52 protein-coding genes and 2 pseudogenes (1 of these 54 running past the window's edge) are annotated in these 57,098 nt (G+C 63.6%); 14 read left to right on the top strand and 40 right to left on the bottom strand.

Annotated features, from left to right (window positions below; all coding sequences use genetic code 11):
* On the bottom strand, positions 1-662 hold the start of the coding sequence (gene sauS, locus A3CW_RS0131285) for an acylating sulfoacetaldehyde dehydrogenase (protein ID WP_028207083.1). 787 nt of this gene lie to the left of the window's left edge; the window shows 662 of its 1,449 coding nt (coding positions 1-662); its start codon is at positions 660-662; its stop codon lies off the left edge, out of view.
* Between the two features lie 217 nt (positions 663-879).
* On the opposite strand from sauS, the gene A3CW_RS0131280 reads away from it, so the two are divergent.
* Positions 880-1,644, top strand: coding sequence for an IclR family transcriptional regulator (locus A3CW_RS0131280; RefSeq protein ID WP_028207082.1), 765 nt, complete (start codon positions 880-882; stop codon positions 1,642-1,644).
* 20 nt (positions 1,645-1,664) lie between these two features.
* Here the strand turns inward: A3CW_RS0131280 and A3CW_RS0131275 are convergent, their stop codons facing one another.
* The 5 genes and pseudogenes from A3CW_RS0131275 to A3CW_RS0131255 form a co-directional block, all read right to left on the bottom strand.
* Positions 1,665-2,618, bottom strand: coding sequence for a dimethyl sulfoxide reductase anchor subunit family protein (locus A3CW_RS0131275; protein ID WP_028207081.1), 954 nt, complete (start codon positions 2,616-2,618; stop codon positions 1,665-1,667).
* Between the two features lie 54 nt (positions 2,619-2,672).
* Positions 2,673-3,407 (bottom strand): 4Fe-4S dicluster domain-containing protein, encoded by a 735-nt coding sequence (locus A3CW_RS0131270; protein WP_028207080.1) that lies wholly within the window; start codon positions 3,405-3,407, stop codon positions 2,673-2,675.
* 15 nt (positions 3,408-3,422) lie between these two features.
* On the bottom strand, positions 3,423-6,359 hold the full coding sequence (locus tag A3CW_RS0131265) for a molybdopterin oxidoreductase family protein (RefSeq protein ID WP_028207079.1): 2,937 nt from the start codon (positions 6,357-6,359) through the stop codon (positions 3,423-3,425).
* A 208-nt stretch (positions 6,360-6,567) separates the two neighbouring features.
* Positions 6,568-6,957, bottom strand: coding sequence for an NUDIX hydrolase (locus tag A3CW_RS48125; RefSeq protein ID WP_035514512.1), 390 nt, complete (start codon positions 6,955-6,957; stop codon positions 6,568-6,570).
* A 120-nt stretch (positions 6,958-7,077) separates the two neighbouring features.
* Positions 7,078-7,356: pseudogene (locus A3CW_RS0131255) on the bottom strand (LysR family transcriptional regulator); the annotation flags it as partial.
* Here A3CW_RS0131255 and A3CW_RS0131250 point away from each other — a divergent pair.
* Positions 7,345-7,653, top strand: coding sequence for a PhoU domain-containing protein (locus A3CW_RS0131250; RefSeq protein WP_245623786.1), 309 nt, complete (start codon positions 7,345-7,347; stop codon positions 7,651-7,653). The pseudogene A3CW_RS0131255 and the gene A3CW_RS0131250 overlap by 12 nt on opposite strands.
* A gap of 33 nt (positions 7,654-7,686) precedes the next feature.
* Here the strand turns inward: A3CW_RS0131250 and A3CW_RS0131245 are convergent, their stop codons facing one another.
* From A3CW_RS0131245 to A3CW_RS0131195, 11 genes are all read right to left on the bottom strand, one after another.
* On the bottom strand, positions 7,687-8,583 hold the full coding sequence (locus A3CW_RS0131245; RefSeq protein ID WP_028207076.1) for a LysR substrate-binding domain-containing protein: 897 nt from the start codon (positions 8,581-8,583) through the stop codon (positions 7,687-7,689).
* Positions 8,584-8,615: 32 nt separating this feature from the next.
* Positions 8,616-9,341 carry an amino acid ABC transporter ATP-binding protein gene (locus tag A3CW_RS0131240; protein ID WP_028207075.1) on the bottom strand — a complete coding sequence of 242 codons (726 nt, stop codon included), beginning with the start codon at positions 9,339-9,341 and terminating at the stop codon, positions 8,616-8,618.
* Positions 9,342-9,380: 39 nt separating this feature from the next.
* A complete protein-coding gene (locus A3CW_RS0131235; RefSeq protein ID WP_028207074.1) occupies positions 9,381-10,037 on the bottom strand; it encodes an amino acid ABC transporter permease in 657 nt (218 codons plus the stop codon).
* Positions 10,037-10,795 (bottom strand): amino acid ABC transporter permease, encoded by a 759-nt coding sequence (locus A3CW_RS0131230; protein ID WP_028207073.1) that lies wholly within the window; start codon positions 10,793-10,795, stop codon positions 10,037-10,039. Before A3CW_RS0131230 ends, A3CW_RS0131235 begins: the two co-directional genes overlap by 1 nt.
* Positions 10,796-10,837: 42 nt before the next feature.
* The gene (locus A3CW_RS0131225; RefSeq protein WP_028207072.1) at positions 10,838-11,662 is read right to left on the bottom strand and encodes a transporter substrate-binding domain-containing protein; all 825 of its coding nucleotides are present in this window, start codon (positions 11,660-11,662) and stop codon (positions 10,838-10,840) included.
* A 58-nt stretch (positions 11,663-11,720) separates the two neighbouring features.
* A complete protein-coding gene (locus A3CW_RS0131220; protein WP_028207071.1) occupies positions 11,721-12,794 on the bottom strand; it encodes an ABC transporter ATP-binding protein in 1,074 nt (357 codons plus the stop codon).
* 42 nt (positions 12,795-12,836) lie between these two features.
* On the bottom strand, positions 12,837-13,679 hold the full coding sequence (locus tag A3CW_RS0131215; protein WP_028207070.1) for an ABC transporter permease: 843 nt from the start codon (positions 13,677-13,679) through the stop codon (positions 12,837-12,839).
* On the bottom strand, positions 13,676-14,602 hold the full coding sequence (locus tag A3CW_RS0131210) for an ABC transporter permease (protein ID WP_035514509.1): 927 nt from the start codon (positions 14,600-14,602) through the stop codon (positions 13,676-13,678). Before A3CW_RS0131210 ends, A3CW_RS0131215 begins: the two co-directional genes overlap by 4 nt.
* Positions 14,603-14,607: 5 nt before the next feature.
* On the bottom strand, positions 14,608-15,705 hold the full coding sequence (locus tag A3CW_RS0131205) for an ABC transporter substrate-binding protein (protein WP_028207068.1): 1,098 nt from the start codon (positions 15,703-15,705) through the stop codon (positions 14,608-14,610).
* A gap of 146 nt (positions 15,706-15,851) precedes the next feature.
* Entirely contained in the window at positions 15,852-17,357 is a 1,506-nt protein-coding gene (locus A3CW_RS48120) for an aldehyde dehydrogenase family protein (protein ID WP_051481831.1), read from the bottom strand.
* A complete protein-coding gene (locus A3CW_RS0131195; protein WP_081771889.1) occupies positions 17,354-19,048 on the bottom strand; it encodes a 5-guanidino-2-oxopentanoate decarboxylase in 1,695 nt (564 codons plus the stop codon). Before A3CW_RS0131195 ends, A3CW_RS48120 begins: the two co-directional genes overlap by 4 nt.
* Positions 19,049-19,374: 326 nt before the next feature.
* Here A3CW_RS0131195 and speB point away from each other — a divergent pair, with 326 nt between their 5' ends.
* The gene (gene speB / locus A3CW_RS0131190; RefSeq protein ID WP_028207066.1) at positions 19,375-20,328 is read left to right on the top strand and encodes an agmatinase; all 954 of its coding nucleotides are present in this window, start codon (positions 19,375-19,377) and stop codon (positions 20,326-20,328) included.
* A 79-nt stretch (positions 20,329-20,407) separates the two neighbouring features.
* On the opposite strand, the gene A3CW_RS0131185 is transcribed toward speB, so the two are convergent.
* Both A3CW_RS0131185 and A3CW_RS0131180 read right to left on the bottom strand, forming a co-directional pair.
* Positions 20,408-21,190, bottom strand: a complete 783-nt coding sequence (locus tag A3CW_RS0131185) for an amino acid ABC transporter permease (protein ID WP_028207065.1) — start codon at positions 21,188-21,190, stop codon at positions 20,408-20,410.
* Between the two features lie 62 nt (positions 21,191-21,252).
* Positions 21,253-22,014: a basic amino acid ABC transporter substrate-binding protein gene (locus A3CW_RS0131180; protein ID WP_028207064.1), complete on the bottom strand. Its 762-nt coding sequence runs from the start codon at positions 22,012-22,014 to the stop codon at positions 21,253-21,255.
* 295 nt (positions 22,015-22,309) lie between these two features.
* Here A3CW_RS0131180 and A3CW_RS0131175 point away from each other — a divergent pair, with 295 nt between their 5' ends.
* Together A3CW_RS0131175 and A3CW_RS0131170 are read left to right on the top strand one after the other, a co-directional pair.
* Entirely contained in the window at positions 22,310-23,125 is an 816-nt protein-coding gene (locus tag A3CW_RS0131175) for a MetQ/NlpA family ABC transporter substrate-binding protein (protein ID WP_028207063.1), read from the top strand.
* Positions 23,126-23,169: 44 nt separating this feature from the next.
* Positions 23,170-23,826: a methionine ABC transporter permease gene (locus A3CW_RS0131170; protein WP_028207062.1), complete on the top strand. Its 657-nt coding sequence runs from the start codon at positions 23,170-23,172 to the stop codon at positions 23,824-23,826.
* Positions 23,827-23,857: 31 nt separating this feature from the next.
* Here A3CW_RS0131170 and derI read toward each other — a convergent pair whose 3' ends face one another.
* From derI to A3CW_RS0131110, 12 genes are all read right to left on the bottom strand, one after another.
* Positions 23,858-24,313 carry a D-erythrulose-4-phosphate isomerase gene (derI, locus tag A3CW_RS0131165; RefSeq protein WP_028207061.1) on the bottom strand — a complete coding sequence of 152 codons (456 nt, stop codon included), beginning with the start codon at positions 24,311-24,313 and terminating at the stop codon, positions 23,858-23,860.
* A gap of 43 nt (positions 24,314-24,356) precedes the next feature.
* Positions 24,357-25,118 (bottom strand): triose-phosphate isomerase, encoded by a 762-nt coding sequence (locus tag A3CW_RS0131160; protein ID WP_028207060.1) that lies wholly within the window; start codon positions 25,116-25,118, stop codon positions 24,357-24,359.
* A gap of 110 nt (positions 25,119-25,228) precedes the next feature.
* A complete protein-coding gene (locus tag A3CW_RS0131155) occupies positions 25,229-26,179 on the bottom strand; it encodes a D-ribose ABC transporter substrate-binding protein (RefSeq protein WP_028207059.1) in 951 nt (316 codons plus the stop codon).
* Between the two features lie 69 nt (positions 26,180-26,248).
* A complete protein-coding gene (locus A3CW_RS48115) occupies positions 26,249-27,343 on the bottom strand; it encodes an ABC transporter permease (protein WP_035514506.1) in 1,095 nt (364 codons plus the stop codon).
* A 27-nt stretch (positions 27,344-27,370) separates the two neighbouring features.
* Entirely contained in the window at positions 27,371-28,927 is a 1,557-nt protein-coding gene (locus tag A3CW_RS0131145) for a sugar ABC transporter ATP-binding protein (RefSeq protein ID WP_051481830.1), read from the bottom strand.
* Positions 28,924-29,580, bottom strand: a complete 657-nt coding sequence (locus tag A3CW_RS0131140) for a DUF2291 family protein (RefSeq protein WP_081771888.1) — start codon at positions 29,578-29,580, stop codon at positions 28,924-28,926. Before A3CW_RS0131140 ends, A3CW_RS0131145 begins: the two co-directional genes overlap by 4 nt.
* 51 nt (positions 29,581-29,631) lie before the next feature.
* A complete protein-coding gene (gene dhaL, locus A3CW_RS0131135; protein ID WP_081771887.1) occupies positions 29,632-30,285 on the bottom strand; it encodes a dihydroxyacetone kinase subunit DhaL in 654 nt (217 codons plus the stop codon).
* The gene (locus A3CW_RS0131130) at positions 30,282-31,304 is read right to left on the bottom strand and encodes a dihydroxyacetone kinase subunit DhaK (RefSeq protein WP_028207055.1); all 1,023 of its coding nucleotides are present in this window, start codon (positions 31,302-31,304) and stop codon (positions 30,282-30,284) included. Before A3CW_RS0131130 ends, dhaL begins: the two co-directional genes overlap by 4 nt.
* A 12-nt stretch (positions 31,305-31,316) precedes the next feature.
* Positions 31,317-32,249 (bottom strand): sugar phosphate isomerase/epimerase family protein, encoded by a 933-nt coding sequence (locus A3CW_RS0131125; protein ID WP_028207054.1) that lies wholly within the window; start codon positions 32,247-32,249, stop codon positions 31,317-31,319.
* Between the two features lie 48 nt (positions 32,250-32,297).
* Positions 32,298-33,806, bottom strand: a complete 1,509-nt coding sequence (locus A3CW_RS0131120) for a glycerol-3-phosphate dehydrogenase (RefSeq protein WP_028207053.1) — start codon at positions 33,804-33,806, stop codon at positions 32,298-32,300.
* A gap of 20 nt (positions 33,807-33,826) precedes the next feature.
* A complete protein-coding gene (locus A3CW_RS48110) occupies positions 33,827-35,455 on the bottom strand; it encodes an FGGY-family carbohydrate kinase (protein WP_211254103.1) in 1,629 nt (542 codons plus the stop codon).
* Positions 35,455-36,432 carry a sugar-binding transcriptional regulator gene (locus A3CW_RS0131110; protein ID WP_028207052.1) on the bottom strand — a complete coding sequence of 326 codons (978 nt, stop codon included), beginning with the start codon at positions 36,430-36,432 and terminating at the stop codon, positions 35,455-35,457. The genes A3CW_RS48110 and A3CW_RS0131110 overlap by 1 nt, the downstream gene beginning before the upstream one ends.
* 181 nt (positions 36,433-36,613) lie before the next feature.
* Here A3CW_RS0131110 and A3CW_RS0131105 point away from each other — a divergent pair, with 181 nt between their 5' ends.
* Together A3CW_RS0131105 and A3CW_RS0131100 are read left to right on the top strand one after the other, a co-directional pair.
* Entirely contained in the window at positions 36,614-38,131 is a 1,518-nt protein-coding gene (locus A3CW_RS0131105) for an FGGY-family carbohydrate kinase (RefSeq protein ID WP_028207051.1), read from the top strand.
* A 15-nt stretch (positions 38,132-38,146) separates the two neighbouring features.
* Positions 38,147-39,886 carry a glycerol-3-phosphate dehydrogenase/oxidase gene (locus A3CW_RS0131100; protein WP_028207050.1) on the top strand — a complete coding sequence of 580 codons (1,740 nt, stop codon included), beginning with the start codon at positions 38,147-38,149 and terminating at the stop codon, positions 39,884-39,886.
* Positions 39,887-39,924: 38 nt separating this feature from the next.
* On the opposite strand, the gene A3CW_RS0131095 is transcribed toward A3CW_RS0131100, so the two are convergent.
* Complete coding sequence (locus A3CW_RS0131095) at positions 39,925-40,869, bottom strand: LysR family transcriptional regulator (RefSeq protein WP_035514504.1); 945 nt, start codon at positions 40,867-40,869, stop codon at positions 39,925-39,927.
* A 108-nt stretch (positions 40,870-40,977) separates the two neighbouring features.
* On the opposite strand from A3CW_RS0131095, the gene A3CW_RS48105 reads away from it, so the two are divergent.
* The 4 genes from A3CW_RS48105 to A3CW_RS0131075 are packed head-to-tail and all read left to right on the top strand — an operon-like array spanning position 40,978 to position 45,513.
* Complete coding sequence (locus tag A3CW_RS48105) at positions 40,978-42,345, top strand: D-serine ammonia-lyase (RefSeq protein WP_051481834.1); 1,368 nt, start codon at positions 40,978-40,980, stop codon at positions 42,343-42,345.
* A 42-nt stretch (positions 42,346-42,387) separates the two neighbouring features.
* Positions 42,388-43,707, top strand: a complete 1,320-nt coding sequence (locus A3CW_RS0131085; RefSeq protein ID WP_051481829.1) for an MFS transporter — start codon at positions 42,388-42,390, stop codon at positions 43,705-43,707.
* Between the two features lie 34 nt (positions 43,708-43,741).
* Positions 43,742-45,259, top strand: a complete 1,518-nt coding sequence (locus A3CW_RS0131080; protein WP_028207047.1) for a M81 family metallopeptidase — start codon at positions 43,742-43,744, stop codon at positions 45,257-45,259.
* Entirely contained in the window at positions 45,259-45,513 is a 255-nt protein-coding gene (locus tag A3CW_RS0131075; protein ID WP_028207046.1) for a hypothetical protein, read from the top strand. Before A3CW_RS0131080 ends, A3CW_RS0131075 begins: the two co-directional genes overlap by 1 nt.
* A gap of 7 nt (positions 45,514-45,520) precedes the next feature.
* On the opposite strand, the gene A3CW_RS0131070 is transcribed toward A3CW_RS0131075, so the two are convergent.
* From A3CW_RS0131070 to A3CW_RS48095, 6 genes are all read right to left on the bottom strand, one after another.
* Positions 45,521-46,765, bottom strand: coding sequence for a metal-dependent hydrolase family protein (locus A3CW_RS0131070; protein WP_028207045.1), 1,245 nt, complete (start codon positions 46,763-46,765; stop codon positions 45,521-45,523).
* Positions 46,762-48,180, bottom strand: a complete 1,419-nt coding sequence (locus tag A3CW_RS48100) for an MFS transporter (protein ID WP_051481828.1) — start codon at positions 48,178-48,180, stop codon at positions 46,762-46,764. The genes A3CW_RS0131070 and A3CW_RS48100 overlap by 4 nt, the downstream gene beginning before the upstream one ends.
* Before the next feature lie 162 nt (positions 48,181-48,342).
* A complete protein-coding gene (locus tag A3CW_RS54335) occupies positions 48,343-48,576 on the bottom strand; it encodes an alpha/beta hydrolase fold domain-containing protein (protein ID WP_281175155.1) in 234 nt (77 codons plus the stop codon).
* Between the two features lie 26 nt (positions 48,577-48,602).
* Positions 48,603-49,871 carry an NAD(P)/FAD-dependent oxidoreductase gene (locus A3CW_RS0131060; RefSeq protein WP_028207044.1) on the bottom strand — a complete coding sequence of 423 codons (1,269 nt, stop codon included), beginning with the start codon at positions 49,869-49,871 and terminating at the stop codon, positions 48,603-48,605.
* Positions 49,872-49,933: 62 nt separating this feature from the next.
* A complete protein-coding gene (locus A3CW_RS0131055; RefSeq protein WP_028207043.1) occupies positions 49,934-51,523 on the bottom strand; it encodes an amino acid permease in 1,590 nt (529 codons plus the stop codon).
* 257 nt (positions 51,524-51,780) lie between these two features.
* Positions 51,781-52,233, bottom strand: a complete 453-nt coding sequence (locus tag A3CW_RS48095; protein ID WP_051481827.1) for an SRPBCC family protein — start codon at positions 52,231-52,233, stop codon at positions 51,781-51,783.
* Positions 52,234-52,927: 694 nt separating this feature from the next.
* On the opposite strand from A3CW_RS48095, the gene A3CW_RS0131045 reads away from it, so the two are divergent.
* From A3CW_RS0131045 to A3CW_RS0131035, 3 genes are all read left to right on the top strand, one after another.
* Positions 52,928-53,539 (top strand): 3'-5' exonuclease, encoded by a 612-nt coding sequence (locus A3CW_RS0131045; protein ID WP_028207042.1) that lies wholly within the window; start codon positions 52,928-52,930, stop codon positions 53,537-53,539.
* A gap of 587 nt (positions 53,540-54,126) precedes the next feature.
* On the top strand, positions 54,127-54,591 hold the full coding sequence (locus A3CW_RS0131040) for an HU family DNA-binding protein (RefSeq protein ID WP_028207041.1): 465 nt from the start codon (positions 54,127-54,129) through the stop codon (positions 54,589-54,591).
* A 352-nt stretch (positions 54,592-54,943) separates the two neighbouring features.
* Positions 54,944-55,378: an SET domain-containing protein gene (locus tag A3CW_RS0131035; RefSeq protein WP_028207040.1), complete on the top strand. Its 435-nt coding sequence runs from the start codon at positions 54,944-54,946 to the stop codon at positions 55,376-55,378.
* Positions 55,379-55,633: 255 nt separating this feature from the next.
* Here the strand turns inward: A3CW_RS0131035 and A3CW_RS0131030 are convergent, their stop codons facing one another.
* Both A3CW_RS0131030 and A3CW_RS51340 read right to left on the bottom strand, forming a co-directional pair.
* Positions 55,634-56,845 carry a hypothetical protein gene (locus tag A3CW_RS0131030; RefSeq protein ID WP_154678079.1) on the bottom strand — a complete coding sequence of 404 codons (1,212 nt, stop codon included), beginning with the start codon at positions 56,843-56,845 and terminating at the stop codon, positions 55,634-55,636.
* Positions 56,838-57,098 (bottom strand): annotated as a pseudogene (locus tag A3CW_RS51340) (IS3-like element ISAzo10 family transposase); the annotation flags it as partial. The gene A3CW_RS0131030 and the pseudogene A3CW_RS51340, both read right to left, overlap by 8 nt.

Here is a 57,098-nt window from a genome sequence, read left to right as displayed (position 1 = left end):
CCACTGGCGTAGGCCATGCGCACGTTGGCCTGCGAGCCCGTCGCGACCACGAGGTCGGCTTCGCGCATCAGCGCGGCGGTTGCGGTCTTGTCCACGGGCGCGGGCAGCATCTGCACGAGCGCCGGGTCCAGCCCCGCTTTGGCGAACTGCGCATGGATGAAGCCGATGAGCGCCTCGCACGCGCCATAACCCTTCGGCGAGGGCGCGACGATCACCGCATTGCCGCATTTGAGCGCGTTGATGATCTTGTTGGCGGGCGTCGCGGCCGGATTGGTGGAGGGCGTGATTGCCGCGACCACCCCGACCGCGCGCGCGATTTCGACGATGCCCGTGGCCTCGTCACGCGCAATCACGCCACAGGTCTTTTTCCCATGCAGGTCGCGCAGCAGCCCGAGCGTCTTGCGGTAGTTCTTGCGGAACTTGTCGTCGGCGTTTCCGAGCCCTGTGTCGCGCACCGCCAGTTCGGCAAGCTCGCGATTCCGGCCGGGCTCCATGATCGCCCACGCGGCCGCCGCCGCAGCGGTATCCAGGGTTGCCTGCCCGGCGAACTCGAAGGCTTGCTGCGCCGCACGCGCACGCGCCACGAGCGCGGCGATCTGCGGCGCGGGCGCTTCGGGTTTGCCCGCACCGGCGGCATTGGCAACGGTCTCTCTCACATTCATCGGCGCGCTCCGATCAAATAATTGGCTGTACTGCCAATCTATTCATCGGCGCGTGAATGCGAGTCCCGATTCCCGCACAATCGGTGACACACGGCCAGGGAGCCGCGGAATATGCGATTTTCGGGACTTTCACCAGTCCCGAAAATCGCACCGAGCGATGCACAATGACGGGAAAGCTAGCGTCGACCGCACAAGGCAACCGACGCAGGAGACAAGCGTGTCCACATCGAACCAATCGAATGCGGCGGCGGTCCGCGCGTTCCGCGTGCTGGAAACGCTAGCCCAGGCGGGCCATCCTTTGGCGATGATGGATCTGGTGGAGGCGCTCGGTTTGCCCAAGCAGACGGTGCACCGCATCCTGACCCAGCTCACCGACGCGTGGCTCGTCACACGCGGCGCCAACGACAAGCTGTACGAGTGTTCGGCACGCGTGAGAATGATGGCGGTGAACGTGCTGATGCATGCCGGGCCGGCGGCCGCGCGGCATCTGCTGCTCGAACAGCTCGTCGAAAAGATTGGCGAGACCTGCAATCTCACCATGCTCGCGGGCAATGACGTGGTCTATGTCGACCGCGTGGAGACCGAATGGCCGCTGCGCATGCACCTGCAGCCGGGCTCGCACGTGCCGCTGCACTGCTCGGCAAGCGGCAAGCTGCTGCTGAGCTTTCTACCCAAGGAGCGGCGCGACCGCATGATCGACACGCTGCCACTGCGCGCGCATTCGGAGCAAACGATCACCGACCGCGAAGCGCTGCGCAAGGAGCTGGCGGTGACACGCCGCCGGCAGCTCGCGATCAACAATCAGGAGCATTTACAGGGCTTGATCGCGATCGCCGTTCCCGTGATGCTGGACCGCAACCGTGCGTGCGCGGCGATCGCCGTCCAAGCGCCTGTCGGGCGCGTCGCGCTCGACGACCTGCTCGCCTTCGTGCCCGACCTGAGGCATGCCGCAACCGAAACCGCGAAGACGTTCCGCGAGTAAAGGGACGTGGAGCGCTCGACTTACGAACGCTGATAGTAGAGATTCTGCGGATGCCGCGCTTCAGCAAAGAAAAACCAGCGCTCCGCCACCAGGCCCGCGTACTGGATCACCGCCGCCACGCAAAACACCGCGAACGATAGCCCAACGGATCGGATGCCGCCGCCGATCGCCACGAGGCAGAAGGGAGCGAGGAACGCCGCGATCAGGAACGTCCACTTGATGCGTCTGAGCGCGCGGGGTGTCTTGCCGTGAAAGAACTCGCGCAGATTGAAGGCGCCCGCCGTAAACCCGCGCGACTTCTGCTCGACGCGTTCCGCGCGAATCCCGGTCGCGCTTTGCACGGTCGATTTCGGGCGCAGGCGCGCATTGCGGACAAGCGAGGCCGTGCGCGACGCGCAGCCCGCCAGCGTCAACACGCATGCGCAGACTGCAAGCGGCACCGCCATGGCCGGTGCGAATCTCGCGGCGCACGCGGTCGCGAGCGTGAAGCCGGACGCGCAGCCGAGCAATACGAAATTGACCAGCGTGAGCGGCGTCGCCCATTCCTGGAGAAAGCGCAGGCACGCGTAGATCATCGCGGTGCACACGAACAGCAGCAGGCTCGCAACGACAGCCACGCCCCCTATTGCCAGGGAATACGAGGCCCCTAGCAGGTGCGCGAGACCGTAGGCGAACGTGCAGGCCAGAAACGCGGGAAGACAAAGGCATTCGCGCGACAGCCACGAGGTGCGCCACATCGCAATGGCCCGCCATGCCCGCTCGGGATGGCCGAGATGAAAGAACGACGCAACGAGCCCCAATGCGCCCAGTGCGCACGAAAGCGCCGTACCGACGACATAGAACATCGCCGGAACCGCCGCCACATCGCCGAAGCCAAGCCGTTGCGCCAGCTCCACGCCGACGAGCGCGATCAGCAGCCCCTGGCCCGCACCGCTCAGCGTCGTGAGAAACACCACTGAAAATGCCGGATTCATACCGTTCTCCACTCTTCGATTCGGCGCGCGCCATGCGAGCACGCGCAGACGAGCTCACACGCGCGTTGCGATTGACGCGAGATTCAGCGCGCCGTGTTCGGCCTGCGTTTCCAGCGTATCGGTGTCTCCCGCGCCCGATGTCTTGCACGAACACGAGCCGCTGCTGCAGGACGTCACCGGTTGGCGCGGTAAATAGTGATTCGACGGCCGGGTTCCCCACTCGGGCATCAGCTGATAGCCGCCGCGTTCGCGGATCGCCTTCGACACGACCGACTCGGGATCGTGAATGTCGCCAAAGAGGCGCGCCGAGGTCGGGCACGCCAGCACGCACGCGGGCTTGCGGTCGCGCTCCGGCAGCGCTTCGTTGTAGATGCGGTCGGAACACAGCGTGCACTTGGTCATTTCCTTGCGCGCTTCGTCGATTTCCCGCGCGCCGTAGGGGCAGGCCCACGCGCAGTACTTGCAGCCGATGCAGCGGTCGTAGTCGACCAGCACGAGGCCGTCTTCCTTGCGCTTGTAGCTTGCCCCGGTCGGACAGACCGGCACGCACGGCGGGTCCTCGCAGTGCAGGCAGGACTTGGGGAAATGAATGGTGTCGGCAAGCGGAAACTCGCCGGCTTCGAACGTCTGCACCCGGTTGAAGAACGTGCCCGATGGATCGGCGTCATACGGGCGAAAGTCGGCGAGACTGCCCGCCTCGCCCGACGTGTTCCATTCCTTGCAGCTCGTCACGCAAGCGTGGCAGCCCACGCAGACGTTCAGATCGATCACCAGCGCCATCTGTGTCATCGCATGCTCTCCGTTTCACTTGCGTTGCGCGGCCTTCGCAAGACGCGCGGCAAACTCGCCGCGCCCGGCGAAATACGTCTGCACGACGCGATGGATGATGCCCCCTGCCCCCGAGCCGACGGAGCCGGGCAGCGCCGGCATGGGGGCGAACTGCGGCAGCGTGTGGTCGGCGTGAGCCTCTGCCGGATAGATGCGCACGCGCACGTCGTACCACGCGGCTTGCCCCGTGACCGGATCGGAGTTCGACGTGCGCGTGTGACCGGCGTGCTTGACGGGAATTTCGTCCGCGATCAGGTGGTTCAGCAGGAAGCCGCGCTGCGACTCGTTGGCCTCGGGTCCGAGATTCCACGCGCCCGCCGACTTGCCGATGGCGTTCCACGTCCAGACCGTGCCCGGCTCGACCGCTTCGCTGTAGCGCGCGAGGCACCGCACCTTGCCCCATTGCGATTCGACGTAGATCCAGCCGCCGTCCTCGATGCCCTGCGCCGCCGCCGTGCGCGGATTCATGTACAGATAGTTCTCGCCATGAATCTGCCGCAGCCAGGCGTTCTGCGAGTCCCACGAGTGGTACATCGCCATGGGACGCTGGGTGACGGCCGCGAGCGGATACTGCGCGTGATCGGTCGTATCGTGTTCGAGCGGCGGGTGCCAGAACGGCAGCGGATCGAAGTACCGTTCGATGCGCGCGCGCAAATGCTCGGGAGGCTGCCGGCCCTTCGTCTTGCCCTGCGCGGCGAGCCGGAACTTCTGCATCACGTCCGAGTAAAGCGCGATGACGATCGGCTCGTTGAACTTGCGGAAGCCCTTTTCGACGGCGAAGTCCAGATAAGGCCCGTTGCAGTTGCGCATGTACTGCAGCGACTCGGGCAGCGTGTAGTGGTAGACGCAGTTGTGCTTCGCGTACTCCTCCCACTGCCGCGGGTTCGGTTCGCCAACCAGCGCCTTGTCGCCGTCCTTGCCGCGCCAGCCGATCAGGAAGCCCACGCCCGAGCCCGGCGCCGTCTGGTGATTGATGATGAAGTCCGGATAGTCGCGGTATTTGCGCGTGCCTTCGGGCGTCGTGAACGCCGGCAGTTTCAGGCGGCTCGCCAGCTCGACGAGTACTTCCTGGAACGGCTTGCATTCGCCCGTCGGCGGGACGACGGGCACGCGCACGGAATCTACCGGACCGTCGAATTCGGAAATGGGCCGATCTAGCATCGACATCGCGTCGTGGCGTTCGAGGTAGGTCGTGTCGGGCAGAATCAGGTCGGCGAATGCCGTCATCTCCGACTGGAACGCATCGCACACCACGATGAACGGAATCTTGTACTCGCCGTTCTCGTGCTTGTCGGCGAGCATCTTGCGGACTTCCATGGTGTTCATCGACGAATTCCACGCCATGTTGGCCATGAAGATCAACAGCGTATCGATGGGATACGGATCGCCGCGCCACGCGTTCGTAATGACGCTATGCATCAAACCGTGCACGGCGAGCGGGTACTCCCACGAAAACGCCTTGTCGATGCGCACGGGCTCGCCCTTGGCGTCGATAAACAGATCTTCCGGCGCGGCGGGCCAGCCCAGCGGACCGTTCGCGAGCGGCGTGTTCGGCTTCACGTCGTCCGGGCTGTTGGGCGGCTTCGCCGAGGGCGGCACGGCGCGCGGATACGGCGACTTGTGCCGGAAACCGCCGGGCCGGTCGATGGTGCCGAGCAGCGACATCAGCACGGCGAGCCCGCGTATCGACTGAAAGCCGTTCGAGTGAGCGGCGAGCCCGCGCATGGCGTGAAAGGCAATGGGCGCGCCCGTCACGGATTCGTGAGTCTCGCCCCAGGCGTCGGTCCACTGAATCGGCAACGTGACCTTCTGATCGCGCGCGACATCGGCCATTTCCTGGGCCAGCCGGCGGATCGTGGCTGCGGGAATGCCGGTGATCTCCGCCGCCCACTCGGGCGTGCAGTCGGCAACCTGCTCACGCAGCAACTCGAACGACGGCGCGACGGCCGTGCCGTCCGCGAGCGTATAGCGCCCTTCCAGCGCGGGGCGCACGCCCGGCGCGTGATGCGGCACTTCGCGCTGGCTCGCGGCGTCCCACCACAGGTGGTTCTGCGGAAAGAGCCGATTGCGCGCTTCCACTGCGGGGTCCTGCACGAACAGGCCGTACGTATCGCTGTCGGCGCGCATATCGAGCAGTTCGCCGGCATTCGTATAGCGCTCGACGAACTCGCGGTCGTACGCATTCTGTTCGATCAGTTCACGCATGAGCGCCATGAACAGCGCGCCATCCGTGCCGGGACGGATCGGCACCCACTCATCGGCGATTGCCGCGTAGCCCGTGCGGATCGGATTGATGGCGATGAAGCGGCCGCCCGCGCGCTTGAATTTCGAAATCGCAATCTTCAGCGGATTCGAGTGATGGTCCTCTGCCGTGCCGATCATGAAGAACAGCCGGGCGCGGTCGAGGTCCGGTCCACCGAATTCCCAGAACGAGCCGCCCATCGTATAGATCATGCCGGCCGCCATGTTCGCCGAGCAGAAGCCGCCGTGCGCCGCATAGTTTGGGGTGCCGAACTGTTTGGCGAACAAACCCGTCAGCGCCTGCATCTGGTCGCGGCCCGTGAAGAGCGCGAATTGCCTCGGGTCGGTCGCGCGCAAATGCGCGAGGCGCTTTTCCAGCATGTCGAACGCGGCTTCCCAGGAGATGGGCTCGAACTGGGCGGTGCCGCGCAGGGCGTCCGGTTTGCGCAGCAGAGGCTGCGTGAGGCGCGCCGGCGAATACTGCTTCATGATGCCCGACGAGCCTTTGGCGCAGATCACACCCTGATTAAGCGGATGGTCGGGATTGCCGTCGATATAACGAACCTCGCCGTCGCGAAGATGCACGCGTATGCCACAGCGGCACGCGCACATGTAGCACGTCGTGGTCTTGACCTCGAGCTTCTCATTCTGCGTGCGGGGCTGATGTTCCATCGCTCCTCCAGATACGCTTGCGGTGGGGCTGCACAAACGCTGTGCCGACAATGAATATCGTATAAATGTGCGGCCAATAGAAAAACTCGCAATTTGCGATCTCATTCATCAGCCCGCCCGATAGTTGCGGGCGGCGCGCGTGGCTTGACGTCTGGATTCGGGACTGGACGGGGCTGCGGGGAGCGAGGCCGCTCGGCGGCAGAGCGCTTTACGCGCGGACGAGAGGGGCTTGCTTCACTTCATGAGCGAACAGGAGATTGACGATTTCCCGTGTCGGCACGCTGGTGATCAGTGTAGATATCTTCTGGGGACGAAACCATCGGCACCTTAAAATCTCGTTACTCGGCGCAGGTCTCGCGTCGTCGTGCAGCACGGAGAAAAAGACGTGGTGCCGCTTGTTGAGCCCGCCGAACTGGAACAGGTAGCCCAGCTCGTAGCCCTCGAGCGTCGTTTCTTCGTTGAGCTCACGCACAGCAGCGTCCGCCGGCGACTCTGCGCGCCGAATCGTGCCGCCGGGCAGCGACCATCTCGATCGCCCCCGTTCGACGAGGAGAATCCGTCCTCGCTGCCAGCACACGATAGTTGCTCGTTCTTTCATGCTTCGCGTTTCATGACAGACGCCATCTGTATCGTATGAGCCGATTGTTGCCCGCCCCGGTGCGCCCGTTCGATCGCCTGGCGCACCCTTGGCAGGGGGCAGCAACGATCGAGCCCGAAGTCAGGGCGATACGGGGTCGGTACTAAAAAGTGCATCGAGGAGGTTCGACGCCGGGCGGTCCGCGAGCCGCGCCAGCGACTCGACCATGCGAACCTGGCAGTCGGCGAGCGCGATCGCGCGGACGCCCGGCGAGCCACCGAACTCCGTCCGCGCGATGACACCCACGCCAACGCCCTGCGTAATCGCGGTTTGCAATGCTTCGCGGCCTTCCACGTACAGCACGGGACGCACTTGCAGGCCCTTGCGCACCAGTTCCGCTTCGAGCAGTTGCTGCTGCGCATGCTGCATGGCTCGGTGACCGGCAGCTTTCACCGCGCTCAGGCCCTGCTCGTGTCGGGGCGGCCGCAGACCGCGGCGCAGCTCATCGCCGACAAGCAGGCGCTGAGGCGGCTCGAGCGATCGGCGCGCGAACGTCACCTCGAACGGCTGCGCGACGGACAGCCGGACAGCATGGCGTCGAGTTCGCTGCATCTCGACGTGCTGCGCGATCTCTTGCGCATCCAGTCGCACATTTGCGCGCTCGCCTATCCCCTGCTCGAACGCGACAAAGCGGATGAGGCGGCAGCGCAGGCTTGAGCGGGCGAGCATGCGCCGCTCGCCAGGCGGTTCTTATACGGGCGCGATTGCCGGTTGCGGTTGGTGATTCAGTGCCATCCACTCGCTGAAGAGCTTCACCTTCGGCTGATGCGCCACGCACTCGGGATAGACAAAGTAATAGCGCGCGCCCGTTTCGATCACCTTGTCGAACGGCATGACGAGCCGCTTCGCCACGAGGTCGTCATCGACCAGCGTCCGGTCACCGATCGCAATGCCGAAGCCTTGCATGGCCGCGTTCGTCGCCAGATCGAGAGTTTCGAAACTCGGCCCCATGTTCGCGTCCACCTGGGTCGCGCCGACCTGATCGAGCCATTGTCTCCAGTCACGGTGGTCTCGCGTCGGGTGCAGCAACGTGAATTGCGAGAGATCGTCGAACTGGGCGAGCGGCTTGCTGTTCAGCAGTTCCGGCGCGCAGACCGGCGTAATCTGCTCGTCGAACAGCGGCACCGCGTGAACATCGGCCCCTGGGGACGAACCGTAGATGATCGCGGCGTCGAACGGCTCGGCCTGGAAGTCGACGTCATGCTGCCAGGTTGCCGTGATCTGCACCAGCAAGTCGGGGTGTTCGCCCTGAAACCGCATGATTCGCGGCAACATCCAGCGCATGATGCAGGTCGGCACCTTCATGGCAAGATCCGTGCGCTGCCGCGTCAAGCGCAGCGACATCTCCTCGATGCGCGCGAGCCCCTCCTTCACGACGGGCAGCAGCATCTCGCCTTCGGTCGTCAGGGTGAGCCCCTTCTTTCCTCTGATGAAAAGCGGAAACTTGTAGTAGTCCTCCAGCGCGAGGACCTGCCGGCTCACCGCTCCCTGCGTGAGACACAGATGTTCGGCAGCACAGGTGAAGCTGCGGTGGCGGGCAACCACTTCGAATACCTGCAGTGCGTTGAGTGGAGGAAGGCGTCGCATGGGATTCGCGTTTCCGGTTTGACGGAAGCGGGCTAGTGAAGGATCTTTGAAAGGAAGTCCTTCGCACGGCTGGACTTCGGCTGTGCAAAGAACGCCTCCTTGAGATCGTCTTCGACGATACACCCCTGGTCCATGAAGATCACGCGATTCGCCACCTTCTTCGCGAAGCCCATCTCATGCGTGACGCACATCATCGTCATGCCTTCCTGAGCGAGTTCGACCATGACGTCCAGCACCTCGTTGATCATCTCTGGATCGAGTGCCGAGGTTGGCTCGTCGAACAGCATCGCGATCGGGTCCATCGACAACGCACGGGCGATCGCAACACGCTGCTGCTGACCGCCGGAGAGCTGGCCGGGAAACTTGTCCGCATGAGCGCGCAAGCCGACGCGTTGCAGCAGCCCCAAGGCCTTTTGGGCGGCCTCGTCCTTGCGTCGGCCAAGCACCTTCACCTGTGCGAGCGTGAGGTTTTCGGTAATCGACATATGCGGAAATAGTTCGAAATGCTGAAAAACCATGCCCACTTTCGAGCGCAGCTTCGACAGATTGGTCTTCCTGTCGCCAACCGACTCGCCGTTGATCCTGATCTCGCCGTTCTGAAACGGTTCGAGGCCATTGACCGTCTTGATGAGCGTCGATTTTCCCGAGCCCGACGGGCCGCATACCACGACGACTTCGCCTTTTTTCACTTCCGTCGTGCAGTCGGTGAGCACCTGGAACTGACCGTACCACTTCGATACGTTGCTAATGGTAATCATGTGGAAACCTGCTTCTGAAGAGCGTTGAAGTTCATGCGTTCAGCGGTGACGGGCACGCTGGTAGCGGCCTTCGAGCACGCGCGCATACCACGTGAGCGGAAAGCACATCGCGAAGTACAGCAGTGCGACCATTGCGTAGATCGGGAACGGGCGAAACACGGCGTTCGTGATCATGGTTCCGGTCTTGGTCAGCTCGGTCAGGCCGATGATCGACGTGAGCGCCGTACTCTTCACCACCTGCACGAGAAAGCCGACCGTGGGCGGCACGGCGATCTTCCATGCCTGCGGCCAGACGACGTAACGCAGTTGCTGAGGCCATGTCATGCCGAGACTGGCCGCGGCGCTCCACTGCCCTCGCGGCACGGCTTCGACGCACCCGCGCCAGATGTCGGCCAGGTAGGCGCTCGTGTAGAGGGTCAGCGTCACCGTTGCGGCCAGCCACGGCGAAACTTCGATTCCCACGAGCGGCAGCCCGAAGAACGCGAGAAAGAGCTGCATCAGCAGCGGCGTGCCTTGAAACAGCTCGACGTACAGCACGGCGATGCGGCGCAGCCAGGCCAACGGCGACACGCGCATCGCCAGCAGCACGAGGCCCGCGATGCCGCCTCCCACGAACGCGCAAAGCGAGAGCAGAACGGTCCAGCGCGCGGCCAGCAGCAGATTGCGCGCGATATCCCAGAGAGTGAACTCGACCATTACGAACGCTCCTTCGAAAGGCTGGATGCGGCCATGCGGGCGCGACCGGAAAACCACGAGCGCAGGGGGGCGCGTGAGGCGCCGGTGCCGCGCGCCGTGCGTCCGGCGAAGAGGCCCTTGCCGAGCCGGTTGATGAGCAGCCGCAGCACGATCGACAGCAGGAGATAGATCACCGTGACGATCACGTAGCTCTCGAACGAGCGGAAGTTGCGCGACTGGATGAAATTGGCTGCGTACGTCAGGTCGGGCACGGAGATCTGCGAGACGACGGCCGAGCCGAGCATGACGATCAGCACCTGGCCCAGCAGCGCCGGGAAGACGTTGGCGAGCGCCTGGGGCAGCACGACGTGGCGGAACACCTGCCGCCCCTGCAAGCCGAGCGCCATTGCCGCCTGGCGCTGGCCGCGAGGGATCGAGTCGATGCCGGCGCGCACGATCTCGGTCGCGTAGGCCCCAAGATTAACGGTCATCGCCAACACCGCCGCCTGCATCTCGTTGATCTGCACACCCAGACCCGGCAGCCCGAAAAACACGAAAAAGAGCTGCACGAGAAAAGGCGTATTGCGGATCAGCTCGACGTAGGACGCAACCAGCGCGCGCACCCACCTCGGGCCCGCGACGGCAAGGCTCGCGCCGGCAATGCCGAGCAAGCCGCCCAGCACGGTCGAGACCGCCGTCAGGCCTAGCGTCACTTCCACGCCGCGCGCCAGCATGCCCGCGTAAAGACCGAAGTCACTAAAGTCGAATGTGTAGGTCATCGCTGCGCCGTCTGTCGTTAGGTAAGCGGAAGCCGGAGCGCATCAGAGACTAGCCGGCAGCGGAGCGCGCAGCCACTTGAGCGAGATGGCGTTCATCGAGCCGTCCTTCTTTGCGGCCGCGATGGCGTCGTCGACCTTCTGCTTCAGACGCGGCTCGTTCTTGTTCAGGCCCACGTGATCTGGAGAGCTGAACAACGAGAACTTCTGCTCCGGATCGTTGGCGGGATGACGAGCCATGATGGTCGCGCCAACATCGTTGCCAACCACGAGCAGTTGGGCCTGACCGGACAGGAATGCGGAAATCGCGCCGTTCGGGTCGTCGAAGCGCTTGATGACCGCGGAGGGCGGCGCCACCTTGGACACACTCAGATCTTCGAGCGTGCCGCGCGCGACGGCGACCGTCTTGCCAGCCAGATCGCCCGCATTCTTCACCGGCAGCGATTTCGGACCGAATACCGCGAGATAGTACGGCGCATACGGCTGCGAGAAGTCGATCACCTTCGCGCGCTCAGGCGTCTGGCCAACCGAGAGCAGCATGTCCGCCTTGTGATCCGCCAGATAGGCCATGCGGTTGTCGCCCGTCACCTGCACGAGTTCGACCTTCGCGTTCAGGGCCTTGCCAATCAGGTTGGCCACATCGATGTCGTAGCCCTGCGGCTTCATGTCGGGCCCGATCGATCCAAACGGCGGGTAGTCCTCGAATACGCCGACACGCACGACGCCCGACTTCGCAATCGTGTCGAGCGCGTCCGCATGCGCAAGCGGGGCGAACGCGCTGAGGCCGGCCATGCCGGCAAACGCGCAGGCCGCGATGGTGCGAGCCGCCAGGCGCTGCATGGGGTTCGTGGTGACGTGAGTAGTGTTCATGACAGGTGTCTCCTTCCAACGGCTTCTCTTTGGGGGTAAAAGGTTTCAACGCGGGGTTTCAGTGCGCGGTGTGCGCAGGAATCAGCCTGCACGCGTGGGCCGGCATCTCGGCCAGCACGGCCCGCCCCACTTCGAGGTCCGGCGTCTCGCGAGGCGTGGTGGCGGCCGTGAGCGTGAAGCCGTCGCAATCGATCGTCGCTTCGATCTGCGCGCCCACGTCGCGGACAAACGTCACCTTGCCGGCCACGATGTTCGGACCGCGATTCGCACTCACGGGCCGCACGCACACGTCTTCCGGGCGAATCAGCAGGCGGATGTCGCCCGAGCGCTCCGGCGTGCGCATGGCGGCATTGACGGCGATCCGCTGGCCGCCCGGCAGCGCGATGCCAGTGTCGGCTTCGAGCGTCACGGGCAAGATGTTGCCGAGGCCGATGAAGTCCGCCACGAATTCATTCACGGGGTCGCGGTAAATGTCGAGCGGCCTGCCGACCTGGGCGATGCGTCCTTTCTGCATCACGACGATCTCGTCGGCCATCGTCATCGCTTCGCGCTGGTCATGCGTGACCATGATCGTCGTGATGCCAAGCCGCTGTTGCAGCAGGCGAATCTCGACCTGCATCGCTTCACGCAGCTTCGCATCGAGCGCCGAGAGGGGCTCGTCGAGCAGCAGCAGCTTCGGCGACGAGGCAATTGCACGCGCAATCGCCACGCGCTGGCGTTGGCCGCCGGAAAGCTGCGTAACGGGCCGGTTCGCCATGTGCGGAAGCTGGATCAGTTCGAGCAGTTCCGCCACGCGCTTCGCTTGTGCGCTCTTGTCGACACCGCGCAAGCGCAGCGGATAAGCGACATTGCCGGCAACGGTCATATGCGGAAACAGCGCGAGCGACTGAAACACCATGCCGAAGTCGCGCCGGTTGGCCGGCACATGCGTGAGGTCGCGGCCCGCGAACATCACCGATCCGGAAGTCGGCGTTTCCAGGCCCGCGATGATACGCAGCAGGGTTGTCTTGCCGCAGCCGGATGGCCCGAGAAAACACACCAGCTTGCCGTCCGGAACGTTGAGATCGACGTGGTCGACCGCGCACGCGTTCTGAAAGCGCTTGGTGATGGCCTGCAAAGACAGATGGGTCATGAGAGTTCCTTTGTGCCCCGGGGGTCGCGTGAGAGGCGGCGATCAGAGCGCCACGCCTTCGTCGCCGACGAGCTTTTCGAGCAGCCAGATCAAGGCAAAGTCGATCAGCACGATGAAGACCGCGAACGAAAACACGGTTGGGTCGAGCGACGAAACGGTGCGGCTATAGAGCCAGACAGGCAGCGTCATCGTGTTGATGCCATAGAGGAAGAACGTCACCGTGAATTCGTTAAACGAAATGATGAACGCGAACAGCATGCCGGCGAGAATGCCGGGGCGCATGAGCGGCAGCACGACGTCAACGAGCGCACGCCGCGGACTCGCGCCCATCACGCAGGCGGCTTCCTCGAATTCCGGTCCGATCGACGCAACCGATGCCGCGCAGTTCTTCACCGTGAACGGCAGCGCCAGGATCACGTGCGCAATGACGAGCCGCCCCACGCCCAGTTCCACCGGCAGCACATTGAAGACGAGCAGCAGAGAAAGCCCCAGCATCACGAGCGGATAGACCAGCGGCAGCGCGACCAGCTGCTCGATCACCGCCTTGCCGCGAAAGCGGTAGCGCGACAGTGCGTAGGCAGCGGGCACGGAGACGGCCGTGGCGATGAACATCGTTGAAACCGCCACGATGAGGCTCGTCGTGAGCGCGGTGCCCATGGACAGCACGTCGCTCGCATCGGGCGACACGAAGGTGTGCCATGCAGCCCGGTACCAGTGCAAGCCGAAGCTCTGCGGCGGAAATTCGAGCGTGTCGGAATTGCCGAATGACATCGTGATCATCGTCAGAATCGGCAGCGCCGCGAGAAAGAGCACGATCGTCGCAAACAATCCGGTCACGCGGCTGAGCCGGCCGGGCATCGTCAGGGGGATGCGCAAGGCATTCATGAGCGGGACTCCGCGTGGCGTTGCAGGTTGCGCACGAGCCGCTGCGAGATGGCCATCACCGCAAGCGTCGCGGCCATCAGAACGACACCCGAGGCGGACGCGGCGGGCCAGTTCAGCAACGGCGCGACCTGATCGTGTACCAGCACGGCGAGCATCGGCACCCGGCGTCCGCCCAGCAGCAACGGCACCGCGAACGCGCTCGCGTTATAGGCGAACACGAGCAAGCCACCTGAGACGATGCCAGGCATCGCCAGCGGCAGCATCACGTGGCGCAGCGTCTGCCAGCGGCTGGCGCCGAGGGTAGCCGCCGCCTCTTCGTACGAGCGCGACACCGCGCGCATCGCGCTCGATATGGGAAGCACGGCGAGCGGAAAGGCCGTTTGAATCAGTCCGAGCAGCACGCCGTTCTCGCGATACAGCCACAGCACCGGGCGCCCGATCAAGCCGGTGGCCATGAGCACGTGATTGACGAGGCCCGCCGGCCCCAGCATCACGAGCCATCCGTAGCCCTGCAGCAGCAGGTTGACGAGCAGCGGCAGCAGCACGCCGGCCAGCAGGAGGCGCCGCGCGGTGCGCGACTGCGTGCGCGCCATCGCGAGTGCCACGGGAATCGCCAGCACGACGGCAACGATCATGCTCTGGAAGGCAAGCCGCAAGGTCAGCCAGAGCGAGCGCAGGAAGTAGGCGTCCCCGAGATCGACGTAATTCTGCAGCGTGAAGGCATGCCACTCGTTGCCTGGGAGGCCGAAGCTCATGCGCAGCACGGCGAGCGCCGCCGCGATCAGCACGGCGAGAAACGCGAGGATCGGTGCGAGCAGCAGCAACGGCGGCACGCGCGGCAGCGCCGTTGCGGTACTGTGCTGGGCCGTCGATTCCCCGGCAGGCGCCGGCGTGCCCGCGCGGCGTGAAGAGAGGGCTGACATGGCGCTCACGCGGAAAAGATCTCGGTAAAGCGCTTGATCCACGCAGGCTGCAACGCGGCGAGCGCCTTGTCGTCGTGAAGCACGGCCTTCTCGGCGATCTGCTGCGGCGACGGCACGAAGGCGCGGCTTTCGGCGGGAATGACCGCGCGCGAACTCACCGGACCGTTGAGCACGTCGGCAGCCATGCGGCCCTGCACGCCGGCATCGAGCGAATGATTGATGAAAGCGTGGATGAGATCGATATCGCCGGGATGTGACTTCGGAATCACCGTAAACATCAGCTGTGTCGCGAAGCCCTCTTTCATGCCGTAAGTCACGGCCATCTTGTACTCGGGCTTGCGGATCTGCTCCGGGAAGAATGCCGGCGCATAGATGCCGCCAATGTCGAGCGAGCCGGTGCGGAACAGATCGGCGACCTGGTTCGGGTTTTCGCCGAGCGTCAGCACACGGTCCTTCAACTGGGCGAGCTTTTTGAAGCCCGGATCGATATTCTGCTGCGAGCCGCCCGCCATCTTCGCCGCGATGATCGCCAGATCGACCGCTTCCGCCCACTCTGGCGGCGGCAGGAACAGGCGCCCCGCATACTTCGGATCCCAAAGGGCTTCGTACGTCGAGGGTGCGGTCTTCACGGTCGACGTGTTGTAGATGAGGCCGTCCGACCACAGCAGGTAGCCGACGCCGAATCCGTTGGCGCCCGTGCGGTATTGCGGCGCGACGTCTTTCAGGTTCGGCAGCTTGTTCAGGTCTGGCTTCATCAGCAGGCCCGCATCGGCGAGACCGGAAGCGCCGACCCCGGCAAGCGTGATCACGTCGTAGGTCGGCCGGTCGCCGGCCGCCTTGAGTTTCGCGACCATGCCGGAGGTGCCATCGGCGCGGTCGGCGATGACCTGTGCGCCGGTCTTCTGGCTGAACGTGGCGGCGATGTTGCGCAAGGCCGCCGCGCCGGTATCGTCGGACCAGGTGAGCAGCCGCAGGGTCTTGCCCGCGTAGCTCTTCTCCTGTGCCCTGGCAGTACTGATGAACGGCATGGGCAGCGCCGATGCCGCCAGAGCCGTGCCGATTGCCTGAATGGCCTGCCTTCTCCCCAGCTTGATCCCCTGCATGGTCGTCTCCTGATTGAACCGTATTGGCGCTGCCCAATGCGCGCTGCGATTACCAAAAATCACGCGAACGTGCTGCGTGAATGGACTCTACGTGCGTCAAAAACCCGCAACAAACGAAATCTCTGCATGCGCGCCATGACAAAAGCTCATGCACCGCGAACGCAATCCGGAGCGCCGGCGACCCCGGCAGGCATGAGCACTTGCTTGACTTCCTGGAAGGCGGCGAGCCCGAACGGACCCAGTTCGCGCCCGATGCTGCTGCGCTTGTAGCCGCCCCATGAGGTCTGAGGAAAGATGACCTGCGGCGCGTTGATCCACACGACGCCCGCTTCCAGCTCGGCCGCCACTCGCCTGCCCCGCCCGGCGTCGCGCGTGACGACCGTGGCGACCAGGCCGAACTCGGTATCGTTGGCCGCGCCGATGGCCTCTTCCTCGGTATCGAAGCTGCGCAGGCACAGCACGGGGCCAAAGATTTCCTCGCGCCACAGCGGGCTTTCGGCCGGGATATCGACGAACATCGTCGGTTTCACGAAGTAGCCGGGACCGGCTGGCGCCTCGCCTTCGATCACGAGGCGCGCGCCGTCGGCCTTGCCACGCGCGATGTAGCGCTGCACGCGTTCGTACTGCGCGCGGCTGGTGAGTGGCCCCATTTGGACGCCGGAACTGAATGGATCGCCCACGACCGTGCGCGTTGCGCGGTCGGCGAGACGCGCGGCAAGTGCGTCCGCTATCGGTCGTTCGACCAGCACGCGCGAAGTGGCCGAGCACATCTGGCCGCCATTGAAAAACGCGCCGCCCGCGACGAGGTCGGTGGCGAGATCGAGATCCGCATCGGCGAACACGATGATGGAGGACTTCCCGCCCAGTTCCAGACTCACGCCCTTGATCGTGTCCGCGGCGGCTTTCATGACCTGCGCGCCAACGGCCGTGCTCCCGGTAAAGGAAACTTTCGCGACGAGCGGGTGTGCCGCCAACGGCGCCCCGACTTCGGTGCCCGTGCCCGTCACGACGTTGACCACGCCTCCCGGCACACCGGCGTCCGCGATAATCGCCGCAAGCTCCAGCTCGGGCAGCGGCGTTATTTCGGAGGGCTTGAGAATGACCGTGCAGCCGGCCGCAAGCGCGGGCGCGAGCTTCCACGCCGTGGTGACCATCGGGAAGTTCCACGGCACGATCAGCGCAACCACGCCCGCCGGCTCGCGCCGGACAGTCGCCTGATAGTCGTCACTGGGAATCGCGACCCCGGATTCGCCGATTGCGTCGAGCTCTTCGGCGAGGCCCGCGTAGTACTCGAACGTCGCGATGACGTCGCTCACGTCGATTCGCGCTTCGTCCAGCGGTTTGCCGTTGTTGAGTGACTGGAGCGCCGCAAGACGCTCGCGCCGGTCGCTCACACCGCTCGCGATCGCACGAAGCAAGATGGCACGTTGCGCGCCGGTGGTCTTCTTCCAGCTGCGGAAGGCCCGCGCGGCGGCACGCACCGCGCAATCGACATCGGCGGCATTGCCGGCCTCGACCTGGGCAATCGTTTCCTCGGTCGATGGGTTGACGACCGGCAGACGCTGCCCGCCCTCACTCGCGCACCAGAAGCCGTCGATGTAGAGCTGCGTACGCAGCGCGACGCCAGGCTCGAACCCTTCGTGCTGCTTCATGACGGCACCCGTGCAAACCAGTCGGCTTCGTTCACTTCGATCACGGTGGGGATGTCGCGCGATACGGCCTGCTGTAGTTCGGCAGCAAGCGCATCGGGCGTATCCACGCGAGCGGCCACGCAGCCGAACCCGCGCGCCAGCGCGAGAAAGTCCGGCGTGTGGATATCGACGCCGACCGGCACGATGTCGCGCGCCGTCATGTATCGGCGTATCTCGCCGTAGCCAAAGTTGTTCCACAAGAGAACCACCACGGGCACCCTGGCTTCAACGGCGCTGGCGAGTTCCGGCAGCGTGAACTGCAGCCCGCCGTCGCCGATCAGGCAAACCACGGGGCGATCGGGCGCGGCGAGCTTCGCGCCAACCGCCGCCGGAAGCCCGTAGCCCAGCGTGCCGTAGCCGGTCGACGAGTTGAACCATGAACGCGGTTGCGGTGCGTCGTGCACGAAGTTGCCCGCATACACGGGGCTGGTCGAGTCGCCCGCGATGATGACGTGTGGCAACGCGGCCGTGATCGTGTCGACAAGGCGCTTCTGCGAGCGCGTCGGCGCGTCGTAGCTGGCCTCCACGGCCTGCCGCGCGAGCGCAACCCGCTGCGCGCCCCAGTCGCGCTGACACGCCGCCGTGACGCATTCATGCAGCCGCGTCGACAGGCTGCCAAGCGCCTGCCGCGAATCGGCGGCGATGGCCACGTCGGGACTAAAGTTGCGCATCAGTTGCTGCGCGTCGATGTCGATGCGGATCAGCCGGCCCTCGATCGAAAAGCCGCCGTCGAACACCACGTCGTAGTCGGTTTCGCCCAACTCGGTGCCGACCGCGAGCACGACGTCCGCTTCGCGGGCCAGCGCCCGCGTTGGCGGCAGCGATTGCGTCGAGCCGAGCAGCAGCGGGTGCCCCGGCGGCAGCAGTCCCTTGGCGTTGATCGTCAGCGCGACCGGCGCCTGCAGGCGCTCGGCGAGTTCCTGCAGTTCGGCCGCGGCGTGCAGCGCGCCACCGCCTGCGAGAATCAGCGGACGCCGCGCCGAGGCGAGCAGGTCTGCCGCCGCAGCGAGGGCGGCCGGGCAGCCCGCCGGCTTCGCTGGCAGCACGGCTGGCATCAGGTTCATGCCGCGAGCGGGCGCGACGATCACATCCAGTGGAATCTCGATGTGCACGGGACGCGGCCGCGCGCCGCCGAAAACGGCAAATGCCCGGGCCAGCACCTGGGGCAGCTCCGCGGCATCGAGCAGTGTGTGCGAGAACGCGGTGAGCCCGGCGAACACGCCGCGCTGCGACGGCAGTTCGTGCAGGCGCCCGTCTCCGTTGCCGAGTTCGCGCCGTGCATTGACGCTCGAAATCACCAGCATCGGAATGGAGTCGGCATAGGCCTGCGCCATCGCGGTCGCGATGTTCGTCATGCCCGGCCCGGTGATGATGAAGCACACGCCCGGTTTTCCGGTCACGCGTGCATAGCCGTCCGCCATGAAGCCCGCACCCTGCTCATGGCGCGGCGTGACGTGGCGAAGGGACGAAGCGGCTAGACCCCGATAAAGCTCGACCGTATGCACGCCCGGGATGCCGAAAACGTACTGGACGCCGTATCCTTCGAGCAGGGTGACGAGCGCCTCTGCGCAGGTCAGGCCCGTTGTATGGGGCCATTCAATTGGCCGCGCGCCGGCTTCCTCGAAGCTGGCGGTAAATTCCGGATAGTTCATGGATGGTCGCGTTCCTGGTTGGTACCGCCCGATGCAAATGCCGGCCCGGCTGGCCTATGCACACGCATCTGCGTCGTTGTCCAAACCATTCTCGGCGGCGCCATGCGGCGCGGACAATCGATATGTTTTCATGAGGTGCATGAGCTTCTTGCATGACCTGAGGAAAACCCACATCCGCACGACGGCGTGCAAGGGTTTACGCCGACCCATGACTGGGGGACATGCGTCGCATGAAATTATTTCGATTGTTCGTGTCCCGCCCTCGCGCAGAAAATGCATTCAGTGAATGCTTTTAAGCGTCTAACCGAATGCAACTGGAGCGAATCATGGACATAGAATATTTCCAGCCCCTGGGCGGCAATGCGATGCCGCGCTGCGGCGGGATCGCGACGATGATGCGGCTGCCCAACGTGCAGAATGCCGAAGGGCTCGATGCATGCTTCGTGGGCGTGCCGTTCGATCTGGGCACATCGAATCGCACCGGCGCGCGCTACGGGCCGCGCCAGATTCGCACCGAATCGGTGTTGCTGCGCCCGTACAACATGGCGACACGCGCCGCACCGTTCGATTCGCTGCGTGTCGCGGATATCGGCGATGTCGCGATCAATCCGTACAACCTCCCCGATTCGATCGCGCGGATCGAGACCGCCTACGACGCAATCCTGAGCCACGGCGCGACGCCGATCACGCTCGGCGGCGACCATACGATCACGCTGCCGATCCTGCGTGCCATTCATCGCAAGCACGGCAAGGTCGGACTGATTCACGTCGACGCGCACGCGGACGTCAACGACACGATGATGGGCGAGAAGATCGCGCACGGCACACCGTTTCGCCGCGCCGTCGAGGAAGGGCTGCTCGACTGCCAGCGTGTGGTGCAGATCGGTCTGCGCGGCACCGGCTACGCCGCCGAAGACTTCGACTGGTGCCGCGAACAGGGTTTTCGCGTGGTGCAAGCCGAGGAATGCTGGAACCGCTCGCTCGAACCGTTGATGGCAGAGGTGCGCGAGCGCGTTGGCGGAGGACCGGTGTATTTGAGTTTCGATATCGACGGGATCGACCCGGCTTACGCGCCCGGTACCGGCACGCCGGAGATCGCGGGACTGACGGTCCCGCAAGCCCTCGAAATCATTCGTGGCGCATGGGGGCTCGACCTCGTGGGCGCCGATGTGGTCGAAGTCGCGCCGCCGTACGATCCGTTCGGCACCACCGCCCTGCTAGCCGCCAATCTCGCATACGAAGCGCTGTGCGTGCTCCCGCGTGTGAAGCGCCGCGCGTGAATCGGGATATTGCCCGCTTTGGCGGCGACCCCGCTTTGCTCGAGCTGACGGACGCGCTACTCGATCAAAACGGGGTGCGTTACCGTGCGACGCGATCGGTTCGCGCCAGGTGATCCTCCAGCCTGCGCAGGCCCATTGTCAGCGCCAGTGTCATCAGCCAGTATGCTGCGGCAATCGCCAGGTAAGGCTCCCAGTAGCGACCGTAGGCACCGGCCACAGTGCGTGCAGCATAGGCCATCTCACCGAGACCGATTGCCGAGATCAACGACGTGTCCTTGAGCAGCGAAATCACGTTGTTGCCCAGTGGCGGCAACATGCGCCGGAAGGCCTGGGGAATCACAACGTAACGCATCATCTGTCCGTGCGTCATGCCGAGCGACTGGCCCGCCTGCCTCTGGCCGATCGCAATCGACTGGATGCCTGCGCGAAACACCTCGGAGATATAAGCGCTGGAGTTCAGCGTCAGCGCCGCCACGCCCGAGATCAGCGCCCCGTGATTCTGCTTCAAGGTTCGAGCCAGATCGCCGCTAATCAGGAGCCCGTGCACAGGATGGATGAACACCGGCATCACCGCGAAATGCATCAGCAAGATCTGCACGAACAACGGCGTACCACGAAAGAAACTCACATAGGCCGTAGACGGCCAACGGAGCACATATTTGCACACCGTCCGCCACGGCTGATGCCTCGCGTCGGCAAGCCGCGCCAGCGCCAACAACAGGCCCAGGGCGCAGCCCATCAGCACGCAGGCCACCGTCGTGCCAACGGTGACCAGTGCCCCCTCCCAGAACAGTTGCCTGTACTCCACCAGGATGTCCGGGCGGAACCAGCCGAACCACATGACCGGATTGCTGTCTTCCATGCTCGCTTTCAATAAAAGGCCGAAGCGCGGGCGGGCCCGGCGCGCGCCGGGGCATCACGCCATTATTGCGGCTTGAAGTCCTGGTTGAACCACTTCTTGTAGATCACGTTGTAGCTGCCATCTGCGCGGATCGCCGCCAACCCGGCGTTAATCTTGTCCAGCAGCGCCTTGTCGCCCTTGCGGACGACGATTCCGTAGTATTCCTTGGGGAAATTCGCGTCTTCCACGGTCTTGAGACCAGGATTCTGCGATACCCGGTACGCAATGACACCGTTGTCGCCAATTGCCGCGTCTACTCCACCTGAAGCCAGTTCGGAAATGATGAGCGGCGTGCTTTCGAAACGGCGGATATTCGGGTTGGTCTTGCCCACCTCACGGCTCATGACATCGTCAGCCGTGGAACCGCTCACCACGGAGACCTTCTTGCCATCCAGGTCCTTCAGCGACTTCACCGAACTGCTCTTGGGCACCGCGATCAACTGGCGCGCATCGAAATACGGCGTCGAGAAGTCAAAACTCTGCTTACGCTTGTCGTTGATCGTGACACCGGAGATGACCAGGTCCACGTCGCCATTGTTGAGCGACGCGAAGATGCTGGTGAACGGCGTGTTCACAATACGCAGTTTCATATGCTGCTGCCTGGCGATCGCATCGATGATGTCGATGTCAAAACCTACGATCTGCTTGTCCTTGTTTTCAAACGCGAACGGCGTATAGGTCGCGCTCGATGCCACAACCAGTTCGCGGTCTTCCGCGTGTGCGGCGACAGACCAGATAGCACAGGCGGCCACCGAGGCGGCAAGGGTGAGGAAGAATTTTTTCACAGCGTCGTCGCCCCGAGACAAGAAAAGTTGGAAAAGTATATAGCAATCCACTAAAAAGCCTACCAGCCAAAATTCGTCTACATCCCGTGTTCGCGCGCCGCGACGCCGCCCGCACTTTGACGATCATCCGGCGCATCTTCGCCGGGCGGGCTGCGTTGAACATGGCGCACTCGCCGGCATGGATCGACCGGCGCGCGTCATTAGCATTCGACAATCCATTCGTAGTGCCACGCAGATCTACGTTCCTATAATTGCCCGGCGTGCCAACCCATCCTTTCACCCCGGAGCCATCTTCATGATTCGACGCACTCTGTCCATTCTCGCCGCGCTCGCGCTCGTGCTGCCGTTTTCCAGCGCTCCCGCCTTCTCCGCCGGCTCGCCGACGCCGCTCAAGGTGGGTGTGGCCGGCGGCGTAGACGAGCAGATCTGGGAGGTCGTCACGCAGGTTGCGAAGAAGGACGGGCTGGATGTGGAGGCAATCGTGATCAGCGGCACCGCAAGCCCGAATGAGGCGCTGAACAACGGCGATCTGAACGCCAATTCCTTCCAGCACATTCCGTATCTGCGCGATCAGGTCAAGTCGCGCGGCTACAAGATCGTGGCGGTTGGCGACACGTATATTTCGCCTATCGGCTTCTACTCGAAGAAGTACAAGTCGCTCGAGGCGCTCCCTGTCGGCGCAACGGTCAGCATTCCTGCCGACCCGAGCAACCAGACCCGGGCCCTCGTGATCCTGCGCGATCACAAGCTCATCACGTTGCGCGATGGCTTCGATCCCTACACCGGCACCGCTTCGCTACAGGACGTGCGCTCCAACCCACGCAAGCTGAATTTCGTCGAGGCCGACCCGCTGGTCCAGGCGCGCTCGCTGCCCGACGTCGATGCCGCAGCCATCGTCAATAACGTGGCGTCCGAGGCGGGCCTTTACGCCACGCGCGACGGCATCGCGGTCGAGCACAAGGAGCACAACCCCTACGTGAACATCATCGCGGTGCGCGAGCAGGACCGCAACGCGCCGTGGGTGCCGAAGCTCGTCAAGGCGTATCAGTCAGAGGAAGTCAGGCACTTTATCCAGACACACTTCAATGGCTCCGTGACTCCCGCATTCTGATACTTCGCATGCCTGCGCATGTTGCCATCTCGAGGTGAAAGGTTATGTCGCCAACCCTGGCTGACCGCTACGTGCAGGCCCTGCTGCAGACCCTGCTAATGGTGGGCGCGTCGATGCTGATCGCGATCGTCGCCGGCATGCTGCTCGCGATCGTGCTCACGGTGAACGCACCGGGCGGGCTTTATCCGCGACCGCTACTGCACAAGACGCTCTCGACCGCCATTAACATGTTCCGCGCGATCCCCTTCATCATCCTGCTGGTCGCGCTGCTGCCGGTCACGCGCTTCATTGTCGGTACGACGCTGGGCGCGTGGGCCGCCGTCGTGCCGTTGAGCGCGAACCTGATTCCGTTCTTTGCGCGCATCGTCCAGGTCAATCTCGGCGGTGTGGAGCCAGGGCTCATCGAGGCCGCGCGCGCGATGGGCTGCAAACGCTCCCAGATCGTCCACCACGTGCTGTTGCCCGAAGCGCTGCCCGGCATTCTCGGCGGCGTCACGGTAACCGCAATCGCGATGATCGACATGTCGGCGATGGCCGGCGCCGTCGGCGGCGGCGGCCTTGGCGACATGGCGATTCGCTATGGCTACGAACGCTATGAAACCCGGGTGATGATCGTCGTGATCTTCATCCTGGTCGCGCTCGTATCGGTGATTCAGCTGATCGGCGAATATTTCGCTCGCCGGGTCGATCGCAAGCACTGACGACGCCCAGCCGTGCAGGAAATCCGTCGAGTTACCGGTGGTGATACTTCGAATCCACTTCGTTGATCGCCGCGACGTTGCCTGCGCTACGCCCGTTTTCGTCGAACGTGTTGTCGAGAAAAGCATCGGCAATGGCCTTGGCCACCTCCGGCCCGATCACGCGCGAGCCCATCGTGATGATCTGCGCATTGTTCGAGAGCGCCGCGCGTTCCGCGGAGTAGGTGTCGTGGCACAGCGCGGCGCGAATGCCCGGCACCTTGTTCGCCGAAATGCTGACACCGATGCCGGTGCCGCACACGAGAATCGCGCGGTCGTATGCGCCGCTGATCACGCCGGATGCCACGCGGTCCGAGAGATTGGCGTAAAACTCATTCGGATTCGATTCGTTGCTCGACACTTCGAAGACGTCGAAACGATCTTTCAGGTAGTCGGCCAGCACCCGGGCCAATCCGACTCCGGCACTGTCGCCTCCAATGGCCACTTTCATGGCGATCTCCTTGAGAATAGGGGTTGGCAAGCCCGCATCGTGGTCAGAGCACTGCCCCGACGCGCTTCAATATGTCCAGATACCCGCTCACATGCCACGCCGAACGGCCGATGAAAAGCCCGTCGATATTCGGGCAGGCCGTGAGTTCGGCGCAGTTGTCGGGGTTGACCGAGCCGCCGTACAGGCACGGGATGCGGCGGCCGAGAATCGCCTGAGCGACCTGACTGATTTCCGCCTGTCGCGCGTCGGCGTACTCGGGGCTGGCGGGAACGCCGTGTTCGCCAATGGCCCACACCGGCTCGTACGCGAGCAGAATCGGCGCTGCGCGCTGTTCCGGGCCGAGTCTTGCCAGTGCGCCACGGACCTCGGCAGCCAGCACTTCCGCGGCCCGGCCGCTTTGCTTGTCGGCGAGCGTCTCGCCGATACAGACCAACGGCGTCAGCCCATGGCGCACGGCGGCCTCGACCTTGAGGCCAACAGTGTCGTCGGTCTCGCCGAAATGCTCGCGCCGTTCGGAATGGCCCAGTTCGACGAGATCCATTCCGCAATCGACGAGCATCGGCGGCGCAATTTCGCCGGTCCAGGCGCCGTGCTCATCCCAGTGCATGTTTTGCGCGCCGACCTTGATACCGGTCTCCGCAAGAATGGATTTGACTTCCCGAATCGCGGTGAAAGGCGGAATCACGAAGCACTGAATGCGTGGGTCGTCGGGGCTGGCAAGCATGCGCTCGGCAAAAGCGATCGCTTCCGCCAGCGTCTTGTTCATCTTCCAGCTCGTGCCGACCCAAAAGAGGGAATCAGTCATGGTTACCTTGTTGCGCATCTGCGCTCACGTTTCGCAGCGCATGTCGCGCCGGAACCGGCGGGNGTGGCTCGCCCCGCCAGTCCGGCGCACTGATCAATACGCCAGCCAACTCACTTCGACAGCACGAACGGCGCGGTGTACTTCGACGCATTCGCTTTGGTGATCAGCACGCAGTCGAACAGCTGCTTCTCGCTCGATGCGCCCGTCTTGCCGGTTTTCAGGAACTGGTCTGCCTCCTGCACCGCCTTGGCGGAAAACTCGGCGACCGGTTGCAGCACCGTGTACTGCAACTCGCCGGCCTTGACCGCATCGACCGCTGCGGGCGAACCGTCGAAGCCGCCGACCTTCACGCTCTTGATCTTGCCGGCCTGCTTGAGCGCGGCGATCGCGCCGAGCGCCATTTCGTCGTTGCCGCTAATGACACCGATCACGTCCGGATGCGCCTGCATCAGGCTCTGCGTGGCGTTGAAACCTTGCGTGCGGTCCCAGTTGGCCACTTGCGAGCCCACCACCTTCAGATCCGGATACTGGCTCAGCACCGATTTGTAGCCGTTCGAGCGCGTCGCGGCGTTGTTGTCGGACGGCGCGCCGAGCAATTCGACGTAATTGCCCTTCGAGCCGACGTCCTTGACCCATTGCTGGGCGCCCAGAGCCGCGCCTTGAGCGTTGTTCGAAACCAGCTGCGCCTTGGCGAGGCCCGGCTGATTGATTTCCGCGTTGACGAGGAACACCGGAATCTTCGCGGCGATCGCCTTCTTCACGGCGCCAACGGAACCGCTCGCGTTGGCCGGGTCGAGAATGATCGCGACCGACTTGTTGGTGATGGCGGTGTCGATCTGCTGACTCTCGGTATTCGTGTCGCCTTTCGATGCGGAAACGTTGGCGGTGTAGCCGAGCTTTTTGGCTTCAGCAGCGGCGATGTTGCCTTCGGCAAGCCAGTACGGGTTCGCAGGATCGTTGACGATGATGCTGATGAGGCCGGCGGCTTGAGCCTGTCCGGCGAACAAGGGCGCGGCCAGGGCGATGGCCGCAAGGATCGTGGTCTTTGTCTTCAAGGTCATGAGTTGTCTCCTCCAAGGTTGATGATGGTGTAAAGCTTCAATTCACTTCTCGCTTGCCGGTCGTACTGCTCATGCCTTGCCGCCGCCTTGCGAAGAAGCCAGTTGTCCACCGGTCGGCGCGGGACGCTTGACGCGGCGGCGATATTGAATGGCGTTCAGCAACACCGCGAGGACGATGACCGCGCCGGTGAATACGGTTTGCCAGTAAGACGAGATGCCGATGATCACGAGACCGTCGGACAGAAAGCCGATCACGAATGCGCCGAGCAGCGTGCCGCGGATATTGCCGGTGCCGCCCATCAGCGACGCGCCTCCGATCACCACGGCCGCGATGGCCGTCAGTTCGTAGCTCGTGCCCGCCGTCGGACCGGCGGAGGTGAGCTGCGAGGAGAGAATCAGGCCGGCGATCGCCGCGCAAATGCCCGAGAGCATGTACACGCTGATCTGCACGTGTTTTACCGGCACGCCGGAGAGTTCCGCCGCGCGAGCATTGCCGCCCGAGGCATAGAGCCAGCGGCCGAATGCCGAGCGATTGAGCACGATGCTGCAGAGAACCGCGATCACCACCAGGATCAGCACGCCCACCGGCACGTTGAACAGCCGGTCGAAGCCAAGCCAGTCGAAGCCGGTATTGCCCAGATCGGCCTGTCCGCCCAGGTTGTTATAGGTGAGACCGTTGGTCATCAGCAGCGCGAAGCCGCGCACGACATACATGACGCCGAGCGTGGCGACGAACGCCGGCACGCGGAAACGCGCGATCAGAATCCCGTTGACGAGGCCGATGAAAGCGCCGAGCGCGCAGCACAGCACGACCACCACCCAGACCGACGGATACAGCACGACGCCGAGCACGTTCAGCGTCACGCCCTGCATGAAGAATCCCGCGACGACACCGGAGAGTCCGAGCGTGGAGCCAACCGAGAGGTCGATCCCCCCGTTGATGATCACGAGCAGCATGCCGATCGCAAGGATCCCGTAAATGGCCACGTGTGAGGCCATTGTCAGGAAGTTTTCTAGTGCGAAATAATTGGGTGACAGAAAGGAAAAGATAATGACGATGGCGATCAGCGCGAAAAACGCACGTCCTTCGAGCAGGATCTTGCCAAAGTCAAGCCCTTCTCCGCCGAAGCGACTGGATCTCGGTGTTTTGGCGGCATGGTTCATGTTGAATGTCTCCTGGCATTGCTACGATCAGACAACAACGGCTTCGCCCGAGGCGGCCATGATGTCGTCCTTGTTGGCATCCGGTCCGAATTCGGCCGATATCTTGCCGCGCCGCATGACGATGATGCGATGCGCGACGCTCAGGCACTCCCCGACTTCCGAAGTCGAATAGACCACGGCCAGACCTTGCTTCGCGTTCTCCGCGAGCAGGCGAAACACCTCCGCTTTCGCGCCGATGTCGATGCCGCGGCTGGGTTCGTCGAGCAGGATGACTTTCGGCCCGGTTGCCAGCATCTTGCCGATCACCACCTTTTGCTGATTGCCCCCGGAGAGCGAGCGGATCGATGCACCCGCTTCCGAGGTCTTGACGTGCACGTTGCGGATCGATTCGCCCACGAGTTCGCGCTCGGCGCCAGGCGACATCAAGAACCCCTTCACGAAGGAGCGGATGCTCGCGAGCGACAGGTTCGAGCCCACGCTCATGGTCGGTACGAGCCCATCGCGCTGCCGGTCCTCCGGCACCAGCACGAGGCCCTTCGCGATGCGCTCGCCAATGCTCAGCGACGCCATGTCCTCGCCTTCGAGCCGCACCTTGCCGCCCGTGACGGGGAGGTGCGTGCGCCCGGCCACCGCTTCGAGCAGTTCCGTGCGGCCCGCGCCCATCAATCCGTAAATGCAGACGATCTCGCCCGCGCGCACCTTGAGCGACAGATGATCGACCACCGAGGTGCCCGTGCCCGATTCGTCGGCGACGCTGATGTCGTCGATGTCGAGCGCGACGTCGCCGAACGCGTAACCCGTCGGCGGCGAGCCGAGATCGAAGTTCTCGCCGACCATGTTGCGCACGATCCAGCCGAGGTCGATGTCCTTCCTCTGCGCCGTGGCGGTGATCCTGCCGTCGCGCAAGACCACGGCGTAGTCCGTGACCTGCAACGCCTCTTCGAGATGATGCGAGATGTACACGATCGAAACGCCGCGGCTCGTCAGGTCGCGAATCACCTTGAAGAGCACCTCGACCTCGGAGGCGCTCAGCGCGGAAGTCGGCTCGTCCATGATGAGGATGCGCGAATCGACCGAGAGCGCACGTGCGATCTCGACCACCTGCTGCTGGCCGAGGCGCAGGTCGTGGACCAGCGTCATCGGGTCGATCTCTTCTTCGAGGTCGACCATCAGTGCCTGCGTCTGGCGCGCCTCTTCGGCGAAGTCCACGCCGGTCGGCGTGCGCAACTCCCGGCCCATGAAGATGTTGTCGCGCACGCTCAGATTGGGCGCGAGGCTCAACTCCTGGTGAATGATCGAGATGCCGTGATCGCGCGCATCGCTCGACGAGACGAAAGCGACGCGCTCGCCGTCGAGTTCGATCTCACCCGACGTGGGCTTTTCCACGCCGGAAAGAATCTTCATCAAGGTCGACTTGCCTGCGCCGTTCTCGCCAAACAGCGTCGTGACCTTGCCGCGATGGATCTCGAAGTTCACGCCCTTCAGGGCATGCACGCCGCCGTATGACTTGACGATGTTGCGCGCGGACAGCAGGACGCCGTCCTTCGTTGCGGCCGGTGTCGTGATTGGGATCGCGGTGCTCATTTGACGTCCAGCTTCACAGGAGTGACGAGCCAGCCGTTCGGATTGATCAGCTGGAACACGCCGACGACCGAGACGGTCTTGCCGGTCAATCTGGTCGTATCGATCTTCGACAGGACCGCTTTCTTCATTTCAGAATTGATCGCGTAGCCGGCGTTCTGATAGTCGATCTGGTTGGTGAACTGCCCGAAGCTGATGTTGCCGGTGGCGTCGCGCAGATCCGTGCCGTTGATTGCCGGCCCCGTTTGCACGCGCACGACAAGCGAATCAGGCAGACCGGGCACCTTCACTTCGTACACGCCCGCGTCTTCCTTGCCCGCCACGCCGGTGAACTTCACCGCCATCTCGGGACCCACGCCGCCGCCAGCCACACCGTATTGCTTGCCCGCCGCGTCCTGATCCGTGGCGATGGCAGCGGCCAGCGTGGCGGCATCGACCGCACGCTTTTCGATGGCTGCCTGGGTTTTCGGGAACTGCTTCGTGCCGTAGGCGGCCGGTTCGAATTCTTTGGTCTGCGAGTCCGCGTCGGAGCCGATCTTCACGACCCTCGTGCTCATCGCCATCGCAACCAGCAACATCACCAGCAACACCACTTCGATCACGAGGCGAGCCTTGTGCCCGGAATGACCCTTCGTCGATGGAGCAATGGCGCTCATTGGCTCACCCCCCTTGCGTCGCAACGACGGCTTTGCCGGTCGTCTGCCCATTCAATCCGTGCCATGTCTCCTCCAGTTTTCTACGATCACATTGACCACCATCGCGGCCGACGCCGCACCCGGATCCATGTGTCCGATGCTGCGTTCACCGAGACGCGACGACCGCCCCTTGGTCGCGACCATCGCGATCGTCGACTCGGCGCCCGCCGTTGCCGCCTCGCCCGCGCGCGTCATGATCTCGCGCACCGGCAAGCCTTCCTCCATGCCGTGTTCGATCGCCGCCGCAGCGGGCGCCCAGGCATCGACCATGGTCTTTTCGCCGATTTCGGCCCGTCCGCGCGAGCGGATGCCTTCAGCCATCGCGACGATCAGGCCCGGCGCCTCGTTCAGCGGGAGTTCCTGGCGCGCACCGGCAACCTTGGCCGCGCGCATGAATGCAGTGGCATAGAGCGGTCCCGACGAAGCGCCAACCGCGTTCAGGAAGCCCTTGGCCGCCGCATTCAACTGATCCGCGAGGGTGGCTTCCGCCGGCAGCGTCTCGATCGCGTTCGAGGCGGCAGTCAAGCCCTGCTCCATCGCGATACCGTGATCCGCGTCGCCGATCGCGCCATCGAGCCGGCAAAGCTCGTCGCGCGCCTTCGCGATGGCGTCCGCGAGTTCGCGGAACAGGCGTGCCATATCGGCGGTCGTCAGCGCGGGCATCATGCGGCCCTCTGCTGAAACATCGCGCATTCGCACGGGTGATCGATGAGGCGCTGGAGTTCGTCGTCCAGATGCATCACGGTGATCGACGCGCCCGCCATTTCGAGCGACGTGCAAAGCGGCCCGACCAGCGTGCGATGCACCACGAGCCCCGCTTCCCTCAGGCGCTGCGCAACGCGGCGGTTGAGGATGTACAGCTCCATGAGCGGCGTGGAACCGAGCGAGTTCACGAGTACGGCAACGCGATCGCCTTTGGCGGCGCCCATCTCGGCGAGGATCGCATCCATGATCTCGTCGGTGATGGCGTCGGCGGTGCGCAGCGTCTCGCGGCGCATGCCCGGCTCGCCGTGAATGCCCATGCCGATTTCCATTTCACCGGGCGCGATCTCGAAGTTCGGACGTCGCGTTTGCGGCAGCGAGCACGGCGCGAGCGCCACCCCCAGCGTGTAGGTGCGCGCGTTGGCATGACGCGCCACGCGCTCCACCTCGTCGAGCGGCATCATCAGATCGGCGGCGGCGCCCGCCGCCTTGAAGATGAACACGTTGCCCGCCACGCCGCGCCGCGTTGCGCGCTTCTCGCGCGGCGCCGAGGCAATGTCGTCGGTCGTCAGCACCGTGCGCGCCTCGACGCCCTCGAGTTCGAGCATCTCGGTGGCCATGTCGAAGTTCATCACGTCGCCGGCATAGTTGCCGTACATGAACAGCACGCCCGCGCCGCCATGCGCGGCGAGCGCGGCATCCACGGCCGGTTGCGGCGGCGGCGACGCGAAGACGTTGCCGATCACCGCCGCGTCGGCCAGCCCCCTGCCGACGAAGCCCAGAAACGTCGGCTCATGGCCCGACCCGCCGCCAATCACGAGCGCCACCTTGCCGGCACGCGGCCCGTTGCGCGCGACGATCGCGCGCGGCGCGCTGTCGTTGCGCGTGAGCAGATCGCCGTGGGCGGCCATGATGCCTTCCAGCATCTCGTCGACGGCGGCGTCGCCGTCGTTGATCAGTTTCTGTGTCCTCGTGCCGTGCATCGTCGGATCTCCTCAGATATTCAGATCGGCAACGCCGGAATCGAAATGCGGCGCCCAGAACGCCACGGATTCGGCGATCTGCTCGACGACTTGCCGGTCGGTCGGCTCGCGCTCCTTGAACGACAGCTCGAGGCAAATCTCGTTGTCGCGTCCGCCGCCTTCGTGCAGCGCCTTGATCAGCGGCTCGGGCTGAATGCGGCCGCGCGCGTTGAACTCGGCGGTGAAAGGACGATGACCGCCCTTGTCCATCAGCGACTGCTTGATGTGAATGATCGGCGACACCCGCGGCACGGCACGCGCCCACGCATACGGGTCGAAATCGTCCGGGTTGGGGCTGGTGACGTCGCCGTGGTCGATATCGGCCATCATCCACATGGGGATCGCCATGTTCGCGGCGCTCAGCTTGTCCTGCAGCGCCATGCACGCGGCAATGGTCTCACCGAACTCGCGGCCGATCGACATGGGCTCCCAGAACACGTATTTCAGCCCCGCCGCCTTCGCATGCCCGGCGACTTCGGCCCAGCAATCGATCGCGGTCTGGATCAGCGCATCGCGGCGCGCCCGGTCGTCGAAGTCCTTGTAGGTGAAGATAGCGAACTGCGTGCCGATGGAATCGCCGCCCAGGTCGGCGGTGATATCCGCGAAAGTCTTGAACCAGTCGACGTAATAGCGGCGCACCTCGGCGTCCGGATGACCGAAGTGGTTCAGCCGCCCGTAAGGCCCCGTCATGCCGGACGTGATGCGCACGCCGGTGCGCGTCATCGCAGCGCGCATCTCGCGCGTCAGCCTGCGCGTCGTTGCTGCCGGCCACGACGGGTTGATGAACTCGTGTGTCAACTGCACGTCACGGATCTTCATGTCGTGCGCAATGGCGTCGATCAGGTCGCCCGGCTCGGCAAAGCGGTTCACCAGCGGATTCGTGTTGAGTGCGAGTGTGAATGCCATGTTCGTCTCGTGTCGTATGGGTTGCCTCGGAGTTGCGGCCCGCCCCGCTTACGCGGATTTCCTGACGAGGCCGTCGAGCCAGACGCCGAAGGCGGCTTTTTGCGCAGCGCTCATGTGCAAACCGTGCTTGGTGCGCCGCGTGAGCATGTCGTCGGCCGACTCAGCCCATTCGTTAGCTATCAAATAGCGTGCCTCCGCCTCATAGAAGGTCGGCCCGAACTGCTGGCCCAGACCGGCGAGCGAGGTCGCGCCGTTAATCACCTGATGCGTGAGCGTGCCGTGGGTCTGCGTGTAGTAGCGCAACAGGTTGCGAGGCAGCCATTCGTACTGCACCTGCAGCTTCGCCATGAAACGCGGCACGTCGGCGCCTTCGATGTCGCCACCCGGCAACGTCGCGGCTGCGGTCCAGTCCGCGCCCATCTTCGGGAAGGTCGGCTGCAGCTTTTGCAGCGCGTGCTCGGCCAGCTTGCGGAAGGTGGTGATCTTGCCGCCGAAGACATTCAATAGCGGCGCGCCGCCGGTAATGTCCAGATCGAACACGTAATCGCGCGTGACCGCCGACGGATTGCCCTTGCCGTCGTCGTAGAGCGGGCGCACGCCCGAGAACGTCGACACGATGTCCTGCTTGCGCAATGGATGCTTGAAATAGCGGTTCACCGCAGAGAGCAGATAGTCGATCTCGTCGTTCGTGATCGCCACCGTTTCCGGGGCGCCGTCCCAGGCGACGTCGGTCGTGCCGATGAGCGCCTTGTCGCCTTCGTACGCGTTAATGAAGATCACGCGCTTGTCGTGGTTCTGCACGAGGTAGGAATGCGGACCTTCCCAGAACTTCGGCGTGACGAGATGGCTGCCCTTGACGAGCCGCACCTTGCGCGTCGACTGCGCGCCCGCGCGCCCAATCACTTCGGACACCCAGGGTCCGGCCGCGTTGACCAGCGCCCGCGCGCTCACTACCCGCGTCGCGCCGTTACGCGCGTCGCGCAGTTCCACGCGCCACGCCCCGCCTTCGCGCCGCGCCGAAACAAACGCGGTGCGCGTGAGCACTTCGGCGCCGCGCCGGGCGGCGTCCACGGCGTTGAGCACCACAAGGCGCGCATCGTCGACCCAGCAGTCGGAATACTCGAAGCCTTTGTGGTACTCGTCCTTGATCGGCGCCCCTTCGGGATTGCGCCGCAGATCGAGCGAGCGCGTGCCCGGCAGCTTCTTGCGTCCGCCAAGATGGTCGTACAGGAAGAGGCCCGTGCGCACAAGCCAGGCGGGACGATCGCCGGGACTGTGCGGCAGCACGAAACGCAGCGGCCAGATGATGTGCGGCGCGGCGTTGAGCAGCACTTCGCGCTCGATCAGCGCCTCGCGCACGAGCCGGAATTCGTAGTACTCCAGATAACGCAACCCGCCATGCACCAGCTTGCCGGAACGCGACGACGTGCCCTGCGCCAGATCGTCCTTCTCGCACAGCATTACCGACAGCCCGCGGCCCGCCGCATCGCGCGCGATACCCGCGCCGTTGATGCCGCCGCCGATGACACACAGGTCCACCATGTCCTTCTCGCTCATCTCACGTTCCATGTTCGACGTTAGTTGAGGCTTGCGGAAACTGCCTCCGGCCGATGCCGCGATTTCAGCAATCGGGCCGTTTCCGCCCACGTCGGCACCAGCGCTTCGCGTGCCTTGCGATACGCGGGAAAAAGTTGCGCGTACAACTGCGTCAGTTCCACATCGGGCGACTCGGGCTGCCCAAGCAGCGGCGTCACCCATTCGGCGATGCACGCATTCATGTTCGGGTACACGCCTAGCGCGACCGCCGCCATCATGGCCGCACCGGCCGCGCCCGCTTCCTCGCGGGTGGAGATCCGCGTGGGCGCGCCGACCACGGCGCCGAGCACGCCGCGCAACGCGCGCGAACGCGTCGCGCCGCCAGTCAGGCGCAGTTCGTCCGGCATCGGAATGCCCATCGACGTGTAGCAGTCGCGTGCGGCCATCCCGAGCCCTTCGACCACGGCGCGGACCAGATCCGGATACCGGCTTTCGCTCGTCAGTCCAATGAAGCCCGCTCGCGCGTTGGGCTCGACAAACGGCCCGCGTTCGCCCGCATCCGAGATATACGGGTGATACAGCAGCGAGCCCGGCCGCCCCTCCTGCAGCCAGCCGTCGACGCATTTGATCCGGTCGCTGCGCGAAAGGCTCGTGCCGAACTGCGTGAGCAGATCGCACGCGAGATTGAGCACCCAGTCGACGTTCAGCGTGGCCGCCATGTTCGACTGCACCTGCGCCGACATGCCCGGCAACGGCAGCGCGATGACGTAGCCCGTGCCTTCCGCGTTCAGATGCACGTTGTCGTTGCGCATGGCGCGCATGTGCATGCCCGTCGAGCCGACGATCGAGCAGCTCGCGCCCGTCGCGCCTTCGGTGTGTATGCCCGCGCCCAGCGCCGTCAGCACGATATCGACGAAGCCGAGACACACGGGCGTACCGGCCAGCAGACCTGTCTCTGCCGCTGCCTGCGCAGAGAGCGGATGCGTGCGTTCGGTCCCGTCGATGATCTCGGGCAGCAGGCCGCGCCGCGCGCTCAGGCCGAGTGCGTCGATGACCGCGTCGTCGTAGCGGCGCGTGCGGAAGTTGCCGTAGGTGAAGCTGGCCTCCGACGGATCGGTCGCGCGCACGCCGGTCAAATTGAGATACAGCCAGTCCTTGCAATGCAGCGCGACTTCGGCGCGCGCCAGCACGTCAGGCATCGTCGCGGCCATATGGGCGATCTGCGCGCCCTGGCTGCATGCGGCGAGCCCGGTGCCGGTCGCCTCGAAGCGCGCGCGACTCGCGGGACCTTCCTGCAAGGCGCGCACCGTGTTCGCGGCGCGCGCGTCGAGCCACAGCCAGGCGTCGCTTGCGGGCTGGTTGCCCGCACCGACGAGCCACGTGCCGTCGCCCTGGCCCGTGACCGCCAGCGCCTGCGTACGTTGCGCGAGGCCCTCGACCTGCGCGCCGAGATCGCGCAAGGCTTGCGCGCAATCGGCCCAGGTTTGCGCCAGCGACTGGGTCGCCGCGCCATCGGCGCTGGTCGTGTAGCGGTTGGGCAGCGAGGCCACGGCAATCTGCCGTCCCGACAAATCGAAGGCCACGGCCTTGATGACCGAGGTGCCCGCGTCGATGCCGACGATGAGATTTCGCGCTGCGTTGCCCCCGACGTTACCCATCACGTTGCTCATCACGGAGCTTCCGTAGCTTCAGGGTCCCCACCCAGCGCCAGCGCCGTGGCCTCGTCGGTGATCAAGCCGCTGAGGAGGCCGCTTTTCAGGACGGCGCGGATGGCGGCGATCTTCGACACGCCTCCGGCAATGGCCACGATGCGCCGGCTCGTCAGATCGGCCAACGGGGGCGCCACCGTGCGCGCCGCCAGCGACGTTTCGACGGATTCGCCGGCGTCGCTGAAAAAATGCCCGAGCAGTTCGCCCTTGCCGCCCTTGCTGCGCACTTCTTCGATTTCCGCCGGCTCGATCATCTGCGACGCGACAAGCTGTGCATCCGCGTCCACCGAGCCGATGCCGACGACCATCAAATCCGCATGCGCCGCGAGATCGAACACTTCGCGCACGCCACGCTGCGAGAGCAGCACTTCACGATCCTCCGCGGTATTGGCGAAGAACGGCAGCGGCAGCACGTACGACACCGCGCCCGTCTGATCGGCGAGCTTGTGGATGACGTCATACGGATTCGCGGTGTACTTGCGCGTCACGCCGCCGAGCAGCGAGACGAAGCGCACCGTGCCCGCGTCCATGCGCGGAATGTTCGCCACCACGGCGGCGAGCGTGCGCCCGTGGCCGATGCCGATGACGCCGTCCTGGCGCGCCGCGATCTCGCGTTGCAAGAAGTACGCCCCCGCGACGCCCAGCGCACGCAACGGCAAGTCGCCTTCGTGCAGATCCGGCACCACTTCGCAATAGCTCAGACCGTAGCGCTGGGCCAGTTCGGCTTCGAGCACGACGCACTCGGCGACATCGCCGTCGATCGTGAACTTGATTGCGCCGCTCTGATTGGCGCGCGTGATCAGCCGGTGCGCCTTGACGCTGCTCACGCCGAGTCGGGACGCGACATCGGCCTGGGTCTGCCCGGCTGCGTAGTGCAACCAGGCCGCGCGTATCGCAAGGCTGTCCTCGGCATCACGCTTTCCGGCGATTTTCGTCATGTTGTCTCCATGCACCCACGAAAAGTGATATTTTTTTCGTGTGTTGAAATTTATTTCAGTGACCTCAAGGTAAGCATTCCTTTCCCCGGCTGCCATCCGCGATAACCCTGGGTGGTCTTCGCCTGCTCGAGGGGCCGAAAGGAAACTGTTGCAACGCATCAAAAAACAGCATGGAGACACGATGGAGCGCTATTTACTCGGCGTCGACAGCGGTTCGACCGCCACCAAGGCCGTCGTCTTTGACACATCCGGACGCACCGTCGCGGTGGGAAGCCGGCGGGTCGAGCAGCGCCAACCGCGCGCGCGACACGTCGAACGAGACATGCAAGAGGTTTGGGCAGCGGCCTGCGGCGCCATCCGCGATGCGTTGCACGAGATTCCGCCGGACTCGATTGCGGCCGTGGGCGTGACCGGGCACGGCGACGGGCTCTATCTCGTCGACAGCGCCGGCGCGCCGCTCGGACCAGGCGTTCTGTCGCTCGACAGTCGCGCATTCGAGGTAACCGAACGCTGGCGTGAGGCAGGCGTGCTCGAAGAAGCGCTGACGCTGACGGGACAGCAGCCCTATCCCTACGCTGCCGTTAGCTTGCTCAAGTGGATCCAGCTCAACGAGCCGAAACGCTTTGCGAAGATCGGCCACGTGCTCTTTTGCAAGGACTGGCTTCGTCTATGCCTGACCGGCGTGCCGGCCACCGATCCGACCGAAGCGAGTTCGTCCTTCACCGATGTCGATACCCAGACTTATAGCGACGAAGTCCTCGCGCTCTACGGCCTGACGTCGATCGGTCATGCGCTGCCGGAGATCATCGCTTCGGCGGCGGCCGCTGGCCGGATCACCGCGCAGGCCGCCGCGCAGACCGGTCTGAAGGAAGGCACGCCGGTTGCCTGCGGGCTGCACGATGTCACGTCGAGCGCCCTCGGCATGGGCAACATCGAGCCGGGTGTTCTTTCGATTACGGCGGGCACGTTCAGCATCAACGAAATCCTGTCCGACCGACCGCAACGGGATCCGCGCTGGTCGTGCCGCAACGGCACGCGTCCCGGCCAATGGATGAACATGTCCATCTCGCCTGCTTCGTCGAGCAATGTCGACTGGGCGTTGCGCGAACTCTTTCAGCACGAAACGCAGGACGCCGCGCGGCGCGGCTGCTCGTTGTTCGACCTGATCGGCGACGAAGTACAGGCGGCCTTCACGGAGCCGAGTTCGGTCATGTTTCATCCGTTCCTGTTCGGCTCGCCGTTCGAGCAACCGGCGAGTGCGTCGTTCTTCGGCATACGCTCGTGGCATCGTCGCGCGCATCTGGCGCGTGCCGTGCTCGAAGGCATGGTGTTCAATCACCGTTGGCATGTCGAAGCGTTGACGAGCGCGTTTCCTGCGCGTCGAGCCGGGCTGACTGGCGGAGGCTCGTCGAGCCCCCTGCTTGCGCAGCTATTCGCCGATGTCCTCGGCGTCGCGATCGATATTCCCGAGAGTCCGGAGGCCAGCGCGCTTGGCGCCGCGCTCTGCGCCGGTGTCAGCGTGGGTGTTTTCGCCTCGCTTTCCGATGCAACTGCGCGCGCGTGCCGGGTCGCGCACACGTACGTTCCGGACACCCAACGACATGGCCAGCTCGACGAGGCGTATGCGCTCTGGTCGCGGCTCACGGCAGCCATGCAGCCTTTGTGGCCCGCGCTCGACCATGCGGCCGTCGCGAACTGAAGAAGGAGCACAACGATGACAGAACGAAACCGCGAATGCTTTCTCGACCGCGTGAAGCAGCAGTCAAAGGTCAGCGTGTTGATTATCGGAGGCGGCATCAACGGCGCGGGCCTCTTTCGCGATCTCTCATTGCAAGGCGTCGACTGCCTGCTGATCGACAAGACGGATTTCGCCTCCGGCGCGAGCAGCGCGCCGTCGCGCCTCATTCACGGCGGCGTGAAGTACCTCGAAACCGGCGAGTTTCGCCTCGTGGCCGAATCCACGCTGGAGCGCAACCTGCTGCTGAAAAACGCGCCGCATTATGTGCAGCCGCTCGAAACCGTCTTGCCGATTCACTCGTACTTCGGCGGCATGATCGCGTCCGCGTGCCGTTTCTTCGGCATGAAGGCAAAGCTGGCCGATCGCGGCGCGGTCATCTCGAAGATCGGTCTGGCAATGTATGACTTTCTCGGCCGGCATGACCGCACGATGCCGCGGCATCGTTTCGCGCTCAGAAAGCGATCGCTGCAGAGCCTGCCGCTGCTCGATCCGGCGATCAAGGCGACTGCCACGTATTACGACGCCAAAGTGACCCAAGCCGAACGGCTGAACTTCGAACTCGTCGCCGACGGTCTCGCTGCCTGCGAGCACTCCGCCGCAGCCAATTACGTGAGTGTCGATCACGTGGAGAACGGCGTCGTATGGCTGCGTGATCTCGTGACGCAGGAACGCATTGCTGTGGAGCCCGCTATCGTCGTCAATGCGGGCGGCGCGTGGATCGACAGCGTCAATGCCGCGCTCGGGATCGAGCGGAAATATATCGGCGGAACGAAGGGATCGCATTTGATCGTCGACCATCCCGAGCTCCATGCGCAACTGAGCGGCCGTATGGTGTATTACGGCTCGAAGGACGGTCGCATCTCGCTGATCTATCCGTTCATGGACAAGCTGCTCATCGGCTCGACCGATATCCGGGTCAGCGATCCGGACGGCGTACGCTGCGAGGACGACGAGGTCGCCTACATGCTCGGCGTATTGCGCAAAGTCTTTCCGGGCGTGCATCTCGAGCAATCGGATATCGCCTTCCGGTATAGCGGCGTGCGGCCACTGCCTTATTCGGACGCCGCGAATCCGGGCGATGTGAGCCGCGATCATGTGGTGCACGTCGATCACCTGCCGGGTACGCAGATCCCGGTGCTGTCGCTGGTAGGCGGCAAGTGGACGACCTTTCGCGGCTTCGCGGAATCCGTCGCCGACGACGCGCTCAAACGCCTCGGACGCTCACGCAGGATCAGCACGCGCCACGAGCCGATCGGCGGTGGGCGTGACTATCCGCACGATGCAGGCAAACGGGCCGTGTGGGTCGGCGCACTCGCACAACGCCACAATCTTCCGGCCGAACGGGCCGAGACGCTTTTCGCCCGGTATGGCACAACGGCGGCGGCGGTCGCCGCGTACTGCGCGAACGCGCAGGACGCACGCGCGGATCATTCGCTCACGGGCGAGTCGGGCTACACGGCGCATGAGATCCGATACCTGTGCGAACACGACATGGTGACGCATCTCGCCGATCTGGTTTTCCGCCGCACGACCATTGCAATCTCAGGGCATCTGACGAACGCGTTGTTGCTGGAAGCCTCCGGCATTGCAGCGCAGGCGCTGGGATGGGATACGGTACGCACGCTGCAGGAAATTGATGCGACGCGTGAAACTGCGCGTGAGCGTCATGGTGTTGTGCTTTCTAGCGGCGAGGTTGCAGCTCGGAATATTCGCTAGCGATGTCCGCACACGCGCTAGCCTGTCTGCCAATTGGGCTAGCGTGCCTTGACAAGCGATTGCGCAGAGCGCAGATCATCAAAACGTTCGCACTCCTGCTTGAGCCACGAGGCAAAGATCGCAGTGCGACGGTCATCCGGACTGCGGGAGAGGAGCATGTAGCGAGCGGGCGCGCGCACCGCGCGGTTAAACACGTTGACCAGCCGTCCGGCGCGAATCGCGTCGTAGACGAGCGCCGTGCGCCCCATCGCGACGCCCTGATGGCTGAGCGCAGCTCCAATGGCGAGGCTTGACAGATTGAACTGCGGACCGTCGAGCTGGTCAAGCCACTCCGGACGAAGCTCTTCCATCCAGGTACGCCACTCCACGAACTCCGCGGCGCCGATCCACGGCGACGCGTCGTGCAGCAACACCACGCCATCCAACGACTCCCCGTGAGCAAAGGCCGGATGGAGAGCCAGATACTCGGGCGTCGCCACGGCCACCAGGTATTCGTCGAGCAACACGTCGGCCTGCAGTTCTGTGTAGCTCGCCGGGTCATAGCGGATTGCGACGTCGATGTCCTCAGCGTTCATCGACTGGCGATCCAACGTCTGAAATTCGGCTTTGAGCCGCACGGAGACCTCCGGCTGCTGACGATGAAACTCCGTCAGACGCGGCATCAACCATTCCAACGCGAACGATGGCAGACAGTTGACCTGCAGCGGCGCATTCGACAAGTCGAGCCGGTTCAACGTGGCGTGAATCTCGCCGAGTGCGCGCGTCGTGGTCTCGAACAGCGGCTCGCCCTTGGCAGTGAGCTTCAGGCCGCGCGCCTCGCGCACAAAAAGCGTGTAACCCAGCCGGTCTTCGAGCTGACGTATCTGCTGACTGACGGCGCTCTGCGTCAAATTGAGCGATTTCGCTGCGCGCGTGAAGCTCAGCAAGCGCCCTGCGGCCTCGAAGCACCGCAAGGCCCCCAGAAGTGAGGCATCGAGTTGCATAGGTATTAGTCCAGCTAATGCATGCATTAGTAACGAGCGCTATTTTTACACGACATCAAGGACTAGTATCACCGCTCGTTAAGCAAATTGATCGACGCGACGCTCTTCATGACCCATCCCCACCTGTCACCTCCACTATTAGCCAAACTTCAATCGCACGAACCCGTGCTTTGGGTAAATCCGGCGTTGGGCCAACCTCTGCCAGCCTCTGCCCCTTCGACCGAACTGATCGCGCAAGCCCGCTTGCGCCTCGAGCGCTGCGCGCCGCTGCTAGCGACGCTGTTCCCCGAACTGGTCGAAAGCCGGGGCGTGATCGACTCACCGCTCACGCCGGCGACTGCGCTGCGTGACGTTCTGTTCGGCAAACTGGACGCGCACGGGAAGATGGACATGGGCGCGTGGTTCATTAAACGCGACGATATGCTGCCGGTAGCCGGTTCGATCAAGGCGCGCGGCGGATTTCACGAGGTTCTGGCCTTCGCCGAGGCCATCGCGATCGAGCATGGTCTGATCGACGCTGATGCGGACCGCCGTGCACTCGCCACACCGGCCGCACGCGCCCTCTTCTCGCAGTATTCGGTGACCGTCGGCAGCACGGGCAATCTCGGCCTGTCCATCGGCGTGATGGCGGCCGCACTCGGTTTCGACGCCGTCGTGCACATGTCCGCCGACGCAAAGGAATGGAAAAAGGCCCGGCTGCGCCATCGCAATGTGCGAGTGGTCGAGCACGCGGGCGATTACGCACAAGCGGTGGCCGCCGGGCGCGAGCAGGCTCTTGCCGCACCGCGCAGTCATTTCGTCGACGACGAGCGATCGGAATTGCTCTTCTTTGGTTATGCGGCCTGTGCCCAGCAATTAGCCCGGCAACTCGCCGAAGCGGGCCGCGCGGTCGACGCCGCCCATCCGCTGTTCGTCTATTTGCCATGCGGCGTCGGCGGCGCGCCGGGTGGCATTACGTACGGACTCAAGGCTATTTTCGGTGAGCACGTGCATTGCTTCTTCGCCGAACCGGTCGCCTCGCCCTGCGTTCTCGTGCAATTGGCTTCGGGCGGCGACGCTCCCGTCTCTGTCTACGATATCGGTCTCGATAACCGGACCGACGCTGACGGGTTGGCCGTTGGGCAGGCATCGCACCTCGTCAGCCCGCTGATGACCTCGCAACTCTCGGGGGTCTTTACTGTGCCCGACGAGCAGCTCTACGTCCATTTACTGGCACTCAAGACCTCACTGGGCATCGAGATCGAGCCCTCGGCTGCGGCCGGCATCGGTGGCCCGTTCTGGCTCACACAGTCGCCCGAAGGCCAGGCCTATGCGCGTGCAAGCAACGTGGACATGCGCGAAGCGACCCACGTCATATGGTCCACGGGCGGCTCGCTGGTGCCGCCCGAGGAGCTACAGCGTTTTCAAGCCCATGCGCAAGCGCTTGTGAGCCAGAACGCCCATGCATCTACTGCAGATACGGTGAAGATCGCCTGAGGCTATCGTCATCGCCCCATCCTCGCCCCTGGAGACACATTCATGAAACCGCAAGCCGTTTTCCCGCCAGAGGTTCAAGCAAGTGCCGGGAGCACGACGCTCGAAGACGCCACCTACCGCAAGGTGGCACTTCGCTTCATCCCGCTCCTGATGTTGTGCTACGTCGTCGCGTATCTTGACCGGGTCAACATCGGCATCGCCAAGCTCACGATGCTGACCGATCTGCAGTTCAGCGAAGGGGCATACGGTTTGGGCGCCGGCTTGTTCTTCATCGGCTACATGTTGTTCGAAGTCCCGAGCAACCTCATCATGCACAAGGTCGGCGCACGGCGCTGGATCGCCCGGATCATGATTTCCTGGGGGCTGCTTTCGGGCGTCATGGCGTTCGTCACCGCGCCGTGGCAATTCTACGTCGTGCGGTTTTTACTCGGCGTGGCCGAAGCGGGTTTCTACCCCGGTGTGATTCTGTACCTCACCTACTGGTTTCCGAACCGGCGCCGTGCGAGGGTGACCGCCGTGTTTCAGGCGGGCATTCCAGTTGCCGGCCTGCTAGGTAGCCCGCTGTCGGGCTGGATTCTCGAGCGGTTTCATCAGGTCGGCGGCCACGCCGGCTGGCAATGGGTGTTCCTGCTCGAAGCCCTGCCAACGTTCCCGCTGGCCATCGGTGTGCTGTGGGTTCTGACCGACCGTGTGACCCATGCGAAGTGGCTTACCGAAGAAGAACGGGGGATGATCGCGCGCGACATTGCGAACGACGATCACGGCCGCGAGCACCTGCCGCTCTCGGGCATCCTGCGCGATTTGCGCATCGGCAAGATCATTCTGATGACGTTCCCAGCCATGATGGCGCTCTACACGCTCGGTTTCTACCTGCCGACGCTCATCAAGGACGCCGGCGCGCAGAGCGGACTGGAAATCGGTTGTCTAAGCGCCATTCCCTATCTCGTTGCCATCGTGGCGATGGTGCTTGTCGGGCGTAGTTCGGATCGCCGGCGCGAGCGCCGCTGGCATCTGGCCGGCATCATGCTGCTGGGGGCGTTCGGCCTGGTGGCGAGCGTCTTCGCCGGCCAGCACCTGGTGCTCGCGATGATTGCGCTCTCGCTTGCTGCAGCCGGCATCATCAGCTTCTCGCCAATCATGTGGACGTTGCCGACAGCATTTCTCGGCGGAGCGACGGCTGCGGCCTGCATCGGTGCGATCAACAGTCTGGCGAATCTGGGCGGCTTCGTAAGCCCGTACCTGATCGGCTGGATTCGCGACACGTATCACAGCACGGCACCGGCAATCTTCATCATCGCCGGCTCGCTCGTCATCAGCGCACTACTGGCGTTGAGTTTCGATCCGAAGACGGTCAACCGCTGAGTCAAGCCATCCGACGCCATTGGAGTAAACGACTTTGACTATCGCACGCCATCCCACCCGGCTAGCCGTAGCCGGACTCATTCACGAAACCAATACGTATGCCACCGAGTTTGCAGGCATGACGCCACTGAGCGCCTTCGAACAGTATTGGGGCGACGAGATTCCCGCCGCCTTCGAACGCTCGAACCATCAGGTTGGCGGTTTCATCGAAGGCGCGCTGCGCACCGGCGCGACGCTCGTGCATACCTACGTTGGACAGGCTACGCCGTCGGGCACCATCGAAGCCGACGCGTATGTGGCAATGAAGCGCAATATCCTGGACGGCATCCGTGCGGCATTACCGCTCGACGGTGTCCTGCTTGCCTTGCATGGAGCCGGCGTTGCCGCCAGCACCGACGACGTCGAGGGCGACCTGGCGCTCGCGGTGCGGGCGCTTGTCGGCGACGACGTGCCCATCGCCGTCGTCTACGATCTGCACGGCAACATGACCGAGGCAATGCGCTCGGCCTGTGAACTGACGCTACCCTGCAAGCTGTATCCGCATACCGACTTCTTCGACCGCGGTATCGAGGCCGTCGAGTGGTTAGTGGAAATCGTCAATGGCCGCCTGCGACCGGTGACAGTCATGCGTCGCCTACCGATGCTGCCCTACATCGTCACCACATACGAGGGATTCATTCCGGCCGCAGTGAACGAAGTATGTGCGCGACTGGCGGCACAACCCGGCGTGGTCGACTGCTCCTGGTTTCATGGCTTCCCGTACGCCGACATCGCCGCGCCTTGTCCGGCGGTCGTATGCACAACGACGGGCGATACGGCGCTTGCGCAACGCTGCGTCGATGAAGTGGCACAGTTCATCTGGTCGCATCGCGACGCGTTCCGACCGCAGTTTCCCACGCCCGCCGGCGGCATTGCGTTGGCCCTCGCCGAACCCGAAGGACCCGTAGTCGTCAACGAGTACGCCGACAATCCGGGCGGCGGCACACCCGGTGACGGTACGCATTTGCTGCGGGCGCTACTCGATACGCGACCTGCGCCTGGCACGACCTGCTTCGCGTCGATCAACGACGCAGGGGTCGTCGCGCAGGCGCAGCGCGCGGGTGTCGGCAGCACGATTCGCGTCTCATTGGGCGGGAAGCTCGGGCGCTATCAGGGTGCACCGATCGAGGCCGAGGCGTATGTCAAGTCGATCACGGACGGCAAATTCGTCAACCGTCCGGGGGCCATGTTCGCTGGAGTACGTTTCGACCTTGGAGCGATGTGCCGACTCGTGATTCAAGGTGTGGACGTGATCGTCGCGTCGCGCGCCGAGCAGATCTACGATGTCGAGCCGTTCGCGTTGCACGGCCTCGATGTCACCGGCCATCGGGTCATCGCGATCAAGGGGGCGAACCACTTTCGGGCGTACTACCGCCATCTCGCGAGACGGATCATTTCCGTCGACAGCGCAGGATTGAGCACGGCGGCCATCGACTCGTTCGCACGTCAACGATTGGTCGGCGATTTCTGGCCGCTGTCGGATACGGCGAATCTCGGGGACTGGTTGGCCTGATGACGCTATCGAGCCCGGCGGGATTTCTGATGATTCTGGAAGCGCTTCAACCCGAAATACGAGCGACTGCGCTCGGCATCATCTACGCGATCGGCGTGACCTCGTTCGGCGGGTTTGCCCAGTTCATCGTCGGCACGCTATGGCGTCCAACCGGGAGCTTCTACGCTCCGGCGTGGTACGTAATGGGTTGCGGATGCCTGAGCCTGTCAGGGGTCCTGCTGTTCAGGGAAGCCCCTCTGAAACGCACCCGCTAATCGCGGTTCAATGCAATTCGTTGAATTCGACGTGTCCACCCTTCATCACCAGAGGAATGCGATCGCCCTGGCCGCCGAGGCAGCCCAGCTCGCGCAGCGGATCGCCATCGACCACCAGCACGTCGGCATAGGCGCCTGGTGCCAGGCGTCCCAGCTTGCCCGTCATGCCGAGGATTTCGGCGCCGATGGTGGTGGCGCTGCTGATGATCTCCGCAGGCGTCAGGACTTGCGCGCGAATCGTGAACTCGTCGCTTTGCATGCGATGCGACGGTCCGAGCAGATCGCTGCCGAAACCCATCTTGACCCCGGCGCGTTTGAATATTTCCAGTGACTGCAGGCCGGCCTCGCGCACGATGTCGATCTTGGCCGCGCTCTCGGGGGGCAAGCCGTAGCGCACGCCCTCCAGATGCAAGGCTTCGTAGGCCACCAGCGTGGGCACCGCGTACGCGCCGTGCTCGGCCATCAGCGCGGCGGTCGGTGCGTCGATCAGATTGCCGTGCTCGATGGTGCGCACCCCGCAGCGCACCGCACGCTGCATCGATTCGGGCGTATAGGCATGCGCCATCACGTAGGTGCCGCGCGCCTGGGCTTCGGCGACGACCGCGCGGATCTCGTCCTCCGAGTAACCGAGGGCGCCGACCGGATCGGTCGGCGACGCGACGCCGCCCGAGGCCATGATCTTGATCTGGTCGGCGCCCATCTGCAGTTCTTCCCGCACCGCCCGGCGCAACGCGTCGACGCCGTCGACGACGCGGCTCAAGGCCCCGACGCGCACGCAGCAGTTACACGGCGCGTCGCCGACGATGAAGTCCGAGCGCGCGCGCACGTCGCCGTGGCCGCCGGTCTGGCTGAGTGCACGCCCGGCGATGAACAGGCGTGGCCCCTGCGCGAGGCCCATTTCGATCGATTGCTTCAGCGCGAGGCCGGCACCGCCCGCATCGCGCACGGTCGTAAAGCCACGCCGCAAGATGCCGCGCATGATCGGCACCGCCTTGAGCGTGACGAACACGTTGGGCATTCTTGCCTGACCCGGCAGATCGAACTGCGTCGCGACCATGTGCGCGTGCAGGTCGATCAAGCCCGGCATGATGGTCTTGCCTGCGAGGTCGATGACCTGCGCGTCGTGCGCCTCGATCGGCTGTGGCGATACTGCCTTGATCGTGTCGCCCTCCACTAGCAGGTTGTGGCCCGGCTGCAGTGCGCCTTGCAGCGGATCGAGCAAAGCACCGTTCTTGAACAGGATGCGGTTCATACGTTTCTCCTCCGGCTGCCTCGCTCGAGCGAGCCATGTGCCGACTGTGAGCGTTGCAGGCGCATGGCGGCAATTTCTTCGAGCGATCGGCCGCGCGTGGGTACGCCCATGATCAGAACGGCGAGCGCACCGATGATCAGCACCAGCGTCGTGGCGCCGAAAACCCCGCCGAAACCGAGGCGCGGGTAGAGATAGCCAACCAGGATGGGCGCGGCGATCGCGCCCAGGCGCCCGATTGCCGAAGCGACGCCCATGCCGGTCGCACGAACGTCGGTTGGGAACACTTCCGGCGTGAAAGCATAGACGCCGGCATACGTCCCGTTCATGAAGAACGACAGCAGAAAGCCCGCCGCCAGAATTTCGGCATTGCCGTGGGTGAGCGCGAGGCCCAGCGCGGAGAGGCCGCCAAGGGCCATGTAGCTCGCGATGGTGGCCTGGCGGCCGATCTTTTCATTGAGCCATGCACCCGAAAAGTAGCCGGGAATTTGCGCGAGGTACATGACGAGCGAATACGAAAAGCTGCGCGTGATGGTCATCCCGCTTTGCACCAGCAAGCCGGGGATCCACGTAAAGAACGCGTAGTAGCTGAACGTGATCGACAGCCACATCAGCCAGGCCATCGCGGTGATGCTCGCCAGTTCGCGCGACCAGAGTGCCTTGAGGTTGCCGAGCGGCGTGCCGCGCCCCGCGGTTGCCGGCGCAGCCGGCTCGTGCGCTTGCAGCGGCTCGAGTTGCAAGCCGTTGGCGCGCACCTCCGCTTCCATTTTGTCGACGATCGCCTCGGCCTCGACGGTTCTGCCGCGCGTATCGAGCCAGCGCGGCGACTCCGGCAGTGCACGCCGCCACCACAGCAGCATGACGACCGGGAGCGCGGTGATTACCGAGACGGCGCGCCAGGCATCGGGTGCCAGCGGGATCACCAGATAACCGAGCACCGCGGCGGCGACGAAGCCGAACGAAAAGAACGCCGCCAGACTGCCGGTGAACGTGCCGCGATACTTGCGCGCCACGAACTCGGAGAGAAACGGCGCCACGATGGCGCTTTCGGCGCCGGTGCCAACACCGGCGACGATGCGCATCGCCATGAAGAACGGCCAGTCCTGCGCCACGGCGCTAATGAGCGAAGCGATGCAGTAGATGATCAGCGCCCACACCATGACCGTGCGCCGCCCGATCACGTCGCCGAGGATGCCGGCGATCGCGGCGCCGAAGAAATACCCAATGAAGGTGCCGCTACCGAGCACGCCGGTCTGTACGCTGCTCAGATGCCACTGCGTGCGCAACACCGGCAGCATGAAGGCCAGCACGGCGGCATCCATCGCATCGAACACGTAGCCCAGCCCTCCCAGCCACAACAATCGCCGGTGAAAGCTCGAATACGGCATGCGTTCTATGCGTGCTGGAATCGTCGACATGGCTTGCCTCCAGAAGGGGGAGTGGCGTGGCGCCGGGCAATGTCAGGCGAGTATAGGGAGCCGAAATTGACACGTCTTGACAACAAACCGCACCGAACATGCGGATTCCAGCATAGCGGCACACCCCGCACGCCTGGCGCGCGGGCGGGGCATTGAGTGCAACTACGGCTCCAGCGGGCCCAGGAAATGCGCTATCAGGCGTGCAGTCTCGGGACAACTCTGCAGCACACGCATGCAGCCATGCAGCAATCCGCGCCCGAGATGAAACTGCGCGGCAGCGCCTGCTGCATGCAACCGCTCGGCGTACACATTGCCATCGTCACGCAAGGGATCGAATTCGGCCGGGCAGCATGCCGATGGCCGCACGCACGGGCAACCCGGCCTCGAAGCAGGCATCGGGTCGCGCGGAGCGAACATGAGGCTTAGTGGCGGTATGCGGCAAGCGCATCGCGCGCCTGGAAAGCACTGTACGTCAGTTGTGCGGCCGCGAGGCCCGCGAGACCGAAGGTGCGCGTCAGGCTGAATGCGGAGAAGCCTTCGGGCACCGGCACGCCCAGCGCCAACGCGTCGGCCAGCGTCTCGCCCGCGACCGTGGTGGGCGCCATGCCGTGGCCGCCGAATGCGATGGCATGCCAGACGCCGTCGGCATCTCGACCGATTTGCGGCATCTTGTGCCGCGCGTAGCTCATCAAGCCACCCCAGGCGTACTCGATCTTCACATCCGCCAGTTGCGGATACACGCGTGCGAGGTCGCGCTTGAGCAGGCGCGCGATGGCGTCCGGACCGCGGTCGAGTACCGAGATCCGGCCACCCCAAAGAATGCGTGTGTCCTTCAGCGGCCGGTAATAGTCGAACGCGAAACGCGTGTCGTAGACCGCATAGGGCGCGTCGATCGCATCGGCGAGGCGCGCGCCAAGCGGCTCGGTGGCGATCACGTAGGTCGCGATCGGCAATACCGCGCGCTCGATACGCGGTGCGACGCCGCGCGCATAACCGCCGCCGGCGAACACGACATCCTTCGCGGTGACGGTGCCGTGCGGTGTGCGCACGACGAAGCCCGCGCCGTTCCGCTCGATCGCGCGCACCGGCGATTGGTCGTAGATTCGGGCGCCGCCCTGCGCAGCGGCGTTCGCAACGCCGAGCACGTACTTCAGCGGATGGAAATGAAACGCGTTGGGCTCGAACAGGCCGCCGTGATAACGCGTGGTCTTCAACTGCGCGCGCAACGTGTCCTTGGTCAGCGGCTCCCAGTCGACGCCGAAGTCGCGTTTCATCAGCGTGCGCGTTGCGTCGAGACGCGAAGGATCATCGAACCAGTTCGCGAGCACGACGCCACGATCGACGATCTCGCAATCGATTCCGTAGCGTGCGATGCGCGTGCGGATCAGCTCCACGGCGTCGACCGTGAGCTGGTACAGGGAGCGCGCCTGGCTGTGCCCGAGCGTGCGCAGCAGATCGGCATTGTCGAGGCTGTAACCGCCGAACACGAAGCCGCCGTTACGGCCCGACGCGCCAAAGCCCACGCGCTCGGCATCGAGCACGACAATATCGCGCACGCCGCGCTCGACTAGCCCGAGCGCGGTATTCAGGCCGGCGAGGCCGCCGCCGACGATGCAGATTTGCGTATCTGTCTTGCCGGTCAGTTGCGGGTAGGACGGACGAGAGACGGTGGATTCGTAGTAATTGTTCATGCGATTACAGAATTTCGATGTACGAAGGGAAAACAGGAGAATATCGACGTTGCAGCGCTGGATCACACGTCCGAAGCCGCCTTCACCTGATTCACCTGGCTGACGATGCTGGCCGGATAGCCGGCGCTCAACGAAGTCTCGGAGGACGCCGCCATCTGGCGTTCGATCCACGGCGCGATCTCCATGTCTTCGTAGCGAACCAGCCGGCATTTGCGCACGATCGAGTAGCCCAACCAGACCACGAGAAAGAGCGGCAGGCCGATATAGGTCGCAGCCACGTCTACCCAGTCTATCTTATTGGCAAGCAAAGCCTGATAGTTCTGGCCGAGCGTGACGACAGTACACAGCACGGCGGCGAGAATCGGGCCGAACGGAAACCATTTCGCGCGATACGGCAATTGCTCGAGGCGATAGCCCTGCTTCAGGAATCCCTTGCGGAATCGATAATGGCTGACCGCGATGCCGAGCCACGTGATGAAGCCCGCCATTCCCGACAGATTCAGCAACCACAGGTACATCGTCTTGTCGCCATAGAGCGACGAGAGAAAGCACAGTGCCCCGACCGCGGTCGTCGCGTACAGTGCGTTGCGCGGCACGCCGCCCGTCGAAAGCTTCGCAAACAGCCGCGGCGCGCGGCCTTCCATGGCGAGGTTGTATAGCATGCGGGTCGACGCGTACATGCCGGAATTGCCGGCGGACAGCACGGCGGAGAGGATGACCGCATTCATCACGCCGGCCGCAAACGCGAGACCGGCACGCCGGAATACGAGCGTAAACGGACTCACGCCGATATCGGTCACGTCGCTTTTCAGCAGGTTGGGATCCGTATACGGAACGAGCACGCCAATGACGAGAATCGCGAGCACGTAGAAAAGCAGGATGCGCCAGAAGATCTGTTTGACTGCACGCGGAATCGTTGCGCCCGGATTTTCTGCTTCGCCCGCCGCGACGCCGATCATCTCCGTGCCCTGGAACGAAAAGCCCGCGATCATGGCGACGCCGAGCATCGCGCTCCAGCCGCCGGCAAACGGCGCGTCCTTGATCGTGAAGTTTTCCCAACCGTTGCTGGGCCCGCCTTGCAGGATGCCGAAAATCATCAGGAGACCGATCGCGATGAACGCAAGCACGGTCAGCACCTTGATCAACGCGAACCAGTACTCGGCCTCGCCGAAGCCGCGAACCGACAATGCGTTGAACGAGAAAACCACGGCCAGAAAGAGCGCGCTCCACCACATGCCCGGCACGTGCGGGAACCAGTAGCCCATCACGAGTTGCGCCGCGACGAGTTCGACTGCGATCGTCACCGCCCAGCTATACCAGTAGTTCCAGCCGATGGCGAAACCGAAGCCTTCATCGACGAACTTTGCACCGTATGCGGCGAACGAGCCCGAAACAGGCATGAACGCCGCCATCTCGCCGAGGCTCGTCATCAGGAAATAGACCATCAGGCCGATCACCATGTACGAAAGGATCGCGCCTCCGGGGCCCGCCTGCGAAATCGATGCGCCCGTGGCCACGAACAGGCCCGTGCCAATGGAGCCGCCAATGGCGATCATGCGCAAGTGGCGCGCTTGCAGGCTGCGATGGAGTTTGGGCGTCCGGGGACTCGAGCTGGATGGGTTCTCAGAATGTTTGCCGGATTGTGAACGCATGACGTGCGTTGTCTCCATGTCGACTTTCAGAGGCGAAGCACGTCTGGCCTTCCCGCTACCCTCTTGCGGGATTCACGCACGGGACCGACCGACGTACGTGCCGTCTTCATTTTTTTTGGGGTGACCGCACGCCTGAAATGAGGCGGCCAGGAATACGCCAGCGGTGTGCAGCACACACGCGACGCCGGACCGAGTATACGGATTGGGAAACGAAGGCTACAAACGATATTTAAGAACTAATTGATGCACTTTTTTCATCAAGCCTGCGAAATCGCCAACCGTGCTCCCTTTACATAGCCCGCCAGCTTCCGCGCGTACCAGTTGGTGAAGTTGATCAGCATGAACTCCGAAGGCGCATAAGGCCCCGGCACGTACGCCTTCGAACTTGTGCCGCGCTGATTGTGCATCACCAGCGTGGCGTCCTGCTCGTTCGTCGCGCGCCATACCTGTGTGAGCGTCTCTACGTCGTAGTCCACGCCTTCTACGGCATCCTCGTGCACGAGCCAGGTCGTCTTGAGTGCCGTCTGCGTGGCCGACACGGGCAGCACGCGAAAATGGATGATATGGTCCGAGAGAAAGTGGTTCCAGTTGTTTGGAACCCTGAACATCCGCACCGAACCGAGGTCGGGCTCGGTCAGGCCGCCCAGCAGCTTCTTGCACGCAGGGCTGCCGTCGGCGGTGAACGAAACCGCGCCGCGATGGAACGCCAAGCGGATGCAGCGGAATTCCGTCCCACCGTTCGCGGGCAAATGCGGCAACGCGAGACGCTCCCGCCGTTGAGCCGTTGAACACGAGACGTGAATAATTCGGCGGGAGGTGTGGTGTTTAATCGCGATTAGGATAAGTCTTCTTATCACAACGCATCTATTTATATCTCAAACTACGCGATTTCAAAAGATCGCCGGATGCGGTCCCGCGGCCCGCCCTCTGCCGAACCTGTCGGCTTGCCCGATGCCGGTGAACCCGCAATCCTCAACTCCAGCGAGATAAAAGCGCAGCTCCTGAGCTTCGCGTCAGTCCAGGCGTTTCATCTGTCAACCCTCCACGTTCGCCCCGGTAACTCGCGACGGCGTTGGAACCGATATAAAAGAATGGCGGTTCACGACGCGTAGAATACGCCCTTCATTCAACGCATCCGGATCCGGGCACATCGCCGCGAATACCCTGAAAATCCAGGCTCTGCGTGTGTCGCTGGTTGGCGAACTGGCCTAGGCGGCAGTCGGGCGAACAAACAAAGGCGTTATCGCCTGACGGCAAGAAAGAACCAAGCGCTCCATCTGGCTTTGTACAGGGGTGTTCTCCATGCAGCCAGGCATCGGAATATGGGCGTCTTGGCTGGGCGGCTCGTCAGGCTCGGGGAAGCGTGCGTAGTGCGGCATCAACTGATTAGTGAACGAAAGAAACATGCAGACCGTTGCGGTACTCGACTTCGAAACAACCGGGCTTTCGCCGAATCTGGGCGACCGCGCTACCGAGATTGCCGTCATCCTCCTGCGTGACGGTCAGATTGTTGATCGTTACCAGAGCTTGATGAACGCAGGACGGCGCATCCCGTCCGATGTCGTTGCTCTCACCGGCATCACGAACGACATGATCGCATCGGCGCCTCCTGTATCGAAAGTCATGAGGGAAGCTGCAGCGTTTGTTGGAAACCATCCCGTCGTTGCCCACAATGCCGGTTTCGACAAGCGGTTTTGGCAGGCCGAACTGGGGCTTCTTGGAGCGCCAGCGGAGCATTCGTTTGCTTGCACGATGCTCGTCGCCAGGCGGATCTACCCACGCGCCCAGAGTCACCGCCTGGCTAGTTTGGCGGAGATGCTTCGGTTACCGAAATCGGGTCGTGCTCACCGGGCGATGGTTGACGCTGAGGTCGCCAGCCATCTGTGGTGCCGATTGCAGAACGACATCGCTCAAGCTTACGGGCTGAAGCGAATCGATCACGCCCTCATGGCTCGATTGCAGAAAACCAGCAAGGCGAAGGTTGCGACATTTCTGGGTTCGCTGTCTAACGACTGAGTCCGCAGCGCCGAACAACCTGGACCGGGCCCTCGATCCGTGGGGGGGAGGCCTTCCAGAGGCACTGTCGCGTTGTCGTGTTGATGACGGAGGAGCTGATCGAGCGCACCACCCGCTCAGGCTGGCGAGCGTTTTCTCCAGTCCGTGTGAATGGCTTTGGCCATGTAGACGGGCGCCTTTTTGGGCGGACGTCCGTTGGGAGCTGGGCAGTCAACCATTCTGGGCGGCCTTTTTGTTCCGCACGCTGCTTGGGGTGGTCCTGAGTTGCCACGGGTGTCCCGTTCGGCAATGCCGCAAAACGCCGTAACCTGGGTAGTTGCCTGCCTTACCGACACGCAGATGCGTGCAGGCGGTGGGACTGCGCGGTTCTTCCTGATCAAACGCGGCTCTCACGCACGGCCGCCGCGAAATCGGGCGTACGTCATGGGCTTTTTTCGCTGGCGATGAAGAAACCGCTTGCCAGATGGCGCTTTCCTGTTGCGAATCGCTAAAACCGTTGATACGCTTAGCGCCAGCTTAAGACGGTGCAGTAACGCAGGGCGTCGTGCACCGTCTTAAGCGGCTCTCAACCTGATAGAGGATTGTTCATGGCAACGAAGACCGCAACGAAAGCCCCGAAGGCTGCAAAATCGGCCGCACAGAAGGCAGCACCGAAGGCCGCAAAGCCGGCAGCCAGGAAGGCCGCGCCGAAGGCTGCTGCTCCGGCGAAGAAGGCTGCGACCAATGGCGCACTCAAGCCGCTGAAAGAAACGTTCACGAAGGCCTCGTTGGCAACGTACGTTGCCGAGCAAGCCGGTGTCGAGCCGAAAGCAGCCAAAGCCGTTCTGGCTGCGCTCGAAGACACGATTCTGGGCTCGGTGCATAAGAAGGGTGCAGGTGAGTTCACTCTGTCGGGCCTGGTGAAAATCGGAGTCCAGGCTGTCCCGGCGAAGAAAAAGCGCTTCGGCAAGGACCCGTTCACGGGTCAGGAGCGCTGGTTCGATGCAAAGCCGGCAACGGTGAAGCTGAAGATTCGCGCGCTGAAGAAGCTGAAGGACGCCGCCGCAGCCTGAAGCCCGTTGCGACGTTGACAGGAAGCCCGCCGAGCGGGCTTTTTTGTTTTCAGGCCGCCGCCACCGCCATCGAGGCCAATCATGCACTGCTTGCGGGAACCCTAAGCCGCACGGAACTCACCACGGTGCGCCACAATTGCGGCATGCTTCGGCGTCAGCCACCGCAAAATATGCACAGCGACGACGTCAAACTTAAGAGGCTAACAGCCGGCGCGTTTGCGACGACGAAGTGAGCGCCGAGTGGCCCATATGTGCCGGCCCATGACCAGACACCCGCAACAATCCACCGTCACATGTTGGGAGCCATTGCTGCCGCTATACTCCGGATCTCCCTTCCTCACACTTTCCCGGCATGAAGCGCGTTTCCGTTCGGCACTCTCCCATTCACGGAAAGGGTGTCTTCGCCCTGCGGGCGCTTTCCGCCGGCGAGCGCATCTTTGAGTACAAGGGGCTCGTCACCACCTGGCGGGAAGCGGCCCGCACCTATGCGCGGCGAGCTGACGCCGGGCACACTTTCCTCTTCGGGTTGTCGGACGGACGCGTCATTGATGGTGGCCGCGGCGGAAACGGCGCAAGGTGGCTCAACCATGCGTGCAAGGCGAACTGCGAGGCGATCGAGCAATCTGGCCGCGTCTACATCAACGCGCTCAGGGACATCCAGGTCGGCGAGGAACTGTTTATCGACTACGCGCTTGAAATCTCGGCGAAATCGCGCGATTCAGTCGGCGAGTACACCTGTCGCTGCAGCGCCAAGCGTTGCCGTGGGACCATGCTTGCCCCGATCTAGGCACACTCCGCCGAAGACTCCCATCACCGGAGTACGCACCGACTGGAGAAGCCGGTGCGTCAAGGCGCACAGCCTTTGCACATCGGCAGTCCAGACCTCGTCCAACGGCCGTAGACTGCGTTGCGCGTGTCAACATTGAGACATTAAAGCCTCCAACTCGCCGACGCCGTCGAATCGCCGGTGACGGCACCACGAACCGGTCGGCGGATTGGAACTAGCCGCCGCGGAGGACGCTTGTCTGAAAATGGCTGTGCTCTACTCCGATGAAGCTGGTTTGGACTTAAACATGCGGACAGGCACCTGATCTGCAAACGACAAACGGAAAGCGGAAGCGTTATTCGGGCGAATACGAACCCAAGGATCCGCCAACTCCGTCGCGGAGAACTCACGGTCGAGTCCGAAATTGATCGTCGATCGATCAATGTGGAACGCGTCTTTATATATATCGAGAAGCATATAGCCGTTGGCAAAGATCGAGATTCGATTTATCTTGTCCGACAAGCGTTCGTTTAAGAATGGCATCATCATGCAATGATCGAAATCGATCAATGCGAGAACCGGTTCCGGGCGAATGAAACTTGGAGTCGCGTAGGCAAACATCAATTGTTTGACAGCGTTCGTGCCGACACCCGATCCACTACCGCACGCAACGTACTTCTCTTGCTCTTTGCCATCGAAACCCTGTTCTTTAGCATCAGGTTCAATGTGCCACGGCGTGTACCATTGGCCAGACGCTATACCGTGACCGATGCCAGAGCGATCCTCCGGACGTGGTTCAACACCGGTCCTGAACCTGTTCGCTCTGTCCGTTCTCCCAAACAGAAGTCCAAGGATGCCAAGCTTAGGCTCCCGCAAATAGACGGAAGAAAAAGCACGGAAATGCCCAATTTCATCGGCGGAATATTCCCGGTCGAGCTGTAGCCTTACGGTAAGGGCATCGACAGGCTGGCTTGCCTCCTGCAAAAAAAGGAGCTGGGCTAGCGTGGCATGCACTTCTTGAAAACCCGTCGCGATGACAGACTGAATGTCGTCGCCCCATTTGGCGAAGAAGCTCGCTTGTTCAGCCTCCGACATGGGCAGCCCTAAGTATTGAAAGCGTGCGGCAAAACCATCGGGACTGTCCAAGGCGATCCGCAATCGCTCCCGATCAAATATTTCGCAGGCGGAAAATCCCGTCTGCTGCGCTTGCGTGATTAACTCAGCTTTTTCCCCGATCGTGAAATTGACGTTGGTGAAGAAGACGAACACCGACGGTCTCGGGTCTGCAGCATATGCACTTTGTAGGTCGTCCGCGAACTTGCTGCGGATCTTCCGTTTTTTCTCGTCGACGTCTGCGGCCTGATTGACGAAACCAACTGCTCCGTATGCCAATTCAGAAGTGCGAAAGAGCGCCTCAATATCCCTACCACCATCAGGCCCACCACGGGGGCGGAGCGAGTCAAGGTGGTTGTCGCCTGATTCATGCAACCAATTGCGTTTTATCCCGAAGGTGGTCGCGAATGACAGCTTCGCGCTCGGGATTGAGTGTGACGGTGACGATCGGCGACCAGTCTCGTGTGTGACCTGACCAACGTGCCGGATTGCGTTCACGCGCCTGGAGGTATGTCTGATGACGCGCTTGCAGGATTGCCAGATCCTCACCGGCATGACGCTGCGCGGGTGTGACGTAGCGAATGCCGCTGTGGCGATGCGAAGTTGTACCAGTGCACGAAGTCGTGGC

The organism is Paraburkholderia nodosa DSM 21604, assembly GCF_000519185.1.
Lineage (GTDB): Bacteria > Pseudomonadota > Gammaproteobacteria > Burkholderiales > Burkholderiaceae > Paraburkholderia > Paraburkholderia nodosa.
Note: the sequence above shows the minus strand (reverse complement) of the source record. Positions and strands in the feature narration are given on the sequence as shown.

Excerpts from the sequence above, each read along its gene's own strand:
- A3CW_RS0131275 (WP_028207081.1), bottom strand. The coding sequence starts at position 2,618 with ATGAATCCGGCATTTTCAGTGGTGTTTCTCACGACGCTGAGCGGTGCG.
- A3CW_RS0131270 (WP_028207080.1), bottom strand. The coding sequence starts at position 3,407 with ATGACACAGATGGCGCTGGTGATCGATCTGAACGTCTGCGTGGGCTGC.
- A3CW_RS0131265 (WP_028207079.1), bottom strand. The coding sequence starts at position 6,359 with ATGGAACATCAGCCCCGCACGCAGAATGAGAAGCTCGAGGTCAAGACC.
- A3CW_RS48125 (WP_035514512.1), bottom strand. The coding sequence starts at position 6,957 with ATGAAAGAACGAGCAACTATCGTGTGCTGGCAGCGAGGACGGATTCTC.
- A3CW_RS0131245 (WP_028207076.1), bottom strand. The coding sequence starts at position 8,583 with ATGCGACGCCTTCCTCCACTCAACGCACTGCAGGTATTCGAAGTGGTT.
- A3CW_RS0131240 (WP_028207075.1), bottom strand. The coding sequence starts at position 9,341 with ATGATTACCATTAGCAACGTATCGAAGTGGTACGGTCAGTTCCAGGTG.
- A3CW_RS0131235 (WP_028207074.1), bottom strand. The coding sequence starts at position 10,037 with ATGGTCGAGTTCACTCTCTGGGATATCGCGCGCAATCTGCTGCTGGCC.
- A3CW_RS0131230 (WP_028207073.1), bottom strand. The coding sequence starts at position 10,795 with ATGACCTACACATTCGACTTTAGTGACTTCGGTCTTTACGCGGGCATG.
- A3CW_RS0131225 (WP_028207072.1), bottom strand. The coding sequence starts at position 11,662 with ATGAACACTACTCACGTCACCACGAACCCCATGCAGCGCCTGGCGGCT.
- A3CW_RS0131220 (WP_028207071.1), bottom strand. The coding sequence starts at position 12,794 with ATGACCCATCTGTCTTTGCAGGCCATCACCAAGCGCTTTCAGAACGCG.
- A3CW_RS0131215 (WP_028207070.1), bottom strand. The coding sequence starts at position 13,679 with ATGAATGCCTTGCGCATCCCCCTGACGATGCCCGGCCGGCTCAGCCGC.
- A3CW_RS0131210 (WP_035514509.1), bottom strand. The coding sequence starts at position 14,602 with ATGTCAGCCCTCTCTTCACGCCGCGCGGGCACGCCGGCGCCTGCCGGG.
- A3CW_RS0131205 (WP_028207068.1), bottom strand. The coding sequence starts at position 15,705 with ATGCAGGGGATCAAGCTGGGGAGAAGGCAGGCCATTCAGGCAATCGGC.
- A3CW_RS48120 (WP_051481831.1), bottom strand. The coding sequence starts at position 17,357 with ATGAAGCAGCACGAAGGGTTCGAGCCTGGCGTCGCGCTGCGTACGCAG.
- A3CW_RS0131195 (WP_081771889.1), bottom strand. The coding sequence starts at position 19,048 with ATGAACTATCCGGAATTTACCGCCAGCTTCGAGGAAGCCGGCGCGCGG.
- speB (WP_028207066.1), top strand. The coding sequence starts at position 19,375 with ATGGACATAGAATATTTCCAGCCCCTGGGCGGCAATGCGATGCCGCGC.
- A3CW_RS0131185 (WP_028207065.1), bottom strand. The coding sequence starts at position 21,190 with ATGGAAGACAGCAATCCGGTCATGTGGTTCGGCTGGTTCCGCCCGGAC.
- A3CW_RS0131175 (WP_028207063.1), top strand. The coding sequence starts at position 22,310 with ATGATTCGACGCACTCTGTCCATTCTCGCCGCGCTCGCGCTCGTGCTG.
- A3CW_RS0131170 (WP_028207062.1), top strand. The coding sequence starts at position 23,170 with ATGTCGCCAACCCTGGCTGACCGCTACGTGCAGGCCCTGCTGCAGACC.
- derI (WP_028207061.1), bottom strand. The coding sequence starts at position 24,313 with ATGAAAGTGGCCATTGGAGGCGACAGTGCCGGAGTCGGATTGGCCCGG.
- A3CW_RS0131160 (WP_028207060.1), bottom strand. The coding sequence starts at position 25,118 with ATGACTGATTCCCTCTTTTGGGTCGGCACGAGCTGGAAGATGAACAAG.
- A3CW_RS0131155 (WP_028207059.1), bottom strand. The coding sequence starts at position 26,179 with ATGACCTTGAAGACAAAGACCACGATCCTTGCGGCCATCGCCCTGGCC.
- A3CW_RS48115 (WP_035514506.1), bottom strand. The coding sequence starts at position 27,343 with ATGAACCATGCCGCCAAAACACCGAGATCCAGTCGCTTCGGCGGAGAA.
- A3CW_RS0131145 (WP_051481830.1), bottom strand. The coding sequence starts at position 28,927 with ATGAGCACCGCGATCCCAATCACGACACCGGCCGCAACGAAGGACGGC.
- A3CW_RS0131140 (WP_081771888.1), bottom strand. The coding sequence starts at position 29,580 with ATGAGCGCCATTGCTCCATCGACGAAGGGTCATTCCGGGCACAAGGCT.
- dhaL (WP_081771887.1), bottom strand. The coding sequence starts at position 30,285 with ATGATGCCCGCGCTGACGACCGCCGATATGGCACGCCTGTTCCGCGAA.
- A3CW_RS0131130 (WP_028207055.1), bottom strand. The coding sequence starts at position 31,304 with ATGCACGGCACGAGGACACAGAAACTGATCAACGACGGCGACGCCGCC.
- A3CW_RS0131125 (WP_028207054.1), bottom strand. The coding sequence starts at position 32,249 with ATGGCATTCACACTCGCACTCAACACGAATCCGCTGGTGAACCGCTTT.
- A3CW_RS0131120 (WP_028207053.1), bottom strand. The coding sequence starts at position 33,806 with ATGAGCGAGAAGGACATGGTGGACCTGTGTGTCATCGGCGGCGGCATC.
- A3CW_RS48110 (WP_211254103.1), bottom strand. The coding sequence starts at position 35,455 with ATGAGCAACGTGATGGGTAACGTCGGGGGCAACGCAGCGCGAAATCTC.
- A3CW_RS0131110 (WP_028207052.1), bottom strand. The coding sequence starts at position 36,432 with ATGACGAAAATCGCCGGAAAGCGTGATGCCGAGGACAGCCTTGCGATA.
- A3CW_RS0131105 (WP_028207051.1), top strand. The coding sequence starts at position 36,614 with ATGGAGCGCTATTTACTCGGCGTCGACAGCGGTTCGACCGCCACCAAG.
- A3CW_RS0131100 (WP_028207050.1), top strand. The coding sequence starts at position 38,147 with ATGACAGAACGAAACCGCGAATGCTTTCTCGACCGCGTGAAGCAGCAG.
- A3CW_RS0131095 (WP_035514504.1), bottom strand. The coding sequence starts at position 40,869 with ATGCAACTCGATGCCTCACTTCTGGGGGCCTTGCGGTGCTTCGAGGCC.
- A3CW_RS48105 (WP_051481834.1), top strand. The coding sequence starts at position 40,978 with ATGACCCATCCCCACCTGTCACCTCCACTATTAGCCAAACTTCAATCG.
- A3CW_RS0131085 (WP_051481829.1), top strand. The coding sequence starts at position 42,388 with ATGAAACCGCAAGCCGTTTTCCCGCCAGAGGTTCAAGCAAGTGCCGGG.
- A3CW_RS0131075 (WP_028207046.1), top strand. The coding sequence starts at position 45,259 with ATGACGCTATCGAGCCCGGCGGGATTTCTGATGATTCTGGAAGCGCTT.
- A3CW_RS0131070 (WP_028207045.1), bottom strand. The coding sequence starts at position 46,765 with ATGAACCGCATCCTGTTCAAGAACGGTGCTTTGCTCGATCCGCTGCAA.
- A3CW_RS48100 (WP_051481828.1), bottom strand. The coding sequence starts at position 48,180 with ATGTCGACGATTCCAGCACGCATAGAACGCATGCCGTATTCGAGCTTT.
- A3CW_RS54335 (WP_281175155.1), bottom strand. The coding sequence starts at position 48,576 with ATGCCTGCTTCGAGGCCGGGTTGCCCGTGCGTGCGGCCATCGGCATGC.
- A3CW_RS0131060 (WP_028207044.1), bottom strand. The coding sequence starts at position 49,871 with ATGAACAATTACTACGAATCCACCGTCTCTCGTCCGTCCTACCCGCAA.
- A3CW_RS0131055 (WP_028207043.1), bottom strand. The coding sequence starts at position 51,523 with ATGCGTTCACAATCCGGCAAACATTCTGAGAACCCATCCAGCTCGAGT.
- A3CW_RS0131045 (WP_028207042.1), top strand. The coding sequence starts at position 52,928 with ATGCAGACCGTTGCGGTACTCGACTTCGAAACAACCGGGCTTTCGCCG.
- A3CW_RS0131040 (WP_028207041.1), top strand. The coding sequence starts at position 54,127 with ATGGCAACGAAGACCGCAACGAAAGCCCCGAAGGCTGCAAAATCGGCC.
- A3CW_RS0131035 (WP_028207040.1), top strand. The coding sequence starts at position 54,944 with ATGAAGCGCGTTTCCGTTCGGCACTCTCCCATTCACGGAAAGGGTGTC.